The organism is Pseudomonas sp. P42 (genome assembly GCF_017973755.1).
GTDB lineage: Bacteria > Pseudomonadota > Gammaproteobacteria > Pseudomonadales > Pseudomonadaceae > Aquipseudomonas > Aquipseudomonas iridis.
This window is the reverse complement of record NZ_JACOPU010000006.1, coordinates 346,030-403,700: the sequence shown is the minus strand read 5'-3', so window position 1 is coordinate 403,700 and position 57,671 is coordinate 346,030. Positions and strand designations below refer to the sequence as shown.

At 52.6% G+C, this 57,671-nt stretch carries 50 protein-coding genes and 6 pseudogenes (1 of these 56 running past the window's edge); 32 read left to right on the top strand and 24 right to left on the bottom strand.

The genetic code is table 11. The annotated features are described in order from the left end of the window. Positions 1-126 precede the first annotated feature (126 nt). Positions 127-229: pseudogene (locus H8B20_RS27935) on the top strand (transcriptional regulator); the annotation flags it as partial. A 673-nt stretch (positions 230-902) separates the two neighbouring features. Here the strand turns inward: H8B20_RS27935 and H8B20_RS21270 are convergent. Genes H8B20_RS21270 through H8B20_RS21255 form a run of 4 tightly spaced genes read right to left on the bottom strand, consistent with a single transcriptional unit; the run spans position 903 to position 7,388 of the window. Next, the gene (locus tag H8B20_RS21270; RefSeq protein ID WP_210624495.1) at positions 903-1,751 is read right to left on the bottom strand and encodes a DUF7281 domain-containing protein; all 849 of its coding nucleotides are present in this window, start codon (positions 1,749-1,751) and stop codon (positions 903-905) included. Continuing rightward, on the bottom strand, positions 1,748-2,989 hold the full coding sequence (locus tag H8B20_RS21265; protein ID WP_210624494.1) for a hypothetical protein: 1,242 nt from the start codon (positions 2,987-2,989) through the stop codon (positions 1,748-1,750). Before H8B20_RS21265 ends, H8B20_RS21270 begins: the two co-directional genes overlap by 4 nt. Further along, on the bottom strand, positions 2,986-3,633 hold the full coding sequence (locus H8B20_RS21260; protein ID WP_210624493.1) for a hypothetical protein: 648 nt from the start codon (positions 3,631-3,633) through the stop codon (positions 2,986-2,988). Before H8B20_RS21260 ends, H8B20_RS21265 begins: the two co-directional genes overlap by 4 nt. Beyond that, positions 3,630-7,388 carry an ATP-binding protein gene (locus H8B20_RS21255; protein ID WP_210624492.1) on the bottom strand — a complete coding sequence of 1,253 codons (3,759 nt, stop codon included), beginning with the start codon at positions 7,386-7,388 and terminating at the stop codon, positions 3,630-3,632. Before H8B20_RS21255 ends, H8B20_RS21260 begins: the two co-directional genes overlap by 4 nt. A gap of 88 nt (positions 7,389-7,476) precedes the next feature. On the opposite strand from H8B20_RS21255, the gene H8B20_RS21250 reads away from it, so the two are divergent. Beyond that, a complete protein-coding gene (locus tag H8B20_RS21250) occupies positions 7,477-8,430 on the top strand; it encodes a WYL domain-containing protein (RefSeq protein WP_210624491.1) in 954 nt (317 codons plus the stop codon). A gap of 342 nt (positions 8,431-8,772) precedes the next feature. Here the strand turns inward: H8B20_RS21250 and H8B20_RS21245 are convergent. Then, a pseudogene (locus tag H8B20_RS21245) lies at positions 8,773-9,162 on the bottom strand (DNA-binding protein); the annotation flags it as partial. A 26-nt stretch (positions 9,163-9,188) separates the two neighbouring features. Then, positions 9,189-9,782: a hypothetical protein gene (locus H8B20_RS21240; protein ID WP_210624490.1), complete on the bottom strand. Its 594-nt coding sequence runs from the start codon at positions 9,780-9,782 to the stop codon at positions 9,189-9,191. Between the two features lie 177 nt (positions 9,783-9,959). On the opposite strand from H8B20_RS21240, the gene H8B20_RS21235 reads away from it, so the two are divergent. Then, a complete protein-coding gene (locus tag H8B20_RS21235) occupies positions 9,960-10,232 on the top strand; it encodes a hypothetical protein (RefSeq protein WP_210624489.1) in 273 nt (90 codons plus the stop codon). 339 nt (positions 10,233-10,571) lie between these two features. Here the strand turns inward: H8B20_RS21235 and H8B20_RS21230 are convergent, their stop codons facing one another. Further along, entirely contained in the window at positions 10,572-11,738 is a 1,167-nt protein-coding gene (locus H8B20_RS21230) for a restriction endonuclease (protein ID WP_210624635.1), read from the bottom strand. Between the two features lie 198 nt (positions 11,739-11,936). Here H8B20_RS21230 and H8B20_RS21225 point away from each other — a divergent pair, with 198 nt between their 5' ends. The 4 genes from H8B20_RS21225 to H8B20_RS21210 all read left to right on the top strand — a co-directional run bounded on the left by H8B20_RS21225 (position 11,937) and on the right by H8B20_RS21210 (position 15,050). Further along, positions 11,937-12,260, top strand: coding sequence for a hypothetical protein (locus H8B20_RS21225; RefSeq protein ID WP_210624488.1), 324 nt, complete (start codon positions 11,937-11,939; stop codon positions 12,258-12,260). Then, the gene (locus tag H8B20_RS21220; RefSeq protein WP_210624487.1) at positions 12,257-12,856 is read left to right on the top strand and encodes a hypothetical protein; all 600 of its coding nucleotides are present in this window, start codon (positions 12,257-12,259) and stop codon (positions 12,854-12,856) included. The genes H8B20_RS21225 and H8B20_RS21220 overlap by 4 nt, the downstream gene beginning before the upstream one ends. Positions 12,857-13,364: 508 nt before the next feature. After that, positions 13,365-13,982, top strand: coding sequence for a hypothetical protein (locus H8B20_RS21215; RefSeq protein WP_210624486.1), 618 nt, complete (start codon positions 13,365-13,367; stop codon positions 13,980-13,982). Positions 13,983-14,000: 18 nt separating this feature from the next. Then, positions 14,001-15,050, top strand: a complete 1,050-nt coding sequence (locus tag H8B20_RS21210) for a hypothetical protein (RefSeq protein WP_342345719.1) — start codon at positions 14,001-14,003, stop codon at positions 15,048-15,050. Positions 15,051-15,374: 324 nt separating this feature from the next. Here the strand turns inward: H8B20_RS21210 and H8B20_RS21205 are convergent, their stop codons facing one another. From H8B20_RS21205 to H8B20_RS21195, 3 genes are all read right to left on the bottom strand, one after another. Continuing rightward, positions 15,375-15,902: a hypothetical protein gene (locus tag H8B20_RS21205; RefSeq protein WP_210624484.1), complete on the bottom strand. Its 528-nt coding sequence runs from the start codon at positions 15,900-15,902 to the stop codon at positions 15,375-15,377. 67 nt (positions 15,903-15,969) lie between these two features. Next, positions 15,970-16,380 (bottom strand): hypothetical protein, encoded by a 411-nt coding sequence (locus H8B20_RS21200; RefSeq protein ID WP_210624483.1) that lies wholly within the window; start codon positions 16,378-16,380, stop codon positions 15,970-15,972. Positions 16,381-16,452: 72 nt separating this feature from the next. Next, positions 16,453-16,671: a hypothetical protein gene (locus H8B20_RS21195; protein ID WP_210624482.1), complete on the bottom strand. Its 219-nt coding sequence runs from the start codon at positions 16,669-16,671 to the stop codon at positions 16,453-16,455. A 364-nt stretch (positions 16,672-17,035) separates the two neighbouring features. Between H8B20_RS21195 and H8B20_RS21190 the strand changes: the two genes are divergently transcribed. The 4 genes from H8B20_RS21190 to H8B20_RS21175 all read left to right on the top strand — a co-directional run bounded on the left by H8B20_RS21190 (position 17,036) and on the right by H8B20_RS21175 (position 19,173). After that, complete coding sequence (locus H8B20_RS21190) at positions 17,036-17,260, top strand: hypothetical protein (protein WP_228732731.1); 225 nt, start codon at positions 17,036-17,038, stop codon at positions 17,258-17,260. A gap of 10 nt (positions 17,261-17,270) precedes the next feature. After that, positions 17,271-17,729 (top strand): helix-turn-helix domain-containing protein, encoded by a 459-nt coding sequence (locus tag H8B20_RS21185; protein ID WP_228732730.1) that lies wholly within the window; start codon positions 17,271-17,273, stop codon positions 17,727-17,729. 80 nt (positions 17,730-17,809) lie between these two features. Beyond that, a complete protein-coding gene (locus H8B20_RS21180) occupies positions 17,810-18,280 on the top strand; it encodes a hypothetical protein (protein ID WP_210624481.1) in 471 nt (156 codons plus the stop codon). A gap of 80 nt (positions 18,281-18,360) precedes the next feature. Next, positions 18,361-19,173 carry an inositol monophosphatase family protein gene (locus H8B20_RS21175; RefSeq protein WP_210624480.1) on the top strand — a complete coding sequence of 271 codons (813 nt, stop codon included), beginning with the start codon at positions 18,361-18,363 and terminating at the stop codon, positions 19,171-19,173. A gap of 633 nt (positions 19,174-19,806) precedes the next feature. Here H8B20_RS21175 and H8B20_RS21170 read toward each other — a convergent pair. After that, positions 19,807-22,101 (bottom strand): 3'-5' exonuclease, encoded by a 2,295-nt coding sequence (locus tag H8B20_RS21170; RefSeq protein WP_210624479.1) that lies wholly within the window; start codon positions 22,099-22,101, stop codon positions 19,807-19,809. A gap of 1,348 nt (positions 22,102-23,449) precedes the next feature. Then, positions 23,450-24,454: a metallophosphoesterase gene (locus tag H8B20_RS21165; RefSeq protein WP_210624478.1), complete on the bottom strand. Its 1,005-nt coding sequence runs from the start codon at positions 24,452-24,454 to the stop codon at positions 23,450-23,452. Positions 24,455-24,616: 162 nt separating this feature from the next. On the opposite strand from H8B20_RS21165, the gene H8B20_RS21160 reads away from it, so the two are divergent. Continuing rightward, entirely contained in the window at positions 24,617-24,835 is a 219-nt protein-coding gene (locus H8B20_RS21160; protein WP_210624477.1) for a hypothetical protein, read from the top strand. Positions 24,836-24,985: 150 nt separating this feature from the next. Here the strand turns inward: H8B20_RS21160 and H8B20_RS21155 are convergent, their stop codons facing one another. After that, positions 24,986-25,450, bottom strand: coding sequence for a 3'-5' exonuclease family protein (locus H8B20_RS21155; protein ID WP_210624476.1), 465 nt, complete (start codon positions 25,448-25,450; stop codon positions 24,986-24,988). A gap of 715 nt (positions 25,451-26,165) precedes the next feature. Further along, positions 26,166-26,720, bottom strand: coding sequence for a hypothetical protein (locus H8B20_RS21150; RefSeq protein ID WP_215729431.1), 555 nt, complete (start codon positions 26,718-26,720; stop codon positions 26,166-26,168). 304 nt (positions 26,721-27,024) lie between these two features. Between H8B20_RS21150 and H8B20_RS21145 the strand changes: the two genes are divergently transcribed. The 3 genes and pseudogenes from H8B20_RS21145 (at position 27,025) to H8B20_RS27920 (ending at position 29,164) form a co-directional block, all read left to right on the top strand. Next, positions 27,025-27,492, top strand: a complete 468-nt coding sequence (locus H8B20_RS21145) for a helix-turn-helix domain-containing protein (protein ID WP_210624475.1) — start codon at positions 27,025-27,027, stop codon at positions 27,490-27,492. A gap of 369 nt (positions 27,493-27,861) precedes the next feature. After that, positions 27,862-28,470 (top strand): annotated as a pseudogene (locus H8B20_RS21140) (histidine phosphatase family protein); the annotation flags it as partial. Positions 28,471-28,945: 475 nt separating this feature from the next. Further along, a complete protein-coding gene (locus tag H8B20_RS27920; RefSeq protein ID WP_228732728.1) occupies positions 28,946-29,164 on the top strand; it encodes a hypothetical protein in 219 nt (72 codons plus the stop codon). Between the two features lie 1,353 nt (positions 29,165-30,517). Here H8B20_RS27920 and H8B20_RS21135 read toward each other — a convergent pair. Beyond that, entirely contained in the window at positions 30,518-30,697 is a 180-nt protein-coding gene (locus H8B20_RS21135; protein ID WP_210624474.1) for a CsbD family protein, read from the bottom strand. A 448-nt stretch (positions 30,698-31,145) separates the two neighbouring features. On the opposite strand from H8B20_RS21135, the gene H8B20_RS21130 reads away from it, so the two are divergent. The 4 genes and pseudogenes from H8B20_RS21130 to H8B20_RS27915 all read left to right on the top strand — a co-directional run. Then, positions 31,146-33,395 carry an ATP-binding protein gene (locus H8B20_RS21130; RefSeq protein WP_210624633.1) on the top strand — a complete coding sequence of 750 codons (2,250 nt, stop codon included), beginning with the start codon at positions 31,146-31,148 and terminating at the stop codon, positions 33,393-33,395. Positions 33,396-33,412: 17 nt separating this feature from the next. Then, the gene (locus tag H8B20_RS21125) at positions 33,413-33,883 is read left to right on the top strand and encodes a response regulator (protein ID WP_210624473.1); all 471 of its coding nucleotides are present in this window, start codon (positions 33,413-33,415) and stop codon (positions 33,881-33,883) included. 21 nt (positions 33,884-33,904) lie between these two features. Continuing rightward, entirely contained in the window at positions 33,905-36,289 is a 2,385-nt protein-coding gene (locus H8B20_RS21120) for a hybrid sensor histidine kinase/response regulator (RefSeq protein WP_210624472.1), read from the top strand. A gap of 305 nt (positions 36,290-36,594) precedes the next feature. After that, a pseudogene (locus H8B20_RS27915) lies at positions 36,595-36,814 on the top strand (histidine kinase); the annotation flags it as partial. 44 nt (positions 36,815-36,858) lie between these two features. Here the strand turns inward: H8B20_RS27915 and H8B20_RS21115 are convergent. Then, on the bottom strand, positions 36,859-37,827 hold the full coding sequence (locus tag H8B20_RS21115) for a hypothetical protein (RefSeq protein WP_210624471.1): 969 nt from the start codon (positions 37,825-37,827) through the stop codon (positions 36,859-36,861). A gap of 580 nt (positions 37,828-38,407) precedes the next feature. After that, on the bottom strand, positions 38,408-38,587 hold the full coding sequence (locus H8B20_RS21110) for a CsbD family protein (protein WP_210624470.1): 180 nt from the start codon (positions 38,585-38,587) through the stop codon (positions 38,408-38,410). A 220-nt stretch (positions 38,588-38,807) separates the two neighbouring features. Here H8B20_RS21110 and H8B20_RS21105 point away from each other — a divergent pair, with 220 nt between their 5' ends. After that, positions 38,808-40,121, top strand: a complete 1,314-nt coding sequence (locus H8B20_RS21105) for a sensor histidine kinase (protein ID WP_210624469.1) — start codon at positions 38,808-38,810, stop codon at positions 40,119-40,121. Between the two features lie 100 nt (positions 40,122-40,221). Next, positions 40,222-40,371, top strand: a complete 150-nt coding sequence (locus tag H8B20_RS21100; RefSeq protein ID WP_210624468.1) for a DUF2256 domain-containing protein — start codon at positions 40,222-40,224, stop codon at positions 40,369-40,371. Between the two features lie 1,420 nt (positions 40,372-41,791). Here H8B20_RS21100 and H8B20_RS21095 read toward each other — a convergent pair. Beyond that, complete coding sequence (locus H8B20_RS21095) at positions 41,792-42,838, bottom strand: GGDEF domain-containing protein (RefSeq protein ID WP_210624467.1); 1,047 nt, start codon at positions 42,836-42,838, stop codon at positions 41,792-41,794. A gap of 167 nt (positions 42,839-43,005) precedes the next feature. Here H8B20_RS21095 and H8B20_RS21090 point away from each other — a divergent pair, with 167 nt between their 5' ends. Then, on the top strand, positions 43,006-43,215 hold the full coding sequence (locus tag H8B20_RS21090; RefSeq protein ID WP_210624466.1) for a hypothetical protein: 210 nt from the start codon (positions 43,006-43,008) through the stop codon (positions 43,213-43,215). Beyond that, a pseudogene (locus tag H8B20_RS27910) lies at positions 43,212-43,622 on the top strand (hypothetical protein). The gene H8B20_RS21090 and the pseudogene H8B20_RS27910 overlap by 4 nt, the downstream one beginning before the upstream one ends. 142 nt (positions 43,623-43,764) lie before the next feature. Here the strand turns inward: H8B20_RS27910 and H8B20_RS21080 are convergent. From H8B20_RS21080 to H8B20_RS21070, 3 genes are all read right to left on the bottom strand, one after another. Continuing rightward, positions 43,765-44,697 (bottom strand): AEC family transporter, encoded by a 933-nt coding sequence (locus H8B20_RS21080; RefSeq protein ID WP_210624465.1) that lies wholly within the window; start codon positions 44,695-44,697, stop codon positions 43,765-43,767. Next, the gene (locus H8B20_RS21075; RefSeq protein WP_210624464.1) at positions 44,694-45,866 is read right to left on the bottom strand and encodes a pyridoxal phosphate-dependent aminotransferase; all 1,173 of its coding nucleotides are present in this window, start codon (positions 45,864-45,866) and stop codon (positions 44,694-44,696) included. The genes H8B20_RS21080 and H8B20_RS21075 overlap by 4 nt, the downstream gene beginning before the upstream one ends. A 94-nt stretch (positions 45,867-45,960) precedes the next feature. Beyond that, complete coding sequence (locus tag H8B20_RS21070; protein ID WP_210624463.1) at positions 45,961-46,845, bottom strand: LysR family transcriptional regulator; 885 nt, start codon at positions 46,843-46,845, stop codon at positions 45,961-45,963. Positions 46,846-47,021: 176 nt separating this feature from the next. Here H8B20_RS21070 and H8B20_RS21065 point away from each other — a divergent pair, with 176 nt between their 5' ends. From H8B20_RS21065 to H8B20_RS27905, 3 genes and pseudogenes are all read left to right on the top strand, one after another. After that, positions 47,022-47,411, top strand: coding sequence for a DUF2946 domain-containing protein (locus H8B20_RS21065; protein WP_210624462.1), 390 nt, complete (start codon positions 47,022-47,024; stop codon positions 47,409-47,411). Positions 47,412-47,607: 196 nt separating this feature from the next. Then, positions 47,608-49,602, top strand: coding sequence for a TonB-dependent receptor (locus tag H8B20_RS21060; protein WP_228732750.1), 1,995 nt, complete (start codon positions 47,608-47,610; stop codon positions 49,600-49,602). 150 nt (positions 49,603-49,752) lie between these two features. Beyond that, a pseudogene (locus H8B20_RS27905) lies at positions 49,753-50,333 on the top strand ((Fe-S)-binding protein); the annotation flags it as partial. Between the two features lie 74 nt (positions 50,334-50,407). Here H8B20_RS27905 and H8B20_RS21050 read toward each other — a convergent pair. Continuing rightward, positions 50,408-51,376, bottom strand: coding sequence for a GlxA family transcriptional regulator (locus tag H8B20_RS21050; RefSeq protein WP_210624460.1), 969 nt, complete (start codon positions 51,374-51,376; stop codon positions 50,408-50,410). Between the two features lie 193 nt (positions 51,377-51,569). Here H8B20_RS21050 and H8B20_RS21045 point away from each other — a divergent pair, with 193 nt between their 5' ends. Both H8B20_RS21045 and H8B20_RS21040 read left to right on the top strand, forming a co-directional pair. Continuing rightward, positions 51,570-52,460 (top strand): MBL fold metallo-hydrolase, encoded by an 891-nt coding sequence (locus H8B20_RS21045; RefSeq protein ID WP_210624459.1) that lies wholly within the window; start codon positions 51,570-51,572, stop codon positions 52,458-52,460. A 94-nt stretch (positions 52,461-52,554) separates the two neighbouring features. After that, positions 52,555-53,100 carry a cysteine hydrolase family protein gene (locus tag H8B20_RS21040; RefSeq protein WP_210624458.1) on the top strand — a complete coding sequence of 182 codons (546 nt, stop codon included), beginning with the start codon at positions 52,555-52,557 and terminating at the stop codon, positions 53,098-53,100. Positions 53,101-53,248: 148 nt separating this feature from the next. Here H8B20_RS21040 and H8B20_RS21035 read toward each other — a convergent pair whose 3' ends face one another. Continuing rightward, complete coding sequence (locus H8B20_RS21035; protein WP_210624457.1) at positions 53,249-54,022, bottom strand: IclR family transcriptional regulator; 774 nt, start codon at positions 54,020-54,022, stop codon at positions 53,249-53,251. A gap of 100 nt (positions 54,023-54,122) precedes the next feature. Between H8B20_RS21035 and H8B20_RS21030 the strand changes: the two genes are divergently transcribed. From H8B20_RS21030 to H8B20_RS21015, 4 genes are read left to right on the top strand one after another with little or no spacing between them, the layout of a single operon-like run. After that, positions 54,123-55,211, top strand: coding sequence for an efflux RND transporter periplasmic adaptor subunit (locus tag H8B20_RS21030; RefSeq protein WP_210624456.1), 1,089 nt, complete (start codon positions 54,123-54,125; stop codon positions 55,209-55,211). Then, positions 55,208-56,194 (top strand): FUSC family protein, encoded by a 987-nt coding sequence (locus H8B20_RS21025; RefSeq protein WP_210624455.1) that lies wholly within the window; start codon positions 55,208-55,210, stop codon positions 56,192-56,194. Before H8B20_RS21030 ends, H8B20_RS21025 begins: the two co-directional genes overlap by 4 nt. Before the next feature lie 3 nt (positions 56,195-56,197). Further along, on the top strand, positions 56,198-56,872 hold the full coding sequence (locus H8B20_RS21020) for an FUSC family protein (protein ID WP_210624454.1): 675 nt from the start codon (positions 56,198-56,200) through the stop codon (positions 56,870-56,872). A gap of 59 nt (positions 56,873-56,931) precedes the next feature. Beyond that, on the top strand, positions 56,932-57,261 hold the full coding sequence (locus tag H8B20_RS21015) for a carboxymuconolactone decarboxylase family protein (protein WP_210624453.1): 330 nt from the start codon (positions 56,932-56,934) through the stop codon (positions 57,259-57,261). Positions 57,262-57,395: 134 nt separating this feature from the next. Here H8B20_RS21015 and H8B20_RS21010 read toward each other — a convergent pair whose 3' ends face one another. Next, positions 57,396-57,671: the end of an SDR family NAD(P)-dependent oxidoreductase gene (locus tag H8B20_RS21010; RefSeq protein ID WP_210624452.1), read on the bottom strand. The gene runs 498 nt beyond the window's last position; only the last 276 of its 774 coding nucleotides appear in the window; the start codon falls outside the window, past its right edge — the gene reads right to left on this strand; it ends in the stop codon at positions 57,396-57,398.

The following is a 57,671-nucleotide window of genomic DNA, read 5'->3' as shown; positions in this document are numbered from 1 at the left end:
CGAAGGCATGTGACTGGCTATATGCCACAGACTGGGGCAAGGCGCTATCTCGAGCAACTGCTATCTGTAATGGAGAGAAATGGATAATAGGAATTGTAGAGCGGTGGAAGTTGTTCAGGACGGTCAGTGATCGAAACGAAGGGCGGCAACCACAAGCCCCCTCAAGGAATGGAAAGGCCAGTATGGTTCCAAGGAAGTCGAGAGCTGGTTGGCTCACCAAAGCACTTGAACCCGGTGACATCCAACTGACGCAAATACATGCGATTCCCTTCTGTTTTCTTATGTCCATGGTGACTTAAAGCCGGCTGTGTGGTGCCACTTCGATGCTGCAAGCAAATCGAGCAAATCGGCATCAATAGTGGCAACGCAGCATGTAGTCGGCAATCTCGCTTGCGCCATAGGCTCAGAAATGGCGTGTGCCGGCATCGTGGTGTCCCTAGATCACGAGGCTACATATTTGGTTTGTACCGCCTGGCCAGACGGAAACGAAGGTCGATCGACAGATTATTACCCTATGAACCCGGCTCAATTTACTAGGGACAATATCTGATCGCCGGATACGTAAGTCCCCAAGCAGCCCCCTGGGACAACACCGCCTAAGAAGTAGAGCTTCCTGCCGTCGTTTGGCGATCGTCGATAGCAGTTTTACCGTGCACTGTATATTTGTACGGCATCACAACAAATGCTCCTATGAACCACATTTCCTTCCCCCAACCACCAAAGCTAAACTACCCACCCTCCTCCATGTTTTGTCAGGTCGAGAATCCGGCGGCTTCCCATCCCGGCTGAGGATCATTATAAAGTCCCGATCTCGCTAGGTGACTTGGAAGACTTCAGGCCTCCACACGTTTAGTTAGGCATCACCACCAGCCATCTACACCAAGCACCTACGCATCACACCTCTAACCCGCGGCCACGCTGCACCAAATCTTCAGCTGCCGTCCCGCCATGGATTCCTGGCTGAAGCCGGTACGAAGCTCCTTCAGAACCAACGCCAGCGGATGACCTGATCGGAGCAGCCCATCCATGGCATGGAGTTGGTTCATGTAGTCGTGGGGTTTATCCAGCCGGTAATCCATGAGTTCATGAAGTTCATCAAGGGTGCAGCTTATGACCCCTGAGCAATTGGCTGCATTCAAGCTGTTGGCCAACCCTTGGGGATCGGTGTCCGGGAAATAGAAGACATTGGGCGTCTCCTCGGCCAGCATCGCCGCCGCAGCGGGTGAGAATTGTGGCGAACCCCTGAACACCCACGGAACTCCCGCGAGCTCTTCCGGCATTTTATAGAAATGGGCGCCCAAAAAAACCGCAAGGTTCTCGACCATCACGAATCGGTCAATGCCGGCCAGCAGATCGACGGGAAGTGCTAATGAGCCACCGGGTGGAATCATGTAGTGGGAGCCAGCCAACTCCACCTTCCCTCTAGGGCTACTCACCAATGCCAACAACCGGCCGACAACCTCATTCGAAGCTTTTTCTACGCGAGTATGGCTCGCAAGCCCAATTCTTGAGCCTTCAACCCTCCTGGACTCAACTGGATCCCAGTTAGCTTTATCGATCAGGAGGCTTCTAAGTGCTTGACGGTCAGCGGGGCTCAGCAACAGCTTACTGCCACTGACTTCACCGATCCCATAGTCTCGGTGGATCGTCTCCCAAAGTTTGCCGAGCGCCACACTATCCAAGCCCATGCGCACGAGCGTGCTGATCATCTCTATAGTTCGCTTGCTGCGTAAAACGCTGTGATCGCTCATTCGCCGCGCCTTTTGATACGTAGGGTAAGGTCAGTCACGAGTTGGTTCGCGATGCCTCTGGGCATGGGCTCAGCTACTGGCTCAAGCACGTATCGCAGGGGTTTTTCAGTTTTCTGCGCAACCAGCACAAGGTTTCGGTAATAGGCATCTAGCGCGTAAAGCCAGACATTCACCCCGTATTCACTCTCGGCATTGTCCTCCCAATAACGGCTGGCGCTCTGCGGCACACGATGCTCTTTCAAATCCAAGAGCATGGCCTCCAAGTGCGGTTGAGCAAATGGAATGGGGGCCTCGACGACTTCCAGCTCGGTGGGGATCACGCGTGCTGCTGGCCGGGCCGCAAGATCTTCAACGGCTTTGCGCACCCTCGGAGCAGGCAACGAGTGGATGAGCAGCGCCATATCGTCAATCGCCTGGGAGTCTTCAACGGGAGGATGCAGATAGCCGCCTAGGGATAAGGGCGATGCGCATACCCACTCAGCAGCATCGGCCCGATCCAGAATGCCCTCAAGATCCGGAACATTACCAGCCTGGAGCCAGCTTTCGACTGCCAGAACCACTTGGCGCAATCGGTTACGTTTTCTTACCGTTACTCCCAACTGGTCGAGCCGGGTGATTAAGTCACCCAAGCGGGTGCGCTGGCGCATGATTGCACTATGAAGGGTTGTCAGCAGCAGCCGACGTAGTGTCCGATCAACGTTACACCAGCCTGATAGCTTATCGTACTCAAAAGCATTCAGCTTGTTGGACAGACGTTCAAGACGATCCACGGCTTGCCGGATGTCTCGAAGGCGATCTTCAAACCGGGGAGAAAAACCGTATCGGCCTTCGATGAATTCAGTTGTTGCCCGATGCTCATCACGCAAGTGCGTCACGACCTGGCGCACTGCCAGCCAGATCGATCGCTGCTCCTTATCGGCATCTGCGAGCGATATATCCTTCGCTTGAAGATAGCGTTCACAAGCCTGCTCAATCTTGACCAGTAGCTCTTCGAGATCCGGTGCGGATAGCTCAAAGCGTTGAGAGCTGATCCGTACACCGAGGTCGATCAGGAGGGAGGAAGGGTGCAGGCTGCCTTCGAATTCATCGACCAGATGCTGCTTGATCAGCCACATGATGCCCTGGGTCATCATTTCTGGCTTGGCGGCGCCCTCCTCATCCGCCTGTACGATGGCTTCGAGCGTGGCAGCGTTAGCGATCAGGTGCTTACCTAGTGTTGCCCAATCTTCGGCTCTCACAGGATGAACTCGCTCTGTGTATCGCCGGCAGCATCGCTTTCGTCGTCGGGAACCAATTTCTGGTGCTCCACGATCCAGGACATCGCCCGATAGATGTAGGCCATTTTGCCCGTGGCGACGAAGATGGATGATCCAACCCCTTTTCTGACCAGGAAGCCCGCCTCCTCCATGGTCTTGAGCACGACGGAGAGCTTCTCGCTGTGGCTGTCTCCGCGCTTGGATTTGCGGAAGAAGGCGTGACCCGCAAGATCGCGCAACTGATCTCCACAAATCGTGCTAATTTCAACTTGTGTCAGAAGCTGCGCGGTGTGCACTTCCTCTCCAGGAGCCAGGCAGGCGTCTCCCCTGCCAGCCCGGGCGCAGAGCTGGATGAACTCCACCACTGGCCAAATGGCGTCACGGATATGCTTGAATTCCTCGGCAGCGGCAATGCGATCACTCGCATTGGAGAGGCTCACGAAGCGCGAGAAAAAAGCGCTCGGTTGCTCAATACTGCCCAGCCAGCCAAGTGTCCGACCCAATGGCTGCAGAGCCTGGTCGACAGCGCGGGCATAGCTGGCGTCACAAAGCTGGCTGTACAGCTCAGGACTTGAGTAGCGACAAATGAAGCTGCCGCCCAGCAGACTTTCCAAAGTTTCTCTCATACAAATGCCTCCGGCCCATCGATATCTGGCCCATTGAGATCGGGCCCGTCATCAAGCTCTAGCGCATCATTCAAATCAGCAAGCCTGTCAGTTTCAGGAGCTTGATACTGCTTGACGTACACGGCGCCCGAGGGCCGGCGGTCAAGGGCATAAAGGTGCGTAAAGTGACGGATAAGCTCAGGAGCGCCACCGGGAAACCCGAGCATCAGCTGAGAATTACGAGCGTTGAAGTATTTAAGCAAGGTGTACGCATTATTCACATCGAGCTCCAACGCCTCATCAATCGGCAACAGCAGATCGAAGTCAGCATCACGTCGAATGAGCTCAAATAGCGCCTGATAAATCATCCCGACGATGATCTTGAGCTGACCTGTACTGAGCCCATCGCCCAGGTCTGCGGTGTTGAAAGCGACCTTCTGAACACCGTTGACCATCCAGCTCAACGAAACGTCGAAGCAGTCCGCTAGCTTCGGGGAGAGCCAACCGCCTGCTTTCATGCGCCGCTGCATGGACATCAGTCGCTCATTGAGAGCGTCCGTTGGGATTTCACCAGTGGACTTGAGACGCCAGCGGTTGAAGTGCTCCACCAACCCCTCGATCTCGTCCCATGCACTGATGTCGTGGATCCTGGAAACCACCCGAAATTCAAAGTTGGTAAACTGGGGAAACGCGGCTAGCACCTCATTCACTTTCTTGGTGGCCTTGCGGCCGAGATCCATGATGGAGCGATGAAGTCCATTGAGCACTGACTGGTTTTCGGCGACCTGGGTACATAGAGATCTGACACGGGTGATCAGCTTGCTGCGCTGCACGTCATGACCTTCTGCCATGTACATCTGCAATTCAGGCGTGGCGTGGAACCAGGCTTTCTCACCGCTGCCATCCGCTTGGCGTGAACGCATCGCGATGTCTTGGATCGCGTCGAATTCCGCGGTATCGCGCGGGCCGGCCATAATGCCCAGCTCGATCTTTCTGAATAAACTCCTGCCCTCGTCCCGCTGGCTATTGGCTTCGCGCTGCAGGCGCCCTACTTCAGCGTCGAGATCGGCCGGCGTGAGCTTGCGTAGGCTATCGAGATCCGAATTCACCACTGGGGTGTATTCGAGGCGCTTCAAGACTGATGCCAGTGTCGATAGCTTCGTACCAAGCACAGATTGGCGTTCAGAGAGCACTGCCAATGCGGCCTTGAAGGCATTTAGTTGCTCAGTCCTGGCTTGCTGGAACTCTTCTACTTCAACTTGGATACGGCTGGCGAGCTCTGAAGCCTGAATGTGCGTGGCTTTGAGCGTAGGGAGCTTGGGCAGGTCATCACTGAGCCATCGCTGGTAGTTTCGGATGTCGGACAAGTGGTTATTCAGGGTGGCGAGCTTCATCTCCAAAGCAATCATTTCTGCTTCAAGGTTTTTGATGGCATCACCATCCACCCCGGCCTCTGTGAGTTCAACGAGTCGAGCAGCCGTGTAGCCATCCACCTTCTCGGCTTGCTCTATATCAAGCGCATCGAGGGCGCTTGCTTTCACCCGTTCAATTTCATCCAACTGAGCTGAAAGTTCTTCCTTGACCTTTTTCACGATCCCTTTGAGGTTTGTCAGGTGCTGTTGTTGAGACCTTTTCAGTTCTTCGCGCTGGATGACATGGGCTTCCAGGCTGCGCTCAGCCTCAGCTACAGATTGAGCGCATTGAGATCGCAGGCTACCGATGTGCTCTTTGCCCTCTTCTTCCAACGTGGCGATGTGGCCATGCAGTGCTTGAAGATTCTCCTGATGCTTGTTCTGGCGACGGATGATCTCGACAAGTAATGACTGGTGCTGCTTGCGCTGATCCAGCATCACGGAGGCTTTGCGGGTCAGGTGCTGCTGTTCGTCATCAATATCGATGAGGTGCTGGTTCGCTAACGCCAGGCTTGACTCGATAGCTTCCCTGTCAGCCTCTGTCACAGGCTGAAGCCGATTCAGATCAAGCTGAATTCCGAACAGAGTCGACGATTCGAGCGCGCGTACGGGCGACAAGTCATTGCGCAAAAGGAGCCTGCGATCGATGACCTTACCGATCGATTGCTCCCAAGCGGGGCACTCGGAGCGCAGAAACGCTAGCAACGTGTCCTCGCTCGGATTGAGTTGACGGCTTAGGGTTTCAACTTCATCACGCAGTTGCTCACGACGCCTTACTACCTGTTGCTGCTCATTGGCTACCGCTTGCTGCTCATGAGCGAATCGCCGCTGCTCGGCGCCGTGCTCGGCGACTTCGATCGTTGCCTTGTCCAATTCGGCGCGGATGAGGTCGATCGACCGCTGTTCGTTCTGAATCGCATCAGCGGTTTCCGGTAGATACCGAGTGGAGTTCAGGAAAGCGGCCTGGCTTTTGAGCCCTACGAGCGTTGTGGCCAGCAAGGTGTGCTTCTGCTCGTGTACTTCGAGTTCGCTACTGTGCGTTTCCCGGGCAGAGTCCAGTTGCTGCTCCAGGTGATCCAGTTGGGTCTGGGCCTGTGCCCTGTTTTCCATTTGCCGTGTTTCGGCCTCTTGGTTGCGGCGTTGTTTTCGCTCGAGCACTGAACGAATCAGCTCAGTCTCAAGCTTGTCGTACCGCTGCTGAATACCTTGGCCGTGCTCGACGAGTATGGAATGCTCGCCTGCCATGGCGCGCAGTCCCTCCTCCATGGCGCTCATGGAAGCATAGTCCTTCATCAGCGACGGGAGGATGCTTTGATCAAAGCTGTCCCTTTGGCTGATCAGTGATTCAACGTCCCGCCGGGCCTCCTTCTCTGTACGACGCGCTGTGCCAAGCCGATCGTGAATGGCCTCACTTCTTTCACTGTAGAGTTCGGACGCGGCGGATTCGCGTTCCCTAGCCTCGTGGATCTCTGCTACGACAGTTGTCGTGGCAGCTAGAGCGTCCCGCTGTTGATCAGTTGCGATTCGTTTGAGGCGGCCTTGCTGACCTTCGTTGGTGACCAACCTGGGGTGCAGTTGGGCAAGACGATCGATCATGGGTCTGATCTGCTTTTCCATGATCAAGAAGCTTGCGCGGCTGTCGATCGCTCCAGTGAACGCGGCTAGATCCATCCCGGAAAGATCGACACTCTCAACGCCTGTCTCTTGTTGGAGAATCTCTTTCATCGCCGACTTCATGGAGTCGAAGGTGCCTTTGGACTCCAGAAGCGAGAACATCAGGTTGTCGATGCCGCCGAAGTGATGCCGCAGTGGTGCGAGCGAATAGGAGCGCCGAAGCCCTGCAATCATGCGCTTGCGATCGACTGAATTGATGCCCTCAAGATCCGCTACACCTGTGTTGTACTGGATGATTCTGAGATAATCACGAGGGGTGAGCTCGGGGGTGCAGTCGATTCGCATATTCGCTGCACGACGCTGTAGACTGCTCGGCTCGACCAAAAGACCAATGATTTGATCTACATACAAGAGCTCTGCGTTCCATGCGCTGCTCACTAGGCGGTAGGCATATCCTGAGTGTGAGCGATGAAGCACGGCGCACCGCGGCACATTCTCATGATTCAGATATTCGAAAACGATGTAGCTGGTGAAGCTTGGCAAATAGTGGTCGGCAAAGCTGGAGGTGTTTGTTCCCGCCTTTACCATCCTTCCGGCACTGGCGCCGTAGAACAGCGGGATCAGCTTCAGGAAGGTCGACTTACCGATGCCATTGGTACCTGTAAGGCAGGTATTGGCATCAACGAGCACTTCGGCCTTGTCGCCGGCACACAGCGAATCAATGAGAACGATGCGGAGCAAACGTGACATAGCAAACCTCTGATCAACGAGTCACATGGCGCACTCCTCAGCGAAGGGATAGACTGAATGGCTAGAATGAGCGCATAGCGAGATCAAAATGATCTCGTTATCGGACGATAACGATCCTAAGATAAGCTTGCAACTGAGGTTTTATACAGTGGGTTTGCGAGAAGAACTTCCGCAGCTGTCACAGAAGCAGCGCGATCGACTGGCTTTCATCGAGCTGCAGGCTTGGTTTTGTGGCGCGGTGTCGCGACAGGACATTGTTCAGCGCTTCGAGCTGCAGACGGCTGCATCTACCCGTGACCTAGCGCTCTATCGGCGCTTGGCACCGGACAATCTGGTGTTTGACAGCCGCACCAAGGCCTACACCCCGGCCGAAAATTTCACACCGATATTTGAGTTCACCTCCGAGCAGGTGCTGACGTGGGTTAGTCGAGGCTTCGGCGATGCTGAGCCGTCGACGTGGACGCCTGGCATACCGTGCTTGGCTCAACCGCAGCTCGCCAAGCCTCGACTAGACATCCTTGCTTCCATCTGCAGGGGCATTAAGCAGGGGCACGCCGTCGCGATTGACTATGAGTCCATGCGCGAGAAAAGCCAGCGTGAGCTTGTGCCGTATGCGCTTTTCGACAATGGGCAAAGGTGGCATGTGCGCGGGTATGACCGTAAGAGCGGTCAATTCAGAGATTTTGCGATCACTCGCATCACTGGCGTGAGTACTGTCCACGGCCCAATCCTCGCTGACGAGTTAATGGATGAAGATGATCAGTGGAACCACCGAGTTGAGCTGGAGCTTGTCCCCCACCCCAAACTGGCAAGGCCTGAGACTGCACTGCTCGACTTCGATATGGACGAAAGCGCTACCCTGCGAATCCGGCTTCGTTCAGCGGTAGTGGGCTACGCTTTGCGCCAGTGGTCAGTCGACTGCAGTCCTGATTACTCGCTTGACCCACTGGAGTTTCGCCTCTGGCTGAAAAATCCTGGGGCTCTGTATGGCGTTCATAACCTTGAGTTGGCCCCGGGCTATCCGCGCACCGACCATCGGTGACAGGGGGAGTTGGATGCATCCGATCTGTAATCGATGTTTTGATTACCTGGTTGAGAACGGCCGGCAGCTGCGGATCCGCATGACTAATGCAAGTCCAAAGGCGACCGGTATCGTCGATTGTCTCTCCGAGCGCTGCGCTTCAGGCTAAGTGGCCTAGCCGATCTTACCCGCCTGGCGCAGCAAGTGGTCTCCCTCCTCCAATCCTTGTTTAACAACCCCTGGCGAGATGCGCGCGCAAGGGCACTGAAGTCAAAAATGTTGGGCGCTTCCCGGCCCACCCCGGAGCGCCTAGAAATCCAGTTAGATCCGAAAGCGCTTGATAAGCGTAGCGAGTTCGACTGCCAGCAACCGCTCGTTATCACGATTCAGCCTGGTCAACTCATCCTGTTTCAGCGCCAAGGTTTCCTGAAGCTTGCGCTGCTCTACTTGGGATTCATGGAGCTGGGACTCATGTCGGCGTTGATCCTGATCCCGCTGTTCCTTCAAGGACTCCCGGTAGTGCTCCAAGGCGCCACGCGCATGAATATGCTTCTCCTCGAGGGATTGGATCTGTTTATCCCTGTCACAGACCAAAGCTTCAAGGTCAGTACAGCGCTGGCTGATCCCGGCGTTGCGTGTCAGCTCGGCATGAAGCGAAGACTGCGTGGTTTGAAGGTCAGCTGTTTGGGTCTCGATGGCTTCTTGCTGAGTATCCAGTTGCCGACGTGCAGAGGTCAGCTCAGATTGCAGGCTATCCATGAAGAGGCAAGCTGTTCCTCTTACGACCTCTCAATCCGAGCTAGCAAGTATCCTCCTACGCACAGCTGCTCAACCAACCAGGAAGCGTCCTCCACTCTGAACGTGAATACCCTATCTTCGATGCCCAAGATTGGGACGAATAGCAAGTCGTTCACCCCTAGGAAAAGCTGAAAATAGCTTTGCGAATCTGGATAGCGAAACGATCCAGATGCTCCAAAAAACATTCCGTCCAAGTCGTACCCGTGGTTGCACAACCAATCCTGCTGTGTGGACTGAGTACGAGACAGAATCAGTTGGTGAAATAGCTTACCAAAATCCAATTTCTGCGGATTAGGGATACCAGTGAGGATTGCGCTCCGTTGATAGAGCGTTTTTACCAGGGTCGACAGCCCATCAGCTAGCTCCCCGCATTGCTGAGCAGTGAAGTCATATTCAGACCCGTCTAGAACGAGCCTGACGTGGCTATTTGCGAGTTCAACAGATGCCTCGAACCACCTAGCTTCGTCACCGTCACCGTCACCGTCACCGTCACCGTCACCGTCATTTTCATGAGATAAAAATGCGCGCTCGGCCCTGAATCTAACAATTTCTGCAGAATCATGCTCTTTCAACATTGCCCACTCAGCCCTTTCCCGTGAAATACAAACTTAAACGGATTTTTTCGAGCAAAACTTTAGCGCTGCGCAAAATTACTTTCCAGGCAGATGTCTTTTTAATCCCGCCACTCAAGTTTCGAATTTCGCCTCCGTTTAAATAGTCATGCGACATATTTTCTGAGGAATATCGAGACCATGAGTACAAAACTGCCGCCGAACAGATTCTTCACGTTCAAGGATGGTTCGCCCGAGGGTGAGTTGGACGAAGTTAGGCTCGCCATCTTCACTCGGCCCGGCATTGCCGAGGGTGAAGTCATAGGCGATGACAACAGCTACGCAGTTCTCCTAGATACAGAGTCCAATGGCGTAATTTCTATCAAAATCGATGAGTCGCGCTTTAGGTTCACGCCTCAGCAGGCGACGGCGCTAGCCTCAGCACTTACTGACCTCTCGAGAAATGACGGATGAGTTCCCGCCTCTGCTCTGTGCAATCGGCTCTGTGAGACCTTCATGATGGAGGGTGATCATTACGGGCCGGAAACCGTGTAAATCCTTGCTGAGGAGATAGCGATTGGGGGGTTACCGGCTTGGCTTTGTGCGTGCCCCTGCGGGGATGGCTGTCGTGAACCGAGCCTGGCGGAGCCAAGTCTCGACCCTGCCGGGCTTCCATCCTCACGCCTCCAGCCGTATCGGCTTGCGCGCTCCGCTTGCTGTTCAATCGGTTGAGCATCGTCTTTTATTGTCACGGATCTCGAAACCGCACCGACGTCGCGGGGCTAAAGTTTTTGCCTCGAAGGGCGCCAACTTTTAAGCACTTTCTTCCTCGGCCTGGAAAACCTCGATGAGCTTCTGGTTGTAGTCATCCAGATAGCTCTGAAGCCCGTCCCGGTCGATCAGCCGGACGCCTGCTGTGCTGGCCAGCTCTTTAGCTGATTTCGTGTAGTAGGAGTTCGTGACTACCATGGCCTCGTCGCACCCATAAAAGGCTTTTGCGGAGATGGCTTGCTGCACAGCCGCATTGCCTACGGAGCCCGAGTAGTTCTTTGCCTGGATCACCATGTTTTTGCCGAAGCGGCTGACGAAAAGATCAGCGCCTTGGTCAGCCGTCTTCTTGGTCTCTTTAACGTCGTATCCAATGGTTTGGAATATCTCAACCAGGAAGGCTTCAAACTGAAATCCGTCCATAGCGTCCACTAGGTACATGGTGATGAACTGGTTTGGATTGAAATGCTCCAGCTGAGATCCCAGGCGCTCGACGAGAATATCGAAATAAATCTCCTCGCAAAGGCTCAGGCCATTACGGAAAACCTGTATCGGGAGGAGTGGAACACCAGATGTAGAAGCCGCCTGGGGATTGAATTGAACATTGGGGAAAGCAACGTCATTTTCCCACAGGTAGTAATAGAACAAAGCCAAGTCAGACCTGAACGTCGTTCCTGCCTCTTCAATCCAAGAACGTAAGGTGTCGGCAAGATCAGTTCGAATGTGGCGGGTCAGCTCTCTGGAGAACCCCCTATAGTCAGAGTTGAAAGCTGTGGTCTGCAGCAGCTTGTCCAAGAGAGATGGAAGCCCTTCAAGCTCGTCAAAGCCTTTGCGAATCAGGACTTCTCTGAACAATTCCCTTTCGCTGTACACACCATCCAATCGCGGCCCGGGTACGCCCGCGTCATCGCTGCTACCTGCGCTTTCACGAGTTGTGTGAATGAAGTTCGTGAAGTATGGCTGCTTCAGCTCCGCGTACTTTCTCAGGACGTTATTCAAAAGATCGTTGAGCTGAGCTTGCTCCTTCTTCTTCCCGAAGAAGTCCTGAATCAAACCTTTGGATCTGTATTGAAAGTCGGGATAAAACGAAGGATCCAGCGGCGTAAGGTGTCGCAACGTGAGCTCTGATGACGGCGAGACCTGAGAGCCCATGCACCACGGGCATGCGATCTCGAAGGTAGTCCTGTTGCATCCGTTGCATTGGTAAATCATCGCGTCTATCCCTTTCATGAGTCGTCACGCGGCTAGCGCGTAATCACGCTTGCGACAATATCTGAGTGCCATTTGCACGTCCACGCGTTCGCGTCCGGTTAGCGCCTGTTTGCGTCGGCACAAAAAAACTTCCTATACGGCTCAAGGTTTCTTGAAACGAACCGTTTTTCATATCTATGACATCCAGAGAAACCGGTTTTGAACCTACCAACGATCGCATTTGCACGCTCCTTGAAAGGCGCCGTGCCGTTTGCCAAGACCATGCAGGGTCATCATCGTCAACGCAGGGCGTGGGAGCGCTTGGTCAGCTACATCGCGTCCTCTGACTCCCCTTCCGACTTTGACAGAGCTGCAGCCTTCGCTGAGGGCTATGCGCAAGCGCTGGTCGACGGTGAGCAGATCGAAATCTCAACAGAGCGTGACTTACTGATCATCTCAATCGTTGATGAGTGGCGGCGTCATTTCAACCGTACCAATGGTTCGTCCACCTTCAGCACTCCCCTCCCCCAAGGACATTCATGACTTCCAAATTTCAGCGCTACGCGGATGACGAAATCTCAGATCCAAGCCTCCGAATGCCTCGTCAAATTTTGGCAACCAGCACCAACCAATATCCGATTGATATCCTCGTTTCTCGCTGGGAAAAACACTTGGTCGAGCCATCTGCGGCTCAAGAGAAGTACCCTTGGGCTGCGGGCTTCGTAATGGGCATTCCAGTTCCGTCTTGGCATCGCCCAGTAGTCTGGAATCTGGGGCAAAAGGCTCGGTTCATCGTTTCTGCGTGGTCTGGAGGTGATCTTGGAAGCTATCTCACTAATGAGTGGTGTGATTCGGGTGCGGGGCGAGCAATGGCTGAGAGCAGCGATATTTTGATCGATGGCTTGCAGCGGTTGCATAGCCTTGAGGAGTACCTTCTTGATCGCTTGGCAGTACCGGATGCTCAAGGGCAGCCGCGGGTTTGGTCTGAGATTGGCAACGGCGAACGGAGGCGGTTCTTGTCGACCGTCTTCACGCACGCGCATGTAGCATCTGATGACGAAGTGCTGTTGCGAAAAACTTATGATCTTTACGCCATGGGTGTAGCTCCTCGTACGAACGAACAGCGTGCGGTTCGATAACCTAAATTTTACTTTTCGGGCATGCCCCTCTGGGGATGACTGTCGTAAACCAAGCCTCGTCTATCGACGGGTCTTGGCCCTGCGGGCTTCCATCCTCATGCCTTCGACCTTCCTGGTCTGCGCGCTCCGCTTGCATGATGACCTGAGTCACTTCTCGGCTTGGACATTAACCGCAGCTCCCACATACTGCTTCCATCCAATCAGTGGTGGAGTTATCCCGATGTCGTGGTCATTTTGGAAAGATAAACGTCCTGAATGGATTCAGGCAGAGGAACGAGCGTTCATAAAGGCTGTGAACAGCTTGAGAACGCTGCAGACAACTCCGCGGGGCGGCATGAGAATCGACCCTGAAGAGCTCAGAGACCAGATACTTGCATCACGAGAACGGTACAAAGGGCTGGTGAAAAGATAGCGGTGCCGGAGCAATTTCCTAGGAAGCTGTTGCTGCAAGGGATTAGCACTAGACTCCTTCCTGCGTCCTATGGGAGGGGCAATTTCAGGAGATCAGATGCGCATACTCATCAAATATCAAGATGGTGAAGGCTGCATTACCGAACGGGAAATCTCGGATCTGCAAAAGGAAAACGATATTCTCATTGGCGCGTTTTGCCACACCCGTGGTGAGTGGCGATCATTTAATGTAAATCGAATAATTCATGCGGTAGCTCAAGACACGGGAGAGTTGATTAACCCGTATAGGCTTGTGCAAGAGATGCGTGACGAGCAGTCTCTCGACTCGCTGACCTGGAAGTACCGACAGGCTATCAAGTCGGTGAAGTTTTTCTGTCTCACCACTCGAGGATTCGGTAAGCGCGAGCGCCCTCGGATCGTCGATTTCGTCAAAGTCCTAGTGGATACGTCACAGCACTCCGAAGAAGATATCACCGAGTGGGTTAACAACCTGTGGTGCGCAGACCTTTATCGATACCGCGACGGTGACGTTGATGAGTACAGAGGGCTGCTAGAGCAAATCCCTTACTCACTGCTCGACCAATGTCGGGAGTGCGCGCTGAAGATAATCGTAGGATCAGGCGGAAAATCCGAAAACCCCGACTGGTTGCAAAGAATTGATGAAGAATTCAGCTCTCACCCCGTAGTGCGAAACCCGACCAATCCCGGGGTTTGACCATGATCGGAGGAATGAATAATGAAGCTTTTACGGGACGCACGAACCCTTAAGATCAAAGCTGTCAGTTCCCTTCGCATCGGGATGCAGTCCTTCAATAGCTTTGACGACGATGGCCGTATCACTACCGTATTGCTCCACCTTCAGCACGCATGTGAAATGCTGCTCAAAGCAGTCCTTGTTCAGAACAAGGCCAAAGTATTCGATAAGGTTACAGGGCGCTCAATTTCGTTCGACAAAAGCCTTGGGCTTTGCATTGCCCACTATGGTCTGACTCAAGAAGAAGCCGGTGTGATGCGCGCAGTGGATAGTCTGCGTGATGCTGCCCAGCATTGGTCAGTGATCGTTGCCGAAGACTTGCTATACCTCAACACTAGGGCATTGATAACTGCATTCGATGCGTACCTGCTCCGGGCATTAGAGATTAGCCTAATTGATCACATTCCGGCTCGCGTGCTGCCAGTGTCGACTATGCCGCCAGGTGATTTTGAGTTTTTAGTGGACAGGGAATACAACCTGATTAGGGATTTGTTGGAACCTGGAAGACGTCAACGTGATGAAGCACGTGGCCGTATAAGGTCAATGCTGGCCATGGAATCCATCGCGGTGGAAGAAGTAGAAGTATCCGAACGCGATATTGATCGGGTTGAAAAGGCAGTGCGTTGCGGCCAGGGCATAAATGAAGTCTTCCCTCGTCTTTCGATGGTGGGCACTCGTACTGACGGCGAAGGCGTGAACTTGGTCGTTCATTTCACGAAAAAAGTAGGTGCGCCTGTACGGTATATCGGCGGAGATGACCCAGCAGAGGCTGCGGCAGTGCGTGAGTTAGATCTACAGAAAAAATTTCATCTTGGAGCAGCCGATCTCGCGAAGAAAGTAGGGCTTTCCCAACCTAAAGCTAAAGCGCTACGAGCACATCTGGGCATAGACGAGGATGTGAAGTGCCGTAACGTATTCGAATTTGGATCGACCCGTATTCCCCAGTTTTCGGACAACGCTTTTACACTGATGCGCGATGCCTTAGCTAATCTGGACATCGAAGAAATCTGGCGGGCACGGAAGCGCTAGTCTAAAAAACCACCTCTCAGAGTTATCTATCCGCTCTATCTAGCAGGCCCATTGGTTGCGACCGCAAACACCTCCATTTTCCTACCGCGTGCTCGCATGTGAAGCACTGTCTAAACAGGCGCATGACAACAATTTCTAGTGATTCGTATGTACATGATCGGGCTTATCAAAAGGTTCGTGATCCAGAAAACCTGCAGATTGGAGAGCGCGCCAGAGCCCATGCTGAGGCAGGCTACCTGTTGCCATAACCCTTGCAATAAACGCCGAGGGCATCGAAAGGGAGGCTAGGAAAGCCTCCAAGACTTGGCCGTGACTCCTGGTACTCTACCGCACCCGACTCTGTAGCTCCCCGCAGGCCTTGAACAACGCCTCGCTTAGCCAGGCTGCATCAGCTTTCGTGAATGAGTAGCCCATGAAGGGAAAAATTAACTCGTACCCCCCATCTTGGATAGTAGCGACCACAATTGATGTCGTGCCAGAAGATGAATCCTCAAAAAAATCTCCGCTCGCGTCTTCAACATCGATTTCGTCAAACGCTGCGTACTGCATGCCGCGCATTCCGGCAAGGCTGCGAATTTTGAACAGGCCATTTGGCCGTTTTTTGACTTCGACTTGGTAGCCATCATCGTCGACAGAAATAGCCAGTGCTTCTTTCACACATTCTGCGATTTCTTGAGCGACTTCGAGGGTGACACTGCAACTCACAATGTCCATCTCGATCATGATCCGCGCCGACGGTAGCACTTCGATTGCGCATTTGTATTTCTCGTCAAAATCTAGGCCGCGCCAGCAGTCGAACTCTCTACAAAGACGAAAATAAGAAGATGCTTTTGAAGTCGGATGAAGCTTCATTGAAACGCCTTTTATGTATGCTCTTGTAAGTACAAACGGATGCGTTTCGAAAAACTTGAGATACTTTCTAAAGATATTTATCGATGGCAGAGCGATGAGCTTCCAGGTGCTGAATCTCCTGCGTCCAGAGATGGACGAATTTCTCCAAGTCGTGAAGATAAGGCCCCGCTCCGAGTCGAGTCGAACCGATACTCGCTTGTAGAAATCGTTCCCGCCACGGTTCTGGAATGCTCCCTTCACGAACAATTTGGAGGCCGCTCGAGCGAGGTTCGATAACCACAAGGTCGCGAAGATCCTCTAGTTTCGCCACATCTCTCAGCAACCTGTCGGCTTCATCCTGGTGTGCGATTTCGTCTAGCATAGACACGACTGGAGTGGCCTTGGGATCGCCTGGCAGAAGATCAGATAGCGCCCACAAAGCTTTCCTCCTGACCTTCTCTCGCTCACGCAGATTCTGATCAACAGCACCGCTAGACATTAGGTTCTCCTCCGTAATGCGGACACCCTGACCTCTGCTTAAGAGGTCGCGGGCTTCGTTGGCTGAGCTATTTCAATGTGACCGCCGGCCAAATCCGCCAGCGCCGGAGAGTTGCTCCTCCACGAACTCAATTGACGAGCTCAGCTCGTGCTGTATTTCTTCAAAGACTGAGTCTAGCTCGGGATAAGCACCTGACTTTCTAAGCTCCGCTACTAACCGCGAAAGCTCCCTGCCTTTGGTCATCGGCATTTGAACATTGCAGTACACCGTGTCTTTGTCATCACGACTCATAAGTACTCCAAACTAGGAAGCTGAAGCCCTGATGTTGGTATGTACCGGTGCTGCAATCAAGCCTCGTTGGGAGCGCTATGTCTTACGATCCGAATGCAGCAGTGGATCGGCGATTGATTGAAGTTATTTTTTTGTGCGCGCCCTGCCAGGGATGGCTGTCGTAAACCAAGCCATCCGCCAGGGCGGTGTCTTGGCCCAAAGGGCTTCCATCCTCGCGCCTCGGCCTCTCGGCCTGCGCGCTCCGCTTGCCACCACACTCACAGCTGATTTGTGGTGTCACAGCCCGTGAAGAATTTGATACTTCTCTTCGCCTATCCTTGGTAAAACTTGCTCTGGTTTCTACTCAGCCTTTGAGGAGTCGCAAATGGATGAAACTAAACGGGTAAAAGGGAGGGCTTACCAATCCGCTCGAGATCCTGAGCGGGTGCTGATCGAAGAGCGAGCCGAGGCGCTATCAGCGGCCGGCTACCCGCTGCCTGAGGATGACCCGGCGATGTACGCTGAGCAAAGACTGCGCGAGGCTAGAGAGGCGGCGCGAAAATCCCAACCTTGTCTGGTGAGCGAAGTCACTCCAATCGACATACAGTGATTGGCTCCACATGGCTAAAATGCGCAACCACGCTCAAAAAGACTGGCTGATTAGGAACGTGTTCATGACGCTCAAAGATGCTTTTGCTGCCGTGCTAAAAGCGATGCGCGCGGGCAAAGGATTGACCCAGAAAAATCTTGCGGAAGTCAGCAGTCGAACATACGTTTCGAAACTAGAGCGCGCCCAGTCAAGCCCCACGCTGGAGATGATAACGGCTTTGAGCGGCCCGCTCAGAGTAAGTCCTATGACCCTGGTCGCCATTACTCTTTGCGCTGAGTCGGGAGAGTCCGTTGACGCTTTGCTGCGTCGCACCCAAGAGGAACTGGCGAGCCTAGGCCATGAGGGAGTTCTCAAAAACCCGGCGATTTCGTCGTGTGATGAGTTGCCTGCGCGACGTCTCTCTCCAAAGCCCACAAGTCATCGCTCAGTGACGAAGTCCCAGCAAGTCGAATTCTGTTTCGCTGAATAAACGCTTTTCATTGCTGCGTAAGCAGACGGCTGACACGGCTGCGGTTGTGGCAAACCTTTAAGGATCCAAGAGGTCGAGTGATGCGTAATTTCGATCTTGACCTGAGTAGGGTTACCTATGAGCACTTCATCACCGGCAAGGCAGCCATAAATTTCCCGAGGCCTCACGCCACTTCGGGCGGGTGGCACTACCTAGCATATTGGAACAGCAAGGTCGGAGAGGCGAAGGTGTCGCTTGCTGGTATCCACTACCCCGACACGAGATTTTGCTTTGGTGACACGGGTATCTTGAACGCTACCGATGAACTAGAACTGCGGGGGTGGAAGATCGATCGCCAGATCTATATGGCTGACCATTTCCGCGCGACGGGGGATATGGTTCTCAAATGGGTGTTCAGCCGTTCAGAGTTTTGCAATGTCGAGCTGTCCGAGTGGTTTCCGGACGATGATGATTTAGATGCCATGGTCGGAATGCTCGGAGGTGCCATCAACAAGCTGGAAAACGTTCAAGGTGATCGTCTCAGTCGATGGCTTGGGTCGCAGCTCCTGTAAGATGAGTAGGAGCCTTGTCGATTTGCTTAGGGACACGGCATCACCCCTCACTCCTCCGCCCGTTAGCTCGTCAGGTCGCCATGATCAATACACAACTGCAGCAGATTCTTCCCCAGGTGATCGAAGTTGTGGAGCGGGCGGGTGTGTTATTGGCAGAGGAATGTGTCCGTCCGGAAGGCCGCAGGGGTTATGGTGATAAAGCTCAAATCGACGTCGAAATTGAGGTGCTTCTCCGTGAGGAGTTGCTGAAAATTTTGCAATGCGATTGGTGGGGTGAAGAGACCGGCCATGTTCTTTCCGGATATCCTTTCTGTTGGGTCGTTGATCCCAATGATGGCACTAGCGATTTTTTGAGTGGCCTCACAGGCTCTGCGGTATCTGTTGGGCTGCTCCATGACGGCAAACCTGTTCTTGGAGTAGTGCACGCGCCTGTTACGCCGTCCGGAATCTCTGACTGCATTGCCTGGGCAAAGGGTATGGATCATCTGCTCAGAAATAATGATCGCATTTTTGTCGACCTCTCTAATCAAAAGCTTTCCGCGACTGCCACTGTGATGGTGAGCGCTGCAGCTAATGACAAGCCCGATATCAATAACCAGCTATGCGCGCCGGCAGAGTTTTACGCCATGCCATCCATTGCATATCGGCTCGCTAAAGTTGCTGCAGGCGATGGTGTTTGTGGTATCTCGCTATACCCTGTTAGCGCTCATGATGTCGTGGCTGGCCATGCGCTGTTGAGTGGTGCCAAGGGGGTGCTGGTTGGCGAAGATGGAACACCTATTCAATACACAACTGACGCCACCATGGCGAAGGTATCTGGACGCGTTTTCGGTGGTGCACCAAATGCATGCAGCGAACTCAATAAACGGCACTGGAACAGGGTGTTTGAGTAATGCACGAATGCATGCAAAATTCAGTCAGACGGTTTATTCCAGCAGACCGGCGTTTGGTACGCCGTTCGGGCCAGCTGTCGTGAATCAAGCCAGCCATTTTCAATGGCTATCTTGCCCCTCCGGGCTTCCATCTTCGTGCCTTTGCGCTCCGCTTGCCTGATGTGATAGTCCTTACAGCACCTCAGTCCCAGCTACTGCGCTTGGTGCTTTGTCGTACCGTCCTCCGCACCATCTCTTGCTCGCGCATCGTAAAGATCAGCCAGAAGCAATTCAAAGTGCGCATCACCCATCCGCTTGAACGGTAATTGCCCACAGTCCTAACGCAAAGAGATCAGGGGTGTCCTTATTCGCTTGCCGCAGCGTGCTGTCATCTTCATCACTGCAAATTTGGGCATCAACTGTCGCAACAATCTTGCTCCTAGCATTGACTCGACCGCATCGACAATGAAGCCGGATGGCAGTAAAACAGCGCTGGTGACTTTATTCCAGCGCCAATGCATCTAGAGGATACACAGCTTCGCCACACTACTAACTTGATGGCAAAAAAGCTTCGCCATAAAGTGCCATTTTCTAAGTTGCCACCCTACAAAAGCACGCGAACAGGCCCGGTATGACCTGTTCGACTAGCCGACCTTAGGCGTATTCGACTAATGCCTTAACATTGCCATCTTCGAACTTCAGCGATTCACACCAAGGGCCGATGGTATGAAGCGCTTCCACTGGCGACCATTCGTTGTTCGAAACGTAGCTGATATGAAGCAGATCTCTCGCCCGAGTCATTGCCACATAAAGTTTCGCGACATCTCCCGCTTCCGTAGCCTCCTGCGGGCGGGCGTTTGAGACAGCCTCGGAGACATTGGCAAGGAATACCGTACCAAACTCGAAACCCTTGGCGCTTTCCACTGTAGAAACCCGAACACCGGGGGAATCGATGGAAAAGTTACCTTTGACGTCAACACACGGTATGCCAAGTTCCTGCATGGCCTGGATCGCTTGGGTTCGAAACGGTTTCGATCTGGAAATCACGCATACATCGTCAAGCGCCTGCTCACCGTGAATTTCCCTGATCTTAATGATGGCTGACACGACATAATCAAGCTCGTCTGCTTTCGACTTACACCGGACAAGACCAGGGCGCTCCCCTCGTCGGACGGCAAAATCAGGAGCCAGTGGCTTCTGCTGAGAATCCTCGTCAATGTCCGAGAACTCGTAATTGATGATCAAGGCATAGGCGGCCTGAAGGATTTCCTTGGTATTCCGGTAGTTTTTCTTGAATACGCTAGCGCGGTAGAGGTTGATACCAAGAGTCTTCAGTGAAAAACCACGTTTGTAGATGGTTTGTGCGCCGTCGCCGACGAGGAAGAGGCCATCTGGTGCCGTTTTGAGCAATTCTCCTGCAGGTGTCCGGATCAGCGACAGCATATAGATTTCGTTCTGGCTAAGATCTTGAACCTCGTCAGCCAAGACAGCACGCCAACGCTTACTGCTTTTGTCGCCTTGGGTATCCAGCAGAGTGACGGCTTCCTGCAGCATGCCCTCAAAGTCCGGTGCACCGGACTCGGTAATGTATTGCTCATAAGCCTGAAGGGCTTGCATAACCTGTTTACGCGCTGTTTCCCCCAGCGCTTTGCCTCGACCGATACGGCGGAACGAAGACGTCGCATAAGTTGAATATTGTGCCGGCAGTAAACGGGTTCGAATGTAGCTCAGCTCTTCTCTCAGGAAATGCTTGAGATCATGAGGCAAAAGCCTGCCTAGCGCATGCGTACCGCTGCTGAATTCAGGTACTGACTTAATGACTGCGGCCATCGCACCTTCAGCATAAGATTCAACTGGCCTGCGGGTTACAGCAGGATTCAGGTCTTGGACAACATCACGAGCTAGCCCCTGAATTGTCGCAACATGAATCAGCGCCCGCTCTGGCCCACACAACGCGGTGACTAGAGACGTGAGCAGCTTGCGCATGCTTTCAGTCAGGGTTACTACCAATACTGGCTCCCCGTATTTATTAGCCAGAAACTGGGCCCGGTGCACTAATACACACGTTTTCCCGCTTCCAGAAACACCTCTCAGGCGTGACGGGCCTGCAAGGTCAGCGTGCGCGATTTTCCGCTGATCAGGGTGTAGGTAAAGCATCCACTCTTCCCGATCGGAAGGGTCGGGCATCCCCTCTTCTTCTTTCCAGGTGTAGAAGGTTTCAGCGTTGATAGGCGAATTAACGGCTTCGAGAAGCTCAGCTGTTGACGCTTCGTGGGCTTGACTTGCATCCAGATGCAACCGTTGGCGAGCACCTTCGATGTCACTATGATCAGCCATGGACAGTAAATCGAGGGCCAGCAGTGCAGACTCAGTGTCTGACTGCTCTTCGATTCTTGTGATGATGCTGTCTGAAGATTCTCCCCAGTCGCCCTTCGTGACGCCCAGAAGGATTTGGGATATCTCTAGGCCTAATGTCGAACCCTTGAAGTCATCTGCGGTGAAGGTCGACAGCAGCGGCTCATCCAGGACGTGATCGGGGGTGTCGATCGACAGATCTATGAGGGGTGGCCTGCGCGGCTCATAAGGACTGGAAACCTGAATGAAATCGATTTTACCGTCGGAGTCCTTGCGCACCCATTTGTATCCCCGGTGCATAGCCAGCCAAGTGTCGGAATCCGTATGCGATCCGACAAACAGCATGATCAGAAAGTCTTCTGAATCCACCTTGTTCCGCTGAAGAACCAGGCGATAGCCGTCACCAAGGTCGTACTTTTCACAGTCGAGCCGTGATTCACCGTGCTGAGTGCGCTCAAGCCGGATCTGGTCATTGAGGTTTGCTTGGGTGCAAGCGGCTTCCGCGCGTTGGGCCACCTGTTTGCCTATTCGGTCAGCCTTGCTGAGATCTTTTAGCATTTTCCTAAATGAGCGCGGGATGATGACTTGGGGCATATTCTTCCTTGATGTGTTGAGGTGGATGTCAAATCGCCCGGTGTCTTAGCATAAGGCGTCAGGCTGCCATCATGGCATATTGAAATCACCCGTTCGAGATATATGAGTACAGACCTGCTCTAGTCATTGAATAAGCCGAATCTGGTAAACCTGTCAGAATGGCCCCTACGCGAATAAAGCCTAAATTTGCGCCGAAAGCGACTCTGTGGGTCGTGTGAACTCTAAAATTCAAGCCAATCGAACTTCGACTTCTCCCCCTGCTACGCTTGTCACGTTCACGGAGTGAATCTCCATGTCAAATGCAGGTTTGTTCCCCTCGCTACTATTAAAAGCCTATCAAAACTAGCTTACCCCTGAGGCCGCACGGAACTCACGCGGTGGGCCAAGCAGCAAAGAACAGCGGAAGTCTCAAGCAACGTGCGGGGTGCGTTGGACGCGATCTACAACAACGAAGAGTTCATCAAAATGAGAGTGGGCCTCTATTGGTGTCTCGCCTGAATCTACAGGGTACGGACGGACAAGCTCATCGAAGATCGCCTGAGTAGCTGTAAGGCGCTTAGCAATGATGGTCGCCGCTGTCTCATTGAAAGCTGGATCTGGGCCATTGCCCCAAAACTATTGTTTGAGGTGGGAATAAATCTGAAGGTGCTTACTGTCAAACCCACCTATGTACTCGTTTATGTCATTCGGATACCGGCCACACTCGTATTGGTGGAGAACGAAATCCTGCCTGCGCGCAGTTGCGTAGGTATCGTCGAGCAAAAGGTTTTTGTGCAATTCATAGGGGGACTGTAGTGCTGCCGAATGCGCCAACCTCAATACCTCAACAGATTCACTCTCTACGAAAATGGTCGACCCTGCACAGAACTCATAGAAATCATCCATCTAACGTGGCAGCCCCACCGCGTGCTCTTGTTAACGAGTGGTTGTAGCTACCCTTAAACAAGGATGGCACATAGCTATTTTTTCGAAAAAAAAGGTGTCTTTTGGAATCAAAAAGTAGCCGCGACTGACGTCGCAAAGGTGCGATCAGCATACACAACACTGGCTTCGCCGCCCTCCATCAAGCATTCCAACGCAGAGAAACCGGCAAACAGAAGCCAAAAGATGAAAAGCACAAGGAGCGCAAACCAATAGAGCAACATCAAGGCAATCGGGTCGATTGCCCCACAGCTCAAGGCAGGCCGAAAAAAAAGGGGGACTTTTGGAGAACGTCGCTTTTTGTTTGTTTTCAAATATAAGGTCTCCGGTTTGAAATTTTACTTTCAAGGGGACGCGGAAAATATATTTTCGGTTTGTGTGGCGAAAGCGTCTTGAAGAACCATTTTGCGAAGTCTAGAGCAGTAAATCAGGCGCCGAAAAGCCGCTGAAGCAGCTGCTCCGTCTGCGTTCCACTGTACCTTGCTTTCAGCTCATCAAGCTTGGCGCCTCTGCGCTCGCCAGTAAGTAAGCTAAGCCCGTGCAACGCGTTAATGAGCCTCTCAGATTCGGCGTCCTCATATCTCATGGTGATCCACGATGAGTTTGCCTGCTTGGCCAACGCTTCAGCCTTTTGGCTAAGGCTCTGTGACTCAATCAATCTGTTGCCATTCACTTCTGTCTTAAGCTGACTGATGACATTCTCGAGCTCCTGCAGCTGCTCTGAAATGCGCTCCGCGCTATCAAGCGACACAGGACGCCCATCAACATAGATAATGTCTTCTTGGACACAGTAGATTGCCAAAGGGCCGTCCCCTCCTCCAGTGCAGTCAAGCGCGAGAAAATTCCCCAGTCTCAGCGGTTTCGGAATCCACGTATGTCCCGAGCAAACTCTCCAGATGCCTGGAACGCCGTCACGATAATGCTTGATGATCCGTTCCCTGCCCCACAGAGCGATCTCTTCAATCTGAGCATTGTCTAGGCTCCCAACGAACTCTTGCCAAGAAATCCCTGCCGGCACATCGGCGTGAACGACACCGACTAGGCCACGTGCGCACTGAATTTCTATGGCGGTGGGAAACTGTTCCAGCTTCTCGATCACCATTCCTTTCGACTCATCGGCGATCGTTGCCCACCATCCCGCGCCGTGGGAGCTGTAACGTGCTTGTGGGGTTTCACGGTAAGCGTTTATCAGCATCTGCTCGTGATTGCCTTGGACACAAAAGAACCAAGGTTCGCCGAGCAGCTTTAGGCCATCCAGCATCCCGGGCCCACGGTCGATCAGATCACCGACAGCGATGACCCGATCAATCGCACTGTCAAAGCCGAGTGCACGAAGCCCCTTGTGGAGCTCGATGGTTTTGAAGTGGATATCACCGACTACAAAGTCTCGGCCTAGGTCATTCATGGGGAGTCTTAAAAGTGCCTGCTTCATCTAGGATCGTTACTCCGGAGCAATGACCGAGGGATCTACTGAGCAGCTCCATTGTACTCATTCGTCGGGCTCATGATTGAACGCCGGCGAGCCTACCCTGCGCCGTTTGTGCCTGCGCAGAGATGAACTAGGCTCTGAGCATCACTTTCAAGGAGGAGTTTCATGTCCGATAACTGGAACTACAAGATCGCTACGGCTGACTCTCTGACATTGCTGCTGCACAACCAGCACGCACTGGGTGCCGCAATTGAAGAAATAACCAAGTGGCTCTCAGAAAATGGCGTCGGAGATGTCGCTGGTCATGCTATGTCGGCCATGGAAGCGTTGGATGCAAATGCCCAAGCCATCACAGATTCCATTTTGAGGATTCGACAATCGTAGACGTTGCCCCTCTCCTCGCGCCAATCGCGTCGTTGCAAACCAGATTGATAGATAAGGAAGTAGATCCCCACACGGAGTGAGGTGTCAGCTCCTGCATCAGATCCCAGGAATGCATCGAACGTAGGCGCCACATATCCACCCCTTGATAGTTCAAGCTTCGAAAAAAGCACGACAGGCTTTCATCAAAGCAGTTGCGTCGGTTAAAGCTCGGTGGTGCTTGATTGTAGGCAGTAGGCGATAAATATCGCTAGCAGCCTTCCGGCCCACAAATACCTCCAACGGCTTCAACTCGAAGGTGGGCATCAGATCTGCCGCTTCGTAGAGGGCGTCGAGCCAAAAGCCGTCTTGCGGTGAATCGCTGCAAAGCACCTGCCCTGAAAATAGCTTATTCATATTTCTCGCCACAGCGTCTGGGGTATCACCTTCCTGAAGCAAATGATCCTGAGTGAGACCATGCATGTCTTGCGCATCGAACGACCAGTGCGTCCAGTACCGGACTGGCTTGATAAGCGAGCTGAAGGAGGTCTCACTCGACACGACAGCAACTTCGATAGGATAGCTGTCAGGCGCTATTCCAGAGGCTTCAAAATCAATAAAAAACGAAGGCCGTTCCACCCTGCTGCTCCTGCTTGAAGGCTGAGATTTTCAGCGGCTCCACCGACTGCTTGTGTGTTTGCGCCGCCATCGCTCGAGCGAGCCGCTCTAGCTGGTAGGAGCCTGTGCAGCTCGGTGATTTTTCAGATGCTGCATCTCACGCTCCCATTCAGTCAGAAATTTATCCCAGTCTGCGGCGTAGGGCCCCTCAGGAATCCTGGTTGATCCGATGCTCGCTTGCAGAAAGCGTTCTCGCCAGGGCTGCGGAATAGTCCGCTCCAAGATGATGTCGATTCCGGAGTTATGACGCATCATCGAGACAGAGTTACGAACCTCAGGGAGCTCAAGTAGCCTATCGCTACAGGGGGTGTCGTTTCGCTCTTGGTCGTGGAGATCATCAAGGATGGCAAGGAAGTCGGATGCGTTGGGATCACCAGGACGGAGGCATGCAAGGGCCCACAGAGTCCTTCGCCTAGCGCCCTCAAGCTGACGGAGTTCATCGTGGGTCATTTCAGCCGCATCCTTGTTGATTTGATATCGGGCAGTAGCTATGGCGTGCCGCCTGCGGCGGGAGGCTGGCGAGAACTGAGCCACGGCTGCGCCGCGTCTCAGCCCGATGGGCGCTCATCCTGCACGCCTGCGCGCTCCGCTTGCCTGATACTCGCATGGAAAGGAAAGTCTGGCGCAGCGAGACCGGAGCCGGGGCAGGTGTAACCGTGCCCTACGTACAGGATTATTACTTATGGAGCTTACTGAAGCGACTCGATAGCACTGCAGCTTCGGTAGTTTCCCAAGCTTCAGGATCAGACGTAGCGTTAAACATCACCCATGCCCTCCACAGGAAAAAGGCGGCAACCAAGCTCGACTCAATTACTGCAAATACCGTAGTGGTATACATATAATCTGAATTTTCTCCAAATAAGAAAAGCACTGGAAATATCGAAGCTATCCAGCCGGCGACGAAAGTTAAGCAAAATGCGATGACCGCAGTGACCATCAGAAAAAGCGGGACTTGATATCTATACTGGGTAGCAAATGATTTCTCGCCGTTCTGCTTCGCTAGGCCGTACAAGATGCCTGTGTTTTTTTCCTTGTCATTACTTCTTTTAAAAAGCCCATACAAAGTTACACTCTCGCCGGCTTCTAACTCTTCGTAAAGCTTATTCGACACTTGCAAATTTGGGATAACTGCACCGTCAATGCTGACTTTAGCTTTATGTCCGCCGTTCATTCGATCAACAGATCGAACGTAGTCAACTTTTCCTGAAACTTTCACGCAATCGAACTTCATCACTCACTATCCCTGACTTCGCTTAAAAAGTGGATCTGGTTTTTGCCAAGACGTCGCTCAGTGACGAATGCAGGCGGGCTTACGCAGGCTATAAACGGAGGACTTGATGAGCGCGTCTCCCATCGAGACGCCCTTGACCGTGTCTTAGGTGCTGCTCTCATGACCAATCCATCACCAATCCAGACATCGCGCCGCTATGATCAAACGACTGCTTGGCAAACCATATGTCACGATAATATCACTATGGTCTGTTTATCGAAACATGCTCCCCGTGGCTCTATCCTCGCTTTTGGGGATCCGACTCATGAATCTGAAGGAAGCGCTGGCGGGGGCATTACGCGGAGCCCGTGCACACCAAGGGTTGAGTTACGAGGATCTGGCGGGAGCAACGCATAGAACGAATGTAGGGAAGCTTGAACAGGCCAGGACGACGCCGACGCTGGAGAAACTGGACGAGATCGCTGACTACTTAGGCCTCGACCTTTTGACTATGGTCACTCTCGCCATTGCTGCGCAGGGTAAAGAACGTCCTTCAGAAGCTTTGCAACGTACTGCCTTGCGAATCAGGGAATTCGAGATGTCTGGTGGGTGGCAGTTGGTAGAGGAGCAATTCCGTGATGGAAAGCTCATCAAGCGCTCCCAGGGAAAGCCTAAGCAGCCGCTTAATGCGGATTACGTTCGAGCTCTGAAAGCGCAGGGTTTCGACAGAAAAACAATCGCTGAAAAGCTCGGCATTGCCAGAAGCACAGTCCAAAAATATTGGAATACATAAGCCTGCAGAACATCAGCAATCCTGCAATCTAAGCAAATCGCGGTTTATGGCGCGCCCTATCGGGTCGGTTGTCGTAAACCATGCCATGGCTGACGCCAAGTCATGGCCCTCTGGGCTTCCATCCTCGCATCTCCGGCCTTACTGGCCTGCGCGCTCCGCTTGCTCTGGTTATTTTCATCGACGGAGGAAATTCGGTATACCTCAGCCCTGCGCAATAGAGTGTAGTCATCCTGTCCGTCCAGATTTCTGTTGGAAGGTGCAATTGCTGGGTGGACAATACGGGTTTGGTCACTTGGTAGGTGGCCGTTGAGGAAGGAACCTTGGGGATCTAAGAGAAATGATGGCCGAATCTGTGCGAGTATTTCGTAAATGAAGCATGTGAGACTAATACGACATGGAGAAAGCGCTGCGAACGCCGGCGAAGCCACTTTAGATCACTCGACCATTACTCTCACCCCGAAAGGAGTTGAGCAAGCGCAGCTGGTGGCATTGTCGTTCAACCATGCTCCGGCTCTGATCGTTGCCTCGCCTTTCACCCGAGCGCACTCAACCGCTATGGCGACCGCAGCGGTGTTTCCTCATATCCCTTTTGAAACTTGGCCCATCCAAGAATTCACTTACCTTGAACCCGCGCGGTGCACTGGCACAACCGTCGCTGATCGGCGCGAATGGGTGAATGCGTATTGGGCCAAAGCAGATCCTGGTTTCACGGATGGTGAAGGCGCTGAGTCATTTCTAGATTTCATAGCTAGAGCTCAGTCTTTCCTGGAGCGTCTTGCTGAACATCCCGCCCAAGACATCGTAGCGTTTTCGCATGGTCAGGTTATCAACGCTGTAGCCTGGCTTATTGATCGCAAGCCGCTCGGCATTGATGGCGCGGCTATGGTGGAATGGCGTGAGTATGAGATCGCGAACCACGTGCCCAATTGTGGTGAGTGCCTGCTTTTCAAAGATCCCGATGAAGCAGGATGGAGACTAAGTCGGTCAGCTCCTGAGGAGTTACGACTGGATGCCACTTGGCGCGTACCAGGCAGAGCCTATCAAGTCGCTCGTGATCCTGAGCGCCTGCTCATTGAAGAGCGCGCTGAGGCTCTTTCTCTTTTAGGCTATCCATTGGTTCTGGACGACGATCCGGCTATGCATGCTGAGCAGAGGCTCAAAGAAGCAAAGGAGGAAGCTCGTTCAGCACAGGCTGGTGGCATTTGCGAGCACGCTTCAACCGAGAAATGAGGTGTGAGGCACGTAAGAACTGTCTTCGTTCGAGGTAGCTTGTAAAAACGCTCTAACCAGAACGTAATCAGAATGGCAGTAGTCGAAATGGCCTCAGACCTTTGCTGATCTCCAGTAACTTTCCCCACTCATAGCCCTCCCCTTGCAGGTAGATTTAGGAAGAACTCGGGACGAGCAAGAGATCAGCTACGATCTAACCAACAGATCATCAAGGAAGATACCGATGCCAGGCAGCTCCGAAGCGAACATAGCCACAGCAGACGCTCTCACGCTGCTGCTGCACAACCAACACGCAATATGCGCAGCCATTGAAGAGGTGACAAAGTGGCTCCTTGATAACGGAGTGGTAAACACAGCCGCTAACGCAATCGGGGCGATGGAAACGCTGGACGAGAATGCCCAAGGCATCACTGATGCCATCATACGCCTACGTCAATCTTAGGCGTAAACGACATCCTGCCCGTCCTCCATGAGCCAGTTCCTAACGTCCCCTTGGATCTTGCTCGTTCCTTCCAATGGACGCACTATGGCTCACCCGATGTAGCCTGTTAAGGAAGTGCCGTGTCTGCCTTTAGGATGATTGCCAGTCTCGGACTTGTGGGAGCTATCTCAACCGCTGCTTACTCGGCTCATCTTGTGGGAGAGCAGATCACTTATCTGCATCAAAAGCTTTCTCCTACGGCGCAAGCCTCTAACCTCGTAACGGAATGGCCCACAACTGAGCCAGCCCTCCCAAAGCTGGAAGATCAGCTTGCGGGCCCCTTGCGGACGACGTTTTCGACAACGCTTTCTGATTTCTCCACCGAACCAACCGTGCTACATCGATCACGATAATTTCACATTTGCGGGTGTACGGTTGTGGCAGCTCCTTTAGTGATTCCCGACCCGCGCCCCCATCGCGGGTCTTTTTTTGTGCCGATATTAGTGATCAGTGGGCCAGAGCTTTTGCAAGACGTACTCTCCGGCCTCTTGCTTCAACGAATGATGCCTCCTGTGAAGTAGCTGTTCACGCAAGTGGAAGCGGGCGTGCTGTTACATACAGTGCGGGTCACGCGGGATGTCACGTACGCAAGAGAAAACTCAAGGTAGCGCTCACAAATTTGACCAAGCTCCGAGGTGGCGAATCCTAGGACTAGATGCGTCGCCAAGGGAGTTTCAATTTGAACGGTTCCGAGGTGATCGTTTACCCACTCCGTAAAAAATCATGACGAGATCTTTCAGCATTCTCACGATAGAACTCACGTAGCGCTCCTCCTCCCCTTACGTTTCGTGCCTTCACGGCAGGATTACGCACGAACAGGTTGAACGCAGTCATAAACTGTCACAGCTCAACTCACTCCCTCGCTTGAAATCGTCTTTTTATACCGGTACTTCTAAATCACAAATCTAATGCAGGGAAAGCCACCATGCACGCAAGATTCAGAGTGATTGAGACCACCAAACTGGACGATGGGAGCAAGCGATATAGGGTCGTAGATCTCGTAGAAGGAGGCCCTGCCAGTAAGCATGGTGTGTTCAAGATTCGCACGGAGGCAGAAACCGTGTGCTCAGAGCTGAACGCTTCAAGCCATAAATCAGCTGATATAAACCGAGCACCATCCACTGCATCGCTCTGACCTTGCACCGAAGTTTGAGCCCACGAGTGCCGTGTTGCAGTAAAAGCGAGCATCTTTTCGAATTGATTCGCCCAGGCTGTGGCAAAACAACTCTCGCCAACCCGCCTGGCTTGTATCATGCGCCCAACGACGTTGCACGTACCCGCACCATCGCAGACTTTTCTAAAGGAGACAGTCATTTAATCCTTCTTAACCGCATCCTTGACCTTCCCAACCGCTTGTTGAGCCTCACCCTTTTTTTCTTGAACCTTGCCTTCAACCTGAAGCTTGTCACTGCCGGTGACTTTACCGACGCCTTGCTTCACGTTACCAACAGCCTCATTGGCTAGCCCTTTGATCTTGTCAGATGTACCACTCATGAATTTCTCCTAAGGAATAAAGTCCTATTCGGACAGAAAAACTGACCAGGGCTTCAGAGTTGAGGTTACAGTTTTTTCGTGACCGCTTGTCTGCACGCTTCGAAAGTCAGAACACGTGATACGCCCGCCCCTGAGGCCACCGATCATCACCCCAGCCGCCATCGGTGATGTGCTTCGTTGAGTAACCCGGATTTTGGGGGTACCTCTCCCCTACGCCCCTCGACCGTCCACTTGGGCGCCACAAACCTTCGAATCGCCAGAATTATTGGTGAAACCCTCACAAGGCTCGTCGGAAAATGACATTTCGGAAGGAACTCTAGCGGATTTAGATTTCCAAATTTGCTAACATTTAGCCAACTTTTTGGAGCGAATGAATTGGCGACCTAAAGCCTTGCAGGTCTTAACCAACCGCTTCTGCCGCCTTAAAGAGGGATCGTATTTGACCACCATCGACGCCGCAAAAACTCTTCAAGCCGCCATCGACAATTGCGCGAAAGAACCTATCAGAACGCCTGGAAGCATTCAGCCCCAAGGGTTTCTACTGGTCATCGACGAAGCGACGATGACCATCATTCAAGCAAGTGAAAACGTAGCTGAGTGGATAGGTATTGAAGCGAACGCTCTGATTGATACTCCATTCGATGGGCTGATCAAGCATGGTTCGGCCTTTGTAGACCAACTGAGCGAGCTAGACGAAGATCAATTACAAGCCTTTCATGTAGGCGATGCTGCTGTTCTAAAAGGTGATAAAGCCGGCCTGCTTTTAGCGATGATGCTCCATCGAAATGACGGTGTACTCATTGCAGAGTTCGAGCCAGCTAGCGACGTAGCGGTGGCACATGGTCGGCTCTATCCACTCATCCGCTCGTTCATTAGTCAGATGCGTGAGGACGAGAGTGTCGATGATCTTTGCGCACGTGCAGTGGGATTCATCAAACGGATCACTGGCTATGGGCGTGTCAACTCCTACCGCTTCGATGAGATTGGAAACGGTGTCGTCAATGCAGAATTGGCGGAAGAGGGATTCGATCGCTACTTCGGCCTTTGCTTTCCAGCGTCTGACATTCCGCAACAAGCGCGGGAGCTGTACTGCGCCAACCGAATCAGGATCATTGCGGATGTCGACTACACGCCCTCACCCATAATCCCCACGGAAAACCCTAAGACTGGCCGCTCGCTGGACTTAAGCTACGCGACACTACGTAGCGTATCCCCTGTTCACCTGCATTACATGCGCAACATGAGAACTGGCGCTTCGATGTCCGTTTCCATCGTGATGGATGGGAAGCTTTGGGGGCTTATATCATGCCACAACCACACCCCTAGACCCGTTAGCTTCCAGTCACGAACTGCTTGTGAATTACTCGGGCGGGTATTGTCTTTGCAGTTGGAGACAAAGGTTGCGCACCTTCGTAGCCAGAAGATGCTCATTTTGCGGAAGCAAATTGTCCAGATGCTAGCTGCTATGGCAGACCACGATAGCGTTTTGAAGGGAATTCAATCTCTTCCTGATGTATTCCTAGATTTTGTAGGTGCATCGGGAGCCGCAGTAGTTTCCGATTCTGAATGTGACCTCTATGGGCTCACGCCTCCAGAGAATCAAGTGAAGGCTTTAGCCGCATGGCTGGACGTACGCGGGGGCACAAATATTTACTCGAGCGACAATGTTGGCCGAGATATTCCTGACCTTCCTGGCATTGCTAGATCGGTCGGAGGACTGCTTTCTGTCTCAATTTCAGAAGTGTATTCAAGTTACATAATTTGGTTCAAACCCGAACAAATACATGTTGTAAATTGGGCAGGCAAACCCGACAAGGTTGTACAAGATGGGGGGAAACTTTCCCCACGCCAGAGCTTCGCGATGTGGCATGAGACTGTCGAAGGGTACTCAGCTCCATGGGACGAGAGCGAAATCGAAGGAGTTTCCGAGCTCAGGTTGGCTGTGCTAGGTATTGTCCTGCGCAAGGCTGAAGAACTTGCGCAATTGGCAGGTGAGTTGAAACGCTCGAATAAAGAATTAGAAGCTTTCTCCTACAGCGTATCGCACGACCTTCGTGCCCCATTGCGTCACATCGCTGGATACGCAGAGCTCCTTGGCGACATGGAGCAAGGCAATCTTACAGAGCGCGGCAAACGCTTTCTGGGAACTATCGGCGAGTCTGCGAAATTCGCAGGAACGCTGGTGGACAATCTTTTGAGCTTTTCCCAAATGGGCCGCTCAGCCATGAGACTGAGCGAGGTTAATCTCACAGCGATGATTGAATCGATTCAGCGCGAGATGAAGCCCGAATACGAAGGTCGAATAATCGAATGGAAGCTTCATGAGTTACCAATAATTATCGCCGACCCGGCCTTCCTGCACTTGGCCCTTAGAAATTTGATTGGTAATGCAATCAAGTACACTCGTAACGAACCTATCGCTGTGATCGAAATAAACGCAGCCAGCTCAACAGACAACGTTACGGTAAGCATCACAGACAATGGTGTTGGTTTCGATATGAAATACGCTGATAAGCTTTTTGGCGTATTTCAACGCCTGCATCGGATGGATGAATTTGAAGGTACTGGTATCGGCCTGGCGAATGTCAGACGAATCGTTGAACGCCATGGAGGCACCGTTCAAGCGGAAGGTCTGCTGAATGAAGGGGCCACCTTCTCTTTTTCACTTCCAAAGAAACATCTCAGCCCGGTGGCCTGAGGTATAGAGGTAAAGTCATGCTTAAACCAATACTACTCGTAGAAGATGATCCAAACGACCTTGAGCTTACGTTGGTTGCCTTGGAGCGTAGCCAGCTTGCGAATGATGTAGTAGTTGTTCGCGACGGTGCAGAGGCGCTAGATTACCTGTTCAAACGCAACTCTTTCGCGGCCAGAGCAGACGGGAACCCAGCAGTTCTTCTACTAGATCTGAAATTACCCAAGATCGATGGGCTGCAGGTTTTGGAATCAATCCGTTCGACCGAAGAGCTTCGGAGCATTCCTGTGGTGATGCTGACATCATCCAGAGAAGAGCCCGACCTATCCCGTGCCTACCAATTGGGCGTCAATGCCTACGTTGTAAAGCCAGTCGAATTCAAGGAGTTCGTGGGCGCCATATCCGATTTGGGTATCTTCTGGGCCGTTTTGAACGAACCGCCGCCTGGATCAGTCAGAGCAGTGCGCCGCCCTAACTCAGACTCCAAATAAAATTTCTTATAGCTAATCTCGATGCCTCTAAACAAGTTGAAAATCCTGCTGGTTGAAGACAGCCCTCACGATGCTGAGCTGACGATCCTAGCATTGGAAGCGAGCGGTATTGAGATTGATTCAATGTTGGTTCCCAACCATATCGAAGCTGAGCGCGAGCTGAGCGAAGGCGAATTTGATGTAGTCCTCTGCGATTATCTTCTTCCAGGCTCGTCGGGCGAGGATGTGCTTCATATCGCGAAGAAGCTTTCTCCCGGCACTCCATTTATTTTTCTTTCTGGGATATTCGGGGAGCAGCAGGCCGTAGAAATGATCCGCTTAGGCGCAGTGGATTACGTCTTAAAGCAGAATTTAAAAATGCTTCCAAAGGCAGTAAGGCGCGCTGTTTCGGAGGTAAGGGAACGCAAGAGTCGCTTGAAGGCCGAAACGGCACTTCAGGATATCGAAGTACGAGCCAGGCTAGCGATTGAAGCGGCGATGATGGGCATTTGGGAGCTCGACATCCCCACAGGCAAGATACTCTGGGATGAGCGCTGCAAGGCAATGTATGAGCTACCACCTACCTCCGAAGTAGATTTAGACTACTTCATGAGTCGGTGCCATAAAGATGATCTTCCTCTCGTTCAGAAAAAAGTGCAGCAAGCGCTCTCCTCTCCACAAAATTATCAAGTCGAGTTCCGAATTTATTTGAGCGGCGACAGAGAGCGATGGATTTTCTCGAATGGAAGATCTATTTTTGAGAACGATAAATGCACACGTTTCACTGGTGTAATTCAAGACATCAGCGAGCGCAAGCTAGCTACTAATCAGCTTGTAGAGAGGAATGAGGAGCTTGGCTTAAGAGTTGAGCAGAGAACTCGAGAGCGTGACAGAACTTGGGAATTATCAAGAGAACTGCTAGCCGTTCTACGTTTCGACATGACACCCGTCGCATTCAACCCTGCCTGGAGTTCCGCATTAGGGTGGTCTGACAAACAGATAAATGGAATTCGGCTTTGGGAACTGGTTCATCCTGATGATTTAGACGCTACCGTCAGAGAGACCGAGAACATTGCTCGAGGAATTATCGCTACTCGATTCATAAATCGAATGCGTCACATTTCGGGCAGCTATCGCTGGCTATCTTGGACTATTGTCCCTGACAACGGCTTGATGTATGCAGCTGTTCGTGACATTACCGAAGAGAGAGCGGTAGTCGATCAACTTGCTGCCGCCAACCAGAGATTGCGCGACCAGATAAAAGAGCGAGAGCGGGTTGAAGCGGCGCTTCACCAACTGCAAAGACTGGAAGTGGTTGGCCAGCTCACTGCCGGCGTGGCACATGACTTTAACAACCTGTTAACCGTAATTCTTACAAGTACAACCTTTGCCATCCGAGATATAGAAAAAGGAACTATGGCAAAAACGATCAATCGCTTGACGAATGTCATGCAAGCAGGTGAAAGGGGTGCGAAACTTACTGCGCAACTTTTATCCTTTTCACGTCGCCAACGGTTAGTCCCAGTGGTCATCAACCTTAACGATGTAATTAGAGGCATGGCAAGCCTAATAACAAAAGCGCTTGGCCCTAACATCACGATCAGATATGAATTATCTTCTGACCTAAGCAACGCTCTAGGTGATCCGACGCAGACGGAAATGATCATCCTAAACTTAGCAATTAATGCTCGAGACGCAATGCCCTCAGGTGGAAATATAATCTTATCAACATCAAACTCTTTAGTTCAAGCGCCCCCCTCTCTCCCTGAAGATCCGGAGCCCGGAACATATTCTGTTCTTTCTATATCAGACACTGGCAGCGGCATGAGTGCTAACTCACTAAAGAAAGCATTCGAGCCTTTTTTTACCACAAAAGAAGTTGGCAAAGGGTCGGGGCTTGGATTGGCACAGGTATTTGGTTTTGCCAAGCAGTCTGGGGGAGGAGTAAATATCGAGTCCAAACTGGACGTCGGAACAGTTGTCAGGGTTTACCTTCCAAGTGTTGAAGAACCAACTTCAATTTATGAAACAACTGAAGAACCTACATCTAACACTGCCAACAGAGAGACCACCGTACTCTTAGTTGACGACGACTCTTCAGTTCGAGATGTAACATTACAAATGCTTGAGTCTTTGGGGTACAACGTTATTGTCGCTTGCGATGGAATTGAAGCGCTTGAAAAAATCAACCAAAGCATTGATATTGTTCTAACTGACTTTGCAATGCCAAATATGACGGGCGCTGAGCTTGCAGTTAAAGTTAGATTAACACACCCTTTAATGCCGATTGTGTTCGTCACAGGGTACGCCGACACTGATGCGCTAGGGCTTGAAGCGACCTCAGTTATTCAAAAACCCTTCGACGAACTGACGCTTCAGAAACGCATCGTTCAAGCATTGAGAATAAACAAAACCGCAAAACGATGAAGTTATAAAACAGCACAAAAAACTAATTATGAGAGAGCATTCAATTCCTGTTAGTCAGCCCCCCCCTAGGCAGCAGTTGCTGTACACCAAGCGCCGATAACCTTTCTCAGTACCATGTCAGTAAAACTATCCTTAGTTGAGAGCCTCATGGGTCAAATGACGGTATCCTTCTCCTACAACCTCGCGCCTTATTCGTACCGGAATCCTAAGTGCAGAGGTTAACAAGAACTATCCCTTGCTGTTAGGGCAATCAAATTAGCATCATCGACCATCTCCTTGGCTAGCGGTGTATACCCTGATGTCCCATAGTCCCGCCCCCTTTTCCCCCTGATAAGGAGCAAAGAGCCGTCTCGCTAGAGCATCTTAGTGCGCAGGATTCCCATCCGGAGCCAGAATTTGACAGTAATGCTCGCGAGCACATGGTGTGACGTGCCAGTCGCGCTTGTTGCTCTGGTGGATAGACCGCGTCAGTGGTTCAATGCATGCATCGGATTAGATGTTAAGGCGACTCACTGCGACTTGGCTATAGGCTAAGTTAGAAAGGCGAATTCCTTTTCGCCCTTTCTTAATCAAGCTGTAGGCAAACGACGGTTGATCAATGCCATCCGACCCACCAAGAAGCTCAAGGCTGCCCCCAACAAAAGCATTGCCAGGGTGCTCCATGCCGCACGCGAAATCTGCTTGGCAGCAATCTCTCCAGCCTCACGAGCCTTTTGCTCGGCTTGTTGTTTTAACTCTTCGAATTTCTGCATTGCTTGCTGATACGCCTGAGCGTAGTTGTCGACGATCTGAGTGGCCTCCTCCTTACTCTTGCCGGTACGGGCAGCAACAATGTTGACCAAAGCCTCTTTATCCGCAGCGTTGAGTGCTGGCTCACCGGAGGCTTTTACGCGCTCAAACCACTGTTTCAGTTGTTCACCTGCCTGAGCAGGGTTAGTAGCTGCATTGGACGCTGATTGCTTGCCGTCAGCGGCAGCCTGATCAGCTTTTTGCTCCACGTTCTCTGGGGCCAATTCAGGTTTGCCACTCTGCTGAAGCAGGGTATCCAGTTCACCCTGAAGGCTGTTCCAGTCGAGCTGTACGCCTTGTTCGTTCAGTTGCTTCTTTACGCTATCACCAATACCAGGCGCTGCAGCTGCGATGCCGCTACCCGCAGTCGACAGCCCTTTGCCCACAACGGAGCCTGCAGTACCCACCACGCTTGCGGCCAACCCGGCCAACAGCCAAGTCGTTAGTAAGGTTGTGACTGTCCAGGTTAGTAAGCCATGCAAGCCGCCACGATCCGGTGCCGTCCTGCCAGAAACGAAAGCTCCGACTCCGATTGCCACCAGAGTAGAAACGAACAACCAGATTCCAGCACCAGTACCGAAACCACTGAGCGGATTACCCGCTTCCATCGGTGACACTGCACTAGCACCGATGGCAGTCCCTAAAACGCTAAGCACTACGTACGTCACCAGTGCAATAGCGCTACCGGCCAATACCGAACTCCAGGACACGCGGAATAGCGAACGATTCGTTTCATAGACAGTGTTCATAAAGACGGCCTTTATCAGTTATAGGAGCAAGGCGATGTGCCTTATCCAGTCTGAGTATGGCGAATGGACATACGTTCAAAGAGAGTTCAAATGCACCACAAGAACCGATTCAATTGCACCATAAAATTTTTACTTAAATCCCATTCCTCATAGGCTGGCTATACGCTTGACGTCGCCTATGCCCTTGGATTTTTGACGTAAGAAATCTACAACGCTGCGCCATGAAAATCGGCCTGTTGCGTCAGTATGGAGTAAGCGATGTCTTCCTAATCGGCCCATGGCGACGATTGAAGATCCCAAGGATCTGAAGCCTCAATAGCGACTGCAGCGGCGGCAACCAATGCGCAACAGGGTGCAAGTCGCCAGAGCGAATGCTGGGGAGTACAGTGCCGCCCCAAATATTAAAAAAACCGATAAGACTGTTTGCTCATCGTGACAGGCTGTTAATAGAGAGATAGCGGTCAGTAATATTTTGCCTGACCGGAACTAAAGTGGGTGGAGTCAACTTCCGAGGCTAATAAGCCGACTACAATGGCTACCAGCTGATAGCCATCGCAGCGAAGGTATTACCAGCCTAAGGTTACTTCTTATCTACGGCGTCTTTGACCTTGCCAACCACTTGCTGGGCTTCACCTTTCTTCTCCTGGACAGCCCCTTCTACCTGCAGCTTCTCGTTGCCAGTGACCTTGCCGACACCTTGTTTCACATTACCGATAGCTTCGTTTGCCAGGCCTTTGATCTTGTCAGATGTGCAACTCATGAATTTTCTCCCGGTTAGGAATACGCGTCCTGTCTGGACAGAAAAATTGACTGGCGACAGTGATAAGGAGTTCCACGGCTGATGACGACCACTCGTCGCCCGCCCTTCGACTACTATCTGGAATCAGATAAATCGCTGCTCGGATGGAGAAACAATTTCTTGCTGTCCAAGCAATCAAAACAGCATCATCGCTCTACTGCCCTCAGCGATGCGTACTCAGATGCCCCACATTCCTGCCCCCTTTTCTCCAAACGAGGATGAACGAGCCCTGTCGCTGGAGCACCTAGGGGTGCTCGACTCCGCTCCGGAGCAAGAATTCGACGATATCGTCCTGCTCGCAAGCACCTTGTGTGACGTACCTGTCGCACTGGTTTCGCTGGTGGACAGAGAACGTCAGTGGTTCAAGGCGTGCGTCGGGCTGGATGTGAGGGAGACGCATCGGGATCTGGCGTTTTGTGCCCACGCGATCCTGGCTCCCGCCGATGTGTCGACTGTCGAAGACGCCAGACTCGACCCGCGCTTTGAACACAGCGCACTGGTGCTTGGCCCGCCCTACATTCGTTTTTATGCAGGAGCTCCGATCATTGATGATACGGGGCATGCACTTGGCACGGTTTGCGTGATCGATACAAAGCCAAGAGCTTTGACAGAACAGCAGCGGACGGCGTTGTTGACGCTGGCTCGACAAGCGGCTTCGTTATTGCAATTACGGCTGCTTAAAAATCAACGTGAACATCGAGCAGAGATTCTGGAGAAAGAACTTTCCCAGGCGAAGGCGCTGAACAAACTGTCAGAAGAATCATTGCATCATGCGAGGCGCATTTCCTCACTAGGGATGGTCACTGCGAGTATCGCGCATGACTTCAACAATATACTTCAGGCGCTAAGCGCAAGCCTGCAGATGATTCGCTTGAGAGCCAGACGACCGAAGGATATTGAACAGTTTAGCGATACCGGGTTGCAAGCAGTAGAACAAGGGCGCCAGCTAATTAGTCACCTGCTTTGTAGCGTTCGCCTGGACAGCCCGAATCTAGTCTGCTTAGACGTTAATGCTCGGCTGGAAGAAATGCGTGATGTATTGTTTCGCACAGCTACCGAAAGTATTGAATTGGCTTTCGACTTATCGGCTCCAAAAACAGTCGTAATGTGCGAAGAAGCCCAACTGAATGCGGCGGTATTGAACCTTCTCTCGAATGCGAGAGATGCACTCGGGGAAGCAGGTCGTATCTGCATTTCAACGCGCCTTGTATTTGTTGAGGATGATGTTTCACTCGACGGAGGAAATTATCTAGTGCTCAGCGTAAGTGATAGTGGGCCGGGCATACCTACAGATCTTGCAACTAAGATTTTTGAGCCATTTTTTACAACGAAGGAAAGAGGAAAAGGTACAGGCTTGGGATTATCTCAAGTGCGTGAATTTGCAGAAAATGCTGGCGGCACCGTAAGAGTAAGTACCGCACCCAACAAGGGGACAGCGGTATCTTTATACCTGAAAGCATTAGGTCGAATCGACTCAGCGATCAACCCAACATAACCTTAAAGGCTACCATAGAGGGCTAATCTTGAATCTTGATGCCACGAGGCAATCCCGCGCGCTACCGGGACGGCCAGAGCATTGATGAAGGTGGGGCATTTTGAAAAAGATTACTATGCCAGTCAAAATTTGCGTGACCTGCGGTCTTCCCTTCACATGGAGGAAAAAATGGGCACGCTGCTGGGATGAAGTTCGCTACTGCTCGGAACGCTGCCGGCGCAGCAAACCTGAATCAAAAAACGGCCACTAGAGGCGCCTTATTGTTCAATACATGATCATTTGATTAGCCAAGACTCAACGGTTACGGAACCATGCTCTGCTTTCCACTATCTCAGAGTCTATTGCCACTGGCACTCCTAAATATCAACACGATCACGACCACTCTGTTTGGCAGAATATGTCGCTTCATCGACTTGGCGTAGCAAAATTTCTCTCTCGACATCATCTTGCCCCCATGAAACCCCGCAACTTGCTGTCACTTGACCTACTTACTCCGTGAGTTCACTTTCCAAGAGGTGACGCAGGGATTCAGCGGCAGTGCTGCCTCGTCAAACCTCGGGCCTGATAATTGGGCCCTCAACCGACGTATCGCCTCATTATCATATAGGTTGTATTCTGTGGGGACGGTCTGATAGTAACAGCTCGACCCGTCACACATTGAGCTAGTTTCGTTGGGAATTGCAGGGGCAACAACAAGTCTCGGAATTATATCGTGGCCCTCTAATGGAGTGCCCCACCATTGAAGCTTAGGTCGTTACAGCAAGCGCTCCTCTTGAGTTTCCGATGAGGCGTGCAAGCAGAAGCCCTTCTAGGAGCACCAAAATACCTACCCTTTCTCCACGCATCCTTAAGCACCGCTTCTCCCGCCGACGGCATTCCTGCTTTCCCCCATTGCTGCGACTAAGGCGTGATCACTCTGCCGTTCTTAGGAACGAGGAAAGAGCCAGCCTCCTACGAAAGCAGACACTCACTTGAACTGCTACGACTTACATCGGTCATCCCAAAAGAGCATGCAAAATCCACCTAACCCGCCTGAGAGCGTAGATCTAATGACACCTGCAGAAAAACTTATGGAATGGCATTCAAACTGGGTAATTAATCAGGGGATTGTCAGATGCAAGACCTGCCATGCTGGACAGGCCGAAATGGACGGGGGCAAGAAATTCCCCCACGCCCCAGGCTGCCTAAAAGCGCACCAGGGAATCCTCCCATGGCAAGGATTGGATGAGATTCAGAAGTCATTCTCCAATGGTCAGGAAAACGACTGACATCCGCCTTTTCGGCGCTAAAACAGCGCTTAGAGCCCGCTCGGCTTTTAGCTCCAAATCGCAAAACAATCATCCGACCGCGATCAGCGCATTGCTAGCCACCTTTTCCCCCACAACCTCTACTTGTCACTCTTCAGGATTCGTCAATCCTTGGCATGTGAGTGAGTAGCCTAGGATAAATCTGAGCTTTAGAAAGCCTTCACGGCAATATGGGAACTTTCCTAATAATTAGTTCAAATAAATTTGGCTCATGGGCAGCCAATGATTATTAATTTGAAGAATCCAGGAAACCGCCGAACGCTGACAATATGCATCCGACCTCAGCACGACCCCATGTACTTACTGATTACACCGCTGATTGACGTGAGCCGTCCAGCGCTCGCCGTCAGTGAGGTTGCATGCTCAAACTGCAAAAACTACTTGGTTCCGCCCCTGATGTTTGCCCTGATACAACGCCTGATCCGCCCGATTGAGGGCGCTTTCAAAGCTTTCTCCGTAGTGCATTTCGCTTACGGCAAGGGTGGCCGTGACGGTAAGAGGTGCATCATCCAACTCCCCAACCCAATCACGGATCCGCAACAGGATTCGATCCGCCACAGCCTTTGCCGCTTGTTCGGGTGTGTGAGGCATCAGTACCAGAAACTCTTCGCCACCCCAGCGTGAAGCCACATCTGTGGCTCGCACATTACTGCTGATGGCTTCAGCCACTCGCTGTAGGATCAAGTCGCCCCGCTCATGGCCCAATCGGTCATTAATCTGTTTGAAGTGATCGATATCCAGCAGGATGATCGTTGAAGATCCAGAGTCTGCTAACTGCAGCACCTCGTGCATTATCCGGCGCCGGGTATATAGATTTGTCAGGCTATCGCGATTGGAGGTCTGAAACAGTTTCGCTTGCATTGACCGCGTGAAACGTACCGATAAAGCGGTGCAATGCAACAGCACGCCAAGGGCAGCCAATACATTCACGACACCAAATATCTCAAGCAATTGTGGCGCCACGCCGGAGTTGATACCAAGATGCTTGCGCCAGGCGAATCCACCCACCGACACGGCCAAGATAGCCAGATAGAGCAACAATCGTGGTAAGCGTGCATCTTGAAAACTGAACGCAATAATGGGAATTAAGCAGTAAAGGTAAAAATAAAAATTGCTGTCCCAACCAAGCACCCAAGTGGCCAGTAAAGCGTGCAGAATAATTTCTACACTCATCAATATGCCGGTGAGACTGTAGCGTCCTGCGCGAATAGCCTTCAGGCAGGCTGCATAAACGAGGACGCTCAATACATTACTCATAGCAAGGGAAGGTAAGTGCATCACGCTAAAGATGAAAATAAACACAAAGTGAATGCAAAAACCGAGCTGAACAATAGGCACGATATGCTTCCAAAACTGCGCGGTGGTTTCACGGAACAGTTGTGCATGGTCACTCGGCGATAAAGTATTCATGAAGGAGCCCTATTGAAATGACGCATCGCTGTCCGACGGAGCGGTTCAGCATTGGATTTGTATCTACATCATCGGCTTACGTCTAGTCGCCTTTAGGTAGATCATCGGGCAGACGCTACTGATTTCTTGAGCTGCGCTATGCTGAGCTTCCCCTATGGAGTCCACAGATGCCCAGTGAATACTCATTGCCGGATGTGCTGGAAAGGATGTACCAAAACCAACTCGCCCTAGAGGCAGCGCTGATGGAATTAACCCTGCACGTCGAGGCTCACGGTCATGCAGACGTTGGAGATAACGTCCGTGGCGCCCTTCAGGCCATCGGCGAGAACGCCGGCCATATCAAGCAAGGTCTAGCCCGGCTCAAAAAGCTCCCATGACTCAGCCGCTATTTGACTTTGATCTCAAACGCGTGTCACGCGCGCACTACATAACTGGTAAAGCCGCCATCAATTTTCCGCACGCTGGGCGCACAACGGGCGGATGGCATTGTATGTCGTAATTTGACCGAGAGACCGACGTGGCAAAGGAGTCGCTTGCAGGAATTCATTACCCAAATACCACCGACCTCTTTGCCGACGCTGGAATACGCGACTTGACCGAGCAACTGGCGAAGCTGGGCTGGGTATTAGCAAGCAAGCGCTTCCTCATGGCAGATCATCAGCAAGCGGCTGCCGACATGATCGCGAACTGGACACTGAGCGAGTCCCAGCACTGCAATGTAGAAATAGCTGACTGGTTTCACACAAGCGCCCACAGAATTTGTGGGGATGGGCGTTACGATTAGATCAAAGTTGATGAGCCTCAGGAGCCACCCACAAGCCGCTCGTAGATTACGATTATGAATCACCGTCACAAGCGAACAGGCTGATATATAGATGGGTTTGAGGCGTTGCAACTGAGCCTCTTTTCACGACGCTGATGAATTCCTAAAGCGAAATCCACTGGGTCATCACGAGGACAACAGCGGGAAGTGCAATGCCCGCCAATAAGGTTTGGCAAGCAATGATCCCAGCCATAAGCGCCGCATCTCCACCTAACTGCCGCGCCATGATGTAGGAGGATGAGGCAGTGGGCAGTGCCTGGAACAGGAGTGCTGCAACGGCAGCCTTTCCTTCAAGCGCGAACAGATGACAAGCCCAAAGCGTAACCAATGGCATGATTAAAAACTTTACCAGCGACGAGTAGCCCACCGGGCGAAGCCATTGCTTCATGCTCCCGAACTCAAGCGCGGCCCCCACGCAGAGTAAGCCTAGTGGCAGTGACGCTTGCCCCAAGGCTTTGAGCATCGGCTCTATACCCACTGGCAACTCCCAGCCCAAAACCTGGATCAATCCGCCGGCGATGCACGCCAGCACAAGCGGGTTCAGTGCCAACTGCTTGAGGACTTTGCTCAAAGGCATCCTGCCGCCTGATCCGTACTTCGCGAAAACCAACACGCACAGGATGTTCACTGTTGGCACTATCGCCGCGTTCGCGACGGCGGCCAGGGCTATGCCTTGCACTCCGAACAAGCCAGCCGCTGCAGAAACGCCGACGTAATTGTTGAAGCGTATGCCACCCTGAAAAACCGAAGTAAATGCGGCATTGTCCTGAGTGATCAGTGCTCTTGCGCCCAACAGCATCAGCGATACCACAACAGTCGACAACACGAGCACCGAGACCATGCTCTGAAAGGGCACCCCATCAAGCTTGGCGGTCGCCAGTCCGTGAAAGAAAAGAGAAGGAAGCAGTACGTAATATGCCAAGCGCTCTGCCTGCGCCCAAAAGTTATCCGCCAGAAATTGACGACGTTTGAGCCATGCGCCCAGCACGATCAGTAATGCGATGGGCAACAAGGCCGTCAGCAAAGAGAGAGTCATATACTTGCCTTGATTTTCTGCACCAGCCGTTCACAGCCCGCGATCAGGATTGACTCATCAGTGGCGAATGAAAGCCTGAGATGCCCAGGCATCCCGAAAGCGCTACCGGGAACGGTGGCTACGCCTGCTTCGAGTAGGATGAGCGCGAAAGCCTGATCATCTTTGATCGTTCTGATTCGAGGCAGCAGGTAAAACGCACCCTCCGGGCACTCGACATCAATCGCTTCGCAGGCCCCCAAGACGTTTAGAGCGGAATCACGCCGCTGGCGATAAATAGCATTTCTCTCTTTCACCAGTGCCTGAGACCCAGTCAACGCAGCCACGGCAGCCAACTGGCTCAGGGTGCTGGTCTGAGTACAGTTCTGTGACTGAACTGAGCTAATCGCCGTGATCAGAGGCGTTGGCCCACACCCCCACCCCACCCGCCAGCCGGTCATTGCGTAAACTTTAGACACGCCATCCACGATCAGAATACGGTCTCTCAAATCAGGCGCCACCGCCGCCAATGTCTGATAGGGATCATTCGTGTAACGAATTTCTGAATAGATGTCATCTGATAGCACCATCACCCCTGGGTATCGACGCAGCACTTCGGCGATGGCCAACAGTTGCTTGCGCGAGTAGAGCGAACCGGAAGGATTGCCCGGCGCATTCAAGACGACCCACTTGGGCGACTTTGCCAGACGAAACGCTGCGTCCAAATGCTCTGCGGTGAGGCGAAAACCTTCTTCCTTCGTCGTCGATACAATCAGCGGTCGCGCACCGCACATCTTGATCATGGCGGGATAGCTCGCCCAATAAGGCGCGGGAACGATCACCTCGTCGCCACTCTTGAGGGTCGCTTGAAAAGCGTTGTAGATGATTTGTTTGGCGCCACAGCCGACGGTCACTTGGTCATCGGCATAATCGAGGTTTCGAATGTCTTTCATGCGCATGCGCATGCGGATCGCGTGACGTAGTGGCTCAATACCGTTCGACGGTGAGTAGGTCAGGCGACCGCTGAGCGCCGCGTGCGCAGCTACAAGAACGTGTGGCGGCGCGTTGAAGTCCGGCTCGCCCAATGTCAGATCGATGACATCCCTGCCCTGCGCTCGCATCAACGCCGCTCGCTTTGCCATGATCAGGATAGGAGACTGCTGGGGATTGTTTGCGGTAGGTGGAGTGCTCATGTCGCCCTCAAGAAGTCGTCTGGATGGGCACCACGATAAGAATTCGGACTCTAAAATAAAAACGATTTAAAATTCAGCAAACAACAAGTATCACTCATGGTTTGGCGTGCGGAGAATAAGCTTTCACGGCGTTCGCCAAGGCTGAAGCCAGTCGCCCAAGGGGACGGTCTTCGCGCTCCAGCAATACTACGCGCCTGGTTTTTTGAGGCGTGCCGAACGGCTCAAAGGCGAGTGTTGTCAGGCTTTCGACTTGTTGCTGAGCGAGAGGAATGATGGATACTCCAAGTCCGCTTGAAACCATCTGGATAATCGCATCTTGGCTATCAAGCTCCATGCTGGTCTGCACCCGCATCCGCATAGTGCGAAGCTCTCGCTCAATGGTTCGACCCGCCCAGGCACGACGATCAAAGCGAATGAACGGCTGACTTTTGAGAAGAAGCTGCAAGTGCTCATGCGCGAGTGACACCGGCGCGATGATCCAGAATCCTTCCTCGTAAAGCACCGTGCTCGCCAGGCCATAAGGGTGTGGTTTTACCGGTTCTGTGGTGATAGCAACATCAAGCTCGCCCGCTTCCACGCGCGTGGCCAACTCAGCAGACATGCCCGACGCAACAGTGATGCGCAGGTGCGGATGTTGGGCGCGCAATGCAGACAGTGCGAGGGGCAAAACACCTGCCAGTGCTGTTTGGATGGCGCCGATTCTAAGCCTGCCGCGTAACTCGCTGTCGCCGCCGATCTCAGAGGAGATGCCGTCGTACAAGGCTAGAATTTCTCTCGCGCGCTCCACGGCGATATGGCCCGCATCCGTTAACACCGGCAACCGTCGTGAACGGTCAAACAGGAGCGCGTTGAAATCCTCCTCCAACGACCGAACATGAAGGCTGACCGCTGACTGGGTGAGATGCACGGCGTCCGCTGCTCTGACGAAAGAACCGTGTTGGGCAATAGCAAGCAGTGTTCGAAGTGCGCGTAGAGACATAGCCATCATCCAACAAGTTGATGAGCGAGCTTACCAGTTGGTGCAGGCGTCTTGTTTGGACGCAAACATCTTCCCTGCGATCCAATATGACCTGTGGCGAAATAGCGCACCCCGTGGAAATTTACTTCACTCTTTAAAGCGGGCTAAATAGCAGCCCCTTCGCGGCGACTTCATTTATGAGTTCGTTGAAACGCATCCGCCCCTGGATTGCCTGCCTGGCCGTCTTGCTGAACCTGTTCGCCATGCCGCTGAGTCGTGCGATGCAGACGCCGGACGTGAGCCTGATGCTTTGGGGCGGTTTCTGTTCGGGCGGGAATTCGAGTGCCGTTCCTAGAGATCTTGGCAAGGTGATTGATGCCTTGCAGTTACCCCAATCGAAACCTGTCATGCAACATGGCGACTGCTGCTGTGGGCATGCAGGATTGGCAGCATTACCCTCTGATTACTATCGCCATTTCCTACCGCAATACACACCCGATACCGCACTCGAAAATTCTGAACTACCGACGCTGCATCCAAGGATTCGTTGGCCCAGTCTAAGTCCACGCGCCTCTCCTTTCGCCTGATCACAACACCGCTGAAAACCTGCGGTGCTGCCCTCTTTAAATTCTTTTAGCGACCTGCGACGGACGCTGAACGCCCTTAAAGTTTCTTGATCATCAGGAAGTGCGTGCTATGCCTGCTCCAATCACTTTGCGTCTTGCAAAGCGTTTATCTGTGTCCCGTTCCATGTGGCCGTTGATGTCGGCTGGTGTCTTCGCAATGAGCCCCTTGTGCTCCGTGTTGGCCGACGCTCTTAAAGTTGAAGACTCGGTTTTGACTCTCGGCACGGTAAATGTGCAGGGAACGGCCAGTGGCCCGTTAAGAACCAGCAGCGTACTCAGCTCAGTGGATATCCTGGGGGGAGATATCCTCGAAAAGATGCCGGTCAACTACAGTTGGGAACTGTTCAGCCGAGCCCCCGGAGTGATGCTCACGGAGTTCAACCAAGGCACCACCTCCGGCAAAATTTCCTTCCGAGGCTTCAACGGCGAAGGAGAAGTGAATGCTGTCAAATTGCTGATCGACGGAATACCAAGCAACAGCAATGACGGCAACATGCCGTACATGGACATGATTTTTCCCATGGAGTTGGACAGCATCGAGGTGGTGCGTGGCACCAGTGATGCGCGGTATGGCCTGAACAACATTGCTGGCAACGTCAATATGCTGACCCGCACGGGTGGCGACTACAACAAGGCGCGTCTGCGTTATGGCAGCTTCAATACCCAAGAAGCACAGCTTACCAAGGGTATTGAGGGCAGCAACTGGACTCAGAATTACTTCTTCGCCTATCAAAAATCCGATGGCTATCGGGATCATGCCGAGGCAGACAAGTTCTCGATGTCGGGCAAATGGTTCTATACGCCGGACGATGACAGCTACCGTATCGGCCTTATTGCTCGTCACTACGAGACGGAGGCTCAGGAGGCAGGTTATCTAAGTGAAGAGAATGCACGTCATCATCCGGAAATGACAAACAGCTTCAACGCTACTGACAAGGGTACGCGTCGTATGAACCAGGTCAGTGTGCATTTCGATACAGATTTGGCTGAGACTCTCGCCTGGTCAGCGAAGACCTACGTCAACACCTTCGATGACAGGCGCTGGACACAATACTGGAGTACAAGCGCTCAGCAGGAGCGCGACGCCTACGAGACGCAATATGGCGCCCTCACCTCCTTGACCTGGCGACCGGAAATCAGCTGGCTTTACGACTTCGCCTTGGAAGGTGGTGCAGACGTACAACAGCAGCAAAACAAAAGTGAGCGCTATCGCACTAGAGACCGTATGCGTCTAGCTACCACCCGCGATCAGCAGTTCGATTTCGACACTTACGGCGCTTATATCCAGGCAGAGATAAAACCTTTCGAGTCTCTGAAGATTGTACCCGCCTACCGGGTCGATAAGATCCACGGCGACTTCACCAACGAAATGACCGGCATGGACTACGACATCAATGACTACGGCCTGATCAAGCAGCCGAAGATCAGCGTGGTCTATTCCCCGTGGGAGGTGGCAAGTTTCTACGCTAACTGGGGTCGCACCTTTCAGGTGGGTACGGGCGCGGCGGCTTACAAGATCCCTCCCCGTGATACCGATCTGGCGCCCTCGATCAACGAGGGCTGGGAAACCGGGATCAAGTTCACGCCGGCTGGCTGGGTGGACGGGCGCGTCGCCTATTGGCAGCAAGAGGCATCGGGGGAAGTCAGTCGCAGGCTGAACGACCCAAGCGGCGAATCCGATAATGTCGGTGAAACACGGCGTTGGGGTTACGACTTGCAGATGAACCTGTATCCGAATGAACGCACCAATATCTGGATGGCTTACTCCTGGCAGTATTCGAAAATTCTCCAGCCAAGTGCCACGTTGCCAAACAGCAAAGGTCAGGAAATCGACCACATCCCGCATCATCTGTATAACGCCGGCATCAGCTATGACGCGACACCCGCATTACAGCTGACCGCTTGGATGAACGGCCAGACTAACTATTATCTTGAGCGGGAAAATACGAAGGGGACTTACGGCGGTTACGTGCTAATGAACCTTGGCGCAACCTATAAGGTGACGCAATCAGTGAGTGTCGACTTGCAGCTGAAGAATCTCACGAATAGATACTACGAGTACGTCTGGTACGACCCGGACGGCGCCCGAGCATCACTGCATTCTCCAGGTGATGGCCGGGCGCTTTACACCGGAGTGACTTTGGACTTCTGAACCAAATAGTTGCCGGGGCCACCTGGCCCTGGCGCTATGCAGTTATGAATGTATTACCGTCGACTGAAAAATTACTCGAGCTTAATGCATAAAGATAGAAGACATTCTATTTTTCAGTAGTTTCACGCATAAGTGTAGATAGCGTCGCTTAAACCGCTTCAGGTACAAGGTTTCATCAAAGCGTTTGAAAAAGCAGCTCATTTCAACAGCCATGCTCTTGGACAGCTTCAGCGCTACGAAATACCGCTTTTAGGAATCGATTCCGCGATGGCGCTGGTTTATCGCCAGGAATATTCGAAGACCATGGGAAGCGACAAAGCACCCACCGTATTATTACCTCAGGAGTGCCTCGTCGGAGCGCTTCCAGAGGCTCAAAGCGTAGAAGATGTTGCCCCGTATTACTTCTTTCCCACTGTACTGAAAAGACAAATGAGCGAAACAGCATTGGCCTTTGGCAGCAAGTCTATGAGCGCATGGGTCTGAAGCTAAGCGTTCAAGCTAGCGGTTGCTGTGGCGTGTCTGGCGCGCATGGGCATGAGGCGAAAAATGCCGGCACTTCTGTAGTGATCTACAAGCAATCATGGGCGCCGCTTGTTAAAAAACTTAATGTTTCTGGCCGGTTATTGGCAGACGGATATTTATGCCGAAGCCAACTGAAAGGACAGGAGGGTGTAGCCGTCTTACATCCACTGCAGGCGCTACTCGCGGTTGTCAGAAATTTTGATGCCTGAGCTCCGGGTGATTATTAAACCTTTGCGCCGGATTGGATGAATGGCTCGGCACTGTGCTCACTGCCGCTCGCTTTTCATCCTGGCTTCATTTCGCGAAAAAACATTCGTCGATACTCAGAAGGTGATGTTCCTAGATGAACGCCGAATTGCTGCCTCAATGACAAAGGCGTTCCAAAACCCGCCCTACCAGCAACACACTCGATAGGTAAGTCCGTCGTTTCTAACAGCTCTTGGGCTCTGACTACGCGCTCTGCATTCAACCACCTTGAGACGGTACTCCCCGTGGCTTCCTTGAATCGCCGGGTAAAAGTGCGTCTACTCATCTTCGCCATATCCGCCAAGACGTCCAGGGTGAGATCACTGTCAAGATTCGTTCGGGCCCACGCCATTACATCAGACAGATGAGTCTTGCTGGATAATTGCGGCACAGGATGCTCCACGTATTGAGCTTGTCCGCCCAGCCTGTGCGGCGGTGTCACCAGCATCTTTGCGGTACGATTCGCCACATCAGCACCGAGTCTTTGGCGTACCAGATGAAGGCAACAATCGATTGCTGCCACCGTTCCAGCAGAGGTGATGATATTGCCATCACTGACATAGAGCACCTCGGGCCTGAAACGAACCGCCGGGAAACGTTGCGCAAACTCCTCTCGTGCTGCCCAGTGAGTGGTTGCTTCCTTGCCATCAAGCAGCCCGGCATCTCCAAGGACAAATGAGCCTAAACATAACCCCACCACGTGCTTGCCTTGGGCATTGGCGAGCTGGAGCGCTTTCACCAGTTGTACAGATGCAGCGACCAGTTGATCGCCCCAGGCCGGAATGACAATTACATCAGATGCCTCCATCAGTTCGAGGCCGTGAGCAACCGCTAGGTCGAGGCCTTGGTCGCTGGTCACCATTCCCGGCGTCTCTGCGCAGTAACTGACCTCGTAATGAGGTTCACCAGAAGCGAGATTAGCCGTCCCCAACACCATTCCTGGCACGGAAAGATGGAACAGACTTACTCCATCGAAAGCCAGAACAGCGACACGTATGGATTGCATCAGAAAGCCTCCGATTGTCGGTTAACTGCATACATAGGAATGCTCTTGGAAGGTGGATACTGCACTCGACCTCTATCATACCTACGCTAGTCGCGCTGGCCCGATTATATCGAAATATGTCATTCAGGCCACTATTGCGATGCATAGCTCTGAGCAAGAATGGTGCTCTCGATGTATTAATAGGATCAATCCAATGAATTTTAGAACGCTTCCTCTTGTACTCAGCCTCGCCTGCGCTGGTGCCAGCACAGGGGTATTCGCGGTTACAAATGTCTCGTCCGCACCGACCGCAGCCCACAAAGTGGACTTGCAGCAAATTCGTAATGCAACGGTGAAAATCACCTACGGCGACACAACGTTTCTCATCGATCCGATGCTCGCGAAAAAAGGAACCTACCCTGGATTTGAAAATACCTACAGAAGCAATCTCCGCAACCCAATGGTCGATCTCACTGAATCACCTGCCGAGGTAATCGCTGGCGTAGACGCCGTCATCCTCACACACACACATCTTGACCACTGGGACGATGCCGCGCAGAAAGCGCTACCTAAAGACATTCCGCTTTTCACTCAAGATGACGAAGACGCGAAACTGGTTCGCTCCCAAGGCTTCAAGAATGTGCGGGTTCTGACTAACGAAGCTGAGTTTGGCGGAGTCAAAATCACTAAGGCAGGTGGTCAGCACGGCACCGATGAGATGTACGCCGTGCCTCCCCTCGCGAAACTTCTGGGTGAGGCAATGGGCGTTGTGTTTCAAGCACCTGGCTACAAAACTCTTTACCTTGCCGGTGACACTATTTGGCGTAAAGAAGTAGATCAGACCATTGACAAGTATCATCCCGAAATCATCGTGCTCAATACCGGGAAGGCAAAGGTGAATGGTTTCGATAGCGCAATCATCATGGGTGAGGGCGATGTCCTACACGCATCCCAAGCCGCAAAAAACGCGAAGATAGTCGCCGTGCATATGAACGCAATCAACCATACATCTCTGACACGTGAAGCGCTGCGCGCCTATGTTAAGGAGCAAGGTATCGAGAGTCGCGTAGATATTCCGGAAGACGGCGCTTCGCTGGAGTTCTGATTTAAACCTTCCTGGGCGGAGTAAAGACAGGTTCTTTACTCCCCGTTCTCAGCCTTAACCTCCATATCATTCAATAATTTAACGGAGATCGTTCATGAAACGAGGTCTAGTAGTAGTTGATCTGCAAAACGAGTACCTGCCCACCGGCAAATTGCCGTTAGACGGCATCGTGAATGCTGTAACGAATGCTGTCCGAGTGATCAGCCACTCGCGCGATACAGGTACCCCGGTTTTTCACATACGGCATGAGTCCAACGATGAGGGCGCTCCAATCTTCGTCAAGGGCTCGAACGGCGCGCAAATCCAGCCCATGGTTGCGCCCGAAGGCCAAGAGCCTGTGATTGTAAAAAAACACATCAACGCTTTCAGGGAAACTGATCTAAAAGAGCAACTGGAAGCCGTTGGCATTCAGGAACTCGTGGTGATAGGCGCAATGAGCCACATGTGCATCGATGCCGTAGTGCGCGCGGCGGCAGACATGGGCTACCCCGTTACGGTGCTGCATGACGCCTGCGCCACCCTGGATCTCACATTTGGTGGTGTTAACGTTCCTGCTGCTCACGCACATGCCACTATGATGGCAGCGTTCGAGTTCGGTTACGCCACCGTCAAGTCGGTGGAAGATTACCTCTCGGCCTGACCGCGTGACGACTCAACTTGCCGGGGCCCATTGGGGCCCATGGCTTTCATCGTAAACGCATAAATAAGCTGATGACGGCGGCGACGCTCCACACTTCCATGGCCTCGGGATCAGTTAGGCTGACCTCTCAGAACTCTCCGTTCGCGCGTTAGCCCTCTATACCTATCTCTTTGAGCAACCCTTGCCTGCAGCTCAATAACTCCTCAACGTAAACGCTGCGATTTTTTTCAAAGCGCAATGTAGGAATGGGCATTGAGATTGCGAAACGGCCTAAAACGGTATCCAGCGCGACTGCTGTGGTGGTGATGCCCTCGATGAGTTCACCGTGATCGCTTGAAAGCCCTGTTTTCCGAATATCGGCCAGTTGATTAAAAAGAGTCTGGAATTCCGATCTGTTCTCCCTGGTAGCGCTTTCAGCTGCAAACAAAGCCTTCACATCCTCATCTTGGTCTAAAGCCAGAAGAGCCCGTCCAGCAGACGTTCCATAGAGCGGCGTATCCAGTTGGCCAAGGCGTGGCATCACCTGCAACTCACGATCAGCAACTACACGATCCTCAACGATCAGTTGGATGCCGGCAGGTCTAGAAAAGACAACCGTTTCTTGAACCCTCTCGCTCAGCTTATGCAGCCAAGGGCGAACGACGGTCATACGGTCAACATGGGCGTTCGCGACGAGCCTCAACAAACCCGCGCCAAGGCTGATTCCGCCAGCGCCTTCAGTACGGATCATTCCCTGCTCTTCGAGCGCCCCTACGATGCGTTGCACCGTTGAACGAGGCAAATCCACAGCTTGAGCTATTTCGCCCAAACTCATACCGCCAGCGCTTCTTCCCAATATATTCAGAATTTTTGCCGCGCGGGCAATGACCTGAATACCTCCACTACGCTCATCGCTGCCCACTGTTTGAACACGCTCGTCCATCGACACCTCCAGTATTTCGGTCACTGTACCATATTGCGATACAACGCATATTCGCGATACAGTTACCGCATTGCGATACAGTTGAATTGTGAGGCTGACGATGTTGCGTGAACTTTCAGTCGCAGGCCTGTTGATTACCCCTATGGTGATCTGCGTTGGCGCTGCGGCATCCCTGACCTGGATTACTCACCTGCTCATTCCGAATTGGGTAATACAGAAATGGATTTGGAAGCGTTCATGGCTGGGGCTCTCCCTATTCGTCTGCTACATCGCCACCGCACTCGCCTTTCTAGATGGGGGGGTGGAAATGAATTCGACAATACGGGTTTGTGTGACGCTACTGATCGCCAGCTTTGCCGTGCTGGCAGGCTCGTGGACATGGAACCACTACAAAGTCTCGCCATGGACGCGGGACGGGCGAGTTCGCGCCGATGTCGTGGTCGTGGCACCCGATGTGGCGGGTTGGGTAACCAAGCTTGAAGTGAGAGATAACCAGGCGGTAAAAAAAGGGGATCTGCTTTTTGAGATTGATCGCGCCCGCTATCTCTCCCTTGTGAACGAGTCGAAAGCCAAGATGGAATACGCAAAGCATGCGTGGGAGCTTGCAGCACTTCTGGAGCGCCGCCGTGTTCCATTGGCCAAGATCAACGCCATCAGCGCTGAGGATTTGGATAACGCCCATTCCCAAGTCTTGCTGGCCAAATCCCAATATGAGATCAACAAGGCGCAGTGGGAAACGGCGAGGATCAACCTCGTCCGCACATCCGTGATTGCGCCAGCTGACGGTACGATCACCAACGTCAGACTGCAGGAAGGTAACTACGTAGCCCAGGGTTCGCCCGCCTTCTCACTCATCAAAAACGACTCGTTCTACGTGACGGCTTACTTCGAGGAAACCAAGCTCCTGGACATCCGTGAGGGGGACTTGGCCGATGTCTCATTTATGACCGGAGGGCCGTCGATTACTGGCCGTGTCCTAAGCATCGCCAAAGGTGTCGCCAACACCAACACACAAGCCGATCCAATGTTGCTGCCTCATGTACAGCAGGCATTCAACTGGGTGCGACTGGCGCAACGCATACCGGTCGACATAAAACTGGAGGCGAACAGTGAGAGCACCCGCTTGATCGCTGGCATGAGCGCATCGGTGAGGATTCACCAGCGCGCCACTGAGAGTGGCAGTCCATGAGAGACGCACTGAAGCACTACTTTACGCCTGACTTGCGCAGCATAGTGTTCGCTGGCAAGGGGCTTTCTGCCGTTGTGCTCGCTCTTGCGATTTCAATGAGCCTGAATCTGGACAAGCCATTCTGGGCGATGGTGGCGTCGATGATGCTCCAGGCTCGGCCCGAGGCCGGATTAGTCATCGAAAAAGCGGCATGTCTTATTATGGGATCAATGGTCGGCGCCGTTATAGCGGTACTGATCCTGGACAATTTGACGCCATATCCTGTGTTAGCTATTGGAGCACTCGCGCTGTGCGTTGCCGTCACGTCTGCAATCGCTTCGACCATGCGGCATGTCAATTTTGTATTCGCAACTTCATTAGTGAGTGTCACCGCGATCCTGATTGTACTTTTTGCCATGGCCGATCCTGCAAACACCAGCAGCGGATCAATCTTTATGGTGGTTCGCGCTCGGTTGAGCGAAGTTCTGGTCGGAGCCAGCAGTGCCATCCTAGCCAGCGTCCTGCTTTATCCCTTGAAGGTGCTGGAGGCGAGTATGAGTCGCCTGCGGGATTTGAGCCTCACCCACGTCTCGGCGATTCTTCAGGCTCAATCAAATCCAACAGCTGTACATCAGCAGCGCATAGAAATCATCGCCTTGTCCACATCCATAAACGATGACGTCAATGCGGGGCGCTATGAGCTGGCAAGCAATGTCGATGCAGCCCTACTCACCGCCAGCAACGCCTTGACCATCGTTGCATGGGGGCAAACCATCGAGCGCATAGTAGGTGATAACCCAAAGAGGTTACCGGGCATGCTGGCCCGCTTCGTCGATCAACACGCTCCTGGCTGCGGCTCGTTGGAGACAGAGAGCCTGAATAAAGTATCCGACGCACTTTCAGCGATGCGTGGGGGCTGCGACTCAATCGATGACAGATCGCACGGGACGCAGCGCTTTCCACGGTTCAATCGACATCGTGACTGGCTCGTCGGACTGAGATAAGCGTTGCGAAGCTCTCTTGTTTTCCTAAGCGCTATCGGGGTATGGATTTTGTCAGGCCAACAAGCCGCACTCATCATGATGATCGTGCTACCTGTCCTGCTCTCCCAGGCATTCTCCTCACACCCAGTGCCACGCGTGGCAACCGCCAAGTTACTCGGGGGAGCCTTGATCGCCATCCCTGTCGCTATCCTGTTTGTACTCAGTTCGCTTGCGCAGGGTTCTAGCGATTTCGAGATGTTGATTCTGGTGATTTCGGCACCTCTTTTTCTGGGCCTGATGAGCATGGCTTCACCATCTCTCGCGCCATACGGTCTAGGTTTCTGCCTCACCCTGGCAGTGCTTGTTCAGCCCAGCAATTACATGACATTCGCAATCGATCAGTGCCTGTCCACTGGATTGGGAATCACAGCCGGCCTCGGCTTGCTCTATGCAGGATTCGATCTGCTAGGGCCGCCTAAACACACATGGCTGCAGCGAAGAATTATCAGAGCACTCTACTCAGATCTAAAAGAGATGGGTAAGAAGGGGCGATCAGCCGATTGGCTCAACCAACGTGCAGCCGAGCGCCTCTCCTGTCTCGCCGCATATGAGCCGCAAACACCCGCCGGCAGAGCGCTGACGCGGCAGGGGCTCCACGTATTCGAGTCTGGCCACCGCATGAAGCCCGCATCAAATTAGCAGTGAAAAGCTTCGAATTTGCCTCCATTCCTTAACAGCAAACTCAAAGGTACCCCGAAATGCACAACCATCAAGCTGACGCAAACTACATGCACGACCTGCAAGACGCCGCCCCCGAGATGGTCGCGGCTTTTTTCAATTTTGATAAAGCTGTATTCGATAAGGATATCGGTAGCCTTAACCTAGCCACACGGGAACTGATCGCCGTGGGAGTAGCCGTCACTACACAGTGTTCCTACTGCATTGCCGACCATGCCAAGCGAGCTATCAGTGCGGGGGCGTCGAAGCAAGATGTGGCTGAGGCAATCATGGGGGCGACCGCCCTTCGTGCTGGTGGAGGCATTACCCATGGTTGGCAAGCGATGAAGAGCATTGCTGAAATCAAGTAATGGGGCAGCTCTCTTGGCCCATATGAAACGTCGAGTCGGGCCAAGCGACCGTTTACAGCTTTGAGAGTCGATGAATCACTCCCTGTAGTTCGAGGATATGCTCATTCCAGTAGATGCCACTTTATCCCTGCTGATTAAGGACGACCGGCAGTCACGCCACCGTCGACCGGCAATACCGTCCCGGTAATCCAAGACGCCTCATCTGAAGCAAGGAACAGAATCGCCTGGGCTACATCTGCTGGCTGACCATTACGCCCGAGCGGATGAAAAGCGTTGAACGTCGGCAGTACCTTTGCAACCTGAGCTGCGTCCATGAACGTTCCATAAACCGGCGTCTCGACCACCGCAGGTGCAACAGTGTTAATGCGTATGTTGGAACCAGCGAGTTCTAGTGCAAGATTCCGTGTCAG

Coding starts and splice junctions, on each gene's coding strand:
- H8B20_RS21270 (WP_210624495.1), bottom strand. CDS start 1,751: ATGAGCGATCACAGCGTTTTACGCAGCAAGCGAACTATAGAGATGATC.
- H8B20_RS21260 (WP_210624493.1), bottom strand. CDS start 3,633: ATGAGAGAAACTTTGGAAAGTCTGCTGGGCGGCAGCTTCATTTGTCGC.
- H8B20_RS21255 (WP_210624492.1), bottom strand. CDS start 7,388: ATGTCACGTTTGCTCCGCATCGTTCTCATTGATTCGCTGTGTGCCGGC.
- H8B20_RS21250 (WP_210624491.1), top strand. CDS start 7,477: ATGATCTCGTTATCGGACGATAACGATCCTAAGATAAGCTTGCAACTG.
- H8B20_RS21240 (WP_210624490.1), bottom strand. CDS start 9,782: ATGTTGAAAGAGCATGATTCTGCAGAAATTGTTAGATTCAGGGCCGAG.
- H8B20_RS21235 (WP_210624489.1), top strand. CDS start 9,960: ATGAGTACAAAACTGCCGCCGAACAGATTCTTCACGTTCAAGGATGGT.
- H8B20_RS21230 (WP_210624635.1), bottom strand. CDS start 11,738: ATGATTTACCAATGCAACGGATGCAACAGGACTACCTTCGAGATCGCA.
- H8B20_RS21220 (WP_210624487.1), top strand. CDS start 12,257: ATGACTTCCAAATTTCAGCGCTACGCGGATGACGAAATCTCAGATCCA.
- H8B20_RS21215 (WP_210624486.1), top strand. CDS start 13,365: ATGCGCATACTCATCAAATATCAAGATGGTGAAGGCTGCATTACCGAA.
- H8B20_RS21205 (WP_210624484.1), bottom strand. CDS start 15,902: ATGAAGCTTCATCCGACTTCAAAAGCATCTTCTTATTTTCGTCTTTGT.
- H8B20_RS21200 (WP_210624483.1), bottom strand. CDS start 16,380: ATGTCTAGCGGTGCTGTTGATCAGAATCTGCGTGAGCGAGAGAAGGTC.
- H8B20_RS21195 (WP_210624482.1), bottom strand. CDS start 16,671: ATGAGTCGTGATGACAAAGACACGGTGTACTGCAATGTTCAAATGCCG.
- H8B20_RS21190 (WP_228732731.1), top strand. CDS start 17,036: ATGGATGAAACTAAACGGGTAAAAGGGAGGGCTTACCAATCCGCTCGA.
- H8B20_RS21185 (WP_228732730.1), top strand. CDS start 17,271: ATGGCTAAAATGCGCAACCACGCTCAAAAAGACTGGCTGATTAGGAAC.
- H8B20_RS21180 (WP_210624481.1), top strand. CDS start 17,810: ATGCGTAATTTCGATCTTGACCTGAGTAGGGTTACCTATGAGCACTTC.
- H8B20_RS21175 (WP_210624480.1), top strand. CDS start 18,361: ATGATCAATACACAACTGCAGCAGATTCTTCCCCAGGTGATCGAAGTT.
- H8B20_RS21170 (WP_210624479.1), bottom strand. CDS start 22,101: ATGCCCCAAGTCATCATCCCGCGCTCATTTAGGAAAATGCTAAAAGAT.
- H8B20_RS21165 (WP_210624478.1), bottom strand. CDS start 24,454: ATGAAGCAGGCACTTTTAAGACTCCCCATGAATGACCTAGGCCGAGAC.
- H8B20_RS21160 (WP_210624477.1), top strand. CDS start 24,617: ATGTCCGATAACTGGAACTACAAGATCGCTACGGCTGACTCTCTGACA.
- H8B20_RS21150 (WP_215729431.1), bottom strand. CDS start 26,720: ATGAAGTTCGATTGCGTGAAAGTTTCAGGAAAAGTTGACTACGTTCGA.
- H8B20_RS21145 (WP_210624475.1), top strand. CDS start 27,025: ATGAATCTGAAGGAAGCGCTGGCGGGGGCATTACGCGGAGCCCGTGCA.
- H8B20_RS27920 (WP_228732728.1), top strand. CDS start 28,946: ATGCCAGGCAGCTCCGAAGCGAACATAGCCACAGCAGACGCTCTCACG.
- H8B20_RS21135 (WP_210624474.1), bottom strand. CDS start 30,697: ATGAGTGGTACATCTGACAAGATCAAAGGGCTAGCCAATGAGGCTGTT.
- H8B20_RS21125 (WP_210624473.1), top strand. CDS start 33,413: ATGCTTAAACCAATACTACTCGTAGAAGATGATCCAAACGACCTTGAG.
- H8B20_RS21120 (WP_210624472.1), top strand. CDS start 33,905: ATGCCTCTAAACAAGTTGAAAATCCTGCTGGTTGAAGACAGCCCTCAC.
- H8B20_RS21115 (WP_210624471.1), bottom strand. CDS start 37,827: ATGAACACTGTCTATGAAACGAATCGTTCGCTATTCCGCGTGTCCTGG.
- H8B20_RS21110 (WP_210624470.1), bottom strand. CDS start 38,587: ATGAGTTGCACATCTGACAAGATCAAAGGCCTGGCAAACGAAGCTATC.
- H8B20_RS21105 (WP_210624469.1), top strand. CDS start 38,808: ATGCCCCACATTCCTGCCCCCTTTTCTCCAAACGAGGATGAACGAGCC.
- H8B20_RS21095 (WP_210624467.1), bottom strand. CDS start 42,838: ATGAATACTTTATCGCCGAGTGACCATGCACAACTGTTCCGTGAAACC.
- H8B20_RS21090 (WP_210624466.1), top strand. CDS start 43,006: ATGCCCAGTGAATACTCATTGCCGGATGTGCTGGAAAGGATGTACCAA.
- H8B20_RS21080 (WP_210624465.1), bottom strand. CDS start 44,697: ATGACTCTCTCTTTGCTGACGGCCTTGTTGCCCATCGCATTACTGATC.
- H8B20_RS21075 (WP_210624464.1), bottom strand. CDS start 45,866: ATGAGCACTCCACCTACCGCAAACAATCCCCAGCAGTCTCCTATCCTG.
- H8B20_RS21070 (WP_210624463.1), bottom strand. CDS start 46,845: ATGTCTCTACGCGCACTTCGAACACTGCTTGCTATTGCCCAACACGGT.
- H8B20_RS21065 (WP_210624462.1), top strand. CDS start 47,022: ATGAGTTCGTTGAAACGCATCCGCCCCTGGATTGCCTGCCTGGCCGTC.
- H8B20_RS21060 (WP_228732750.1), top strand. CDS start 47,608: ATGAGCCCCTTGTGCTCCGTGTTGGCCGACGCTCTTAAAGTTGAAGAC.
- H8B20_RS21050 (WP_210624460.1), bottom strand. CDS start 51,376: ATGCAATCCATACGTGTCGCTGTTCTGGCTTTCGATGGAGTAAGTCTG.
- H8B20_RS21045 (WP_210624459.1), top strand. CDS start 51,570: ATGAATTTTAGAACGCTTCCTCTTGTACTCAGCCTCGCCTGCGCTGGT.
- H8B20_RS21040 (WP_210624458.1), top strand. CDS start 52,555: ATGAAACGAGGTCTAGTAGTAGTTGATCTGCAAAACGAGTACCTGCCC.
- H8B20_RS21035 (WP_210624457.1), bottom strand. CDS start 54,022: ATGGACGAGCGTGTTCAAACAGTGGGCAGCGATGAGCGTAGTGGAGGT.
- H8B20_RS21030 (WP_210624456.1), top strand. CDS start 54,123: ATGTTGCGTGAACTTTCAGTCGCAGGCCTGTTGATTACCCCTATGGTG.
- H8B20_RS21025 (WP_210624455.1), top strand. CDS start 55,208: ATGAGAGACGCACTGAAGCACTACTTTACGCCTGACTTGCGCAGCATA.
- H8B20_RS21015 (WP_210624453.1), top strand. CDS start 56,932: ATGCACAACCATCAAGCTGACGCAAACTACATGCACGACCTGCAAGAC.